Below are 57,671 nucleotides of genomic sequence, written 5' to 3' on the forward strand. Positions count from 1 at the left end.
ACCCGCAGCCGCCGGAGGTCCCCCGCCGTGAAGCCGCCGTCCACCGCCGCGACGACGTCGATGTCGCTGCCGCCCGCGCGCCACGCCCCGAGCGCGGCCGAGCCGACCACGTAGAAGTGGGTGATCCGGCCCGGCAGCAGCCGGTCGGCGACGGACAGATAGCGGCGGGTGAGGCGGGCGGCGTCGGGATGAAGCATTCGGGGAGTCTGCCACGGGCGCCCCGGGGCCGCGGTGCGCTGCCGGCCCGGCGTCCGGTACGAGGACGGCGGGCGGGCGGTCAGCAGGCGGTCGGTCAGCGGGCGGTCGATCGGTCGGTCGGTCAGCGGGCGTCCCGCCCGGCGGCGCGCCACTCCGGTGCGAGGATCGACCAGACCTCGGCGTCCTGCCGTACGCCCCGGTAGAGGTAGGTGGCGCGCAGCAGCCCTTCGCGGGTCATGCCGAGCCGCTTGGCGACGTTGACGCTCGGCGTGTTCTTGGGCGACACCATCCACTCCACCCGGTGGATGCCGCGTTCGTACACCGCCCAGTCGATGATGACGCGGGCCGCCCGGGTGACCAACCCCCGTCCGGCGGCGGCCGGTTCGAGCCAGCAGCCCACCTCGCAGTTGCCCGCCGCCGCGTCGAAGACCTTGAACAGGACACCGCCGACGAGCAGTCCGTCGAGCCAGATGCCGTAGAGGCGGCCCGCGTCGGCCGCCGTCTTGTCGGCGTACGACTGGAGCCAGTTCCGCGCCGAGTCCAGGTCGGCGGTGGCGTCGGCCAGGCCGATGTGCTGTCCGATGTACTCGCGCCCGCGGTCCATGTGGGCGAGGAACTCCTCGGCCCGCCACGGCTCCAGCGGGCGCAGCTCGGCGTCGTCTCCCAGGGAAATCGCGAACATCTCGTCCTCCACGTCGGCATCGCACAGCGGCGCCGCTCCACGGCACGCGCCCCGCAGACCTACCGCAAAGGGAGCCGCCGCCACCAGCGGTTTTCGCCCGGCGCGGGTCCGTACCCCTTCGGACGTACGGGGTCAGCGGTCGGCGCGGGCGCGCCAGGCGAGGAACGGGACCAGGGGCGACTGGCCGTCCAGGTAGATCCAGGGCATCTCGGTGGCCCGGTCCCCGAGGACCTGGAACAGCGGACGCGCGAGGCGGAGGTCCCCGGCGAGCGCGAAGGTCATCGCGAAGGTGTTGAAGGCCAGCGGCCAGTCCCGGCGGCGTACGAAGTCCGGGTGGTAGACCGAGCGCGCGGCGGCCTCGTTGACGGCGCGGACCACGTCGGCGTCGGCCAGATACGGCGAGTCCGCGTCGCCGCCGAGTGCCAGCCACTCCTCCAGGTGGGCCTGGGCGACGAGGTGGCCCATCGGGCTCCCGACGGGGGCCGCCAGCATCGACTCGCGGGCGAAGGCGTGCGTCCGGGCCCACGAGCCGCCCCACTTCGGGCAGAGCTGCTGCACGTGCTGCCGGTGGGCGGCGACATGGCCGGGCGAGCGGCGGCAGGTCGCCGCGAAGCGGCGCTCCGCGACATCGGATCCGACGCCGAGACCGCGCCCGGTGATCTGGAGGAAGTACCAGGGCGCCGCCCAGTTCGGCTCGCGCTCGGCCGCCTCCAGCAGGTGGTCCTCGGCGACGGTCAGCCGGGCCCGGAAGAGCTCCCACTGCTCGTCCGACACGTATCGCGCCGCGAAACCCGTACGGGCGTGCCAGGCCCAGGCGACATGCCGGGCGCCGGAGACCAGCAGCGGCAGCGCGTCGTCCGGCTCGGCGGCGATCACGTCGCCGATCCACCGCTCCACCCCGGCAACGCTCTGCACGCCCTCCAGCAGGAAGGTCAGGTCCTCGCCGTCCGTCGCGGCGGCCAGTCGCGCGCGGATCAGCGGCCACTGCTCGACGCCCTCGCGCGCCGCCGCCCGGATCTCGGCGAGCCGCGCGTCACCGTAGGACAGGTCGATGCCGGGGACCCGCTTGCGGCGCAGCAGGAAGGTCTCCCCCTCCGCGCGGCGCACCCTCAAGAGGCTGGTCCAGGACATACGACGCAGAATACGCCGGGCGCCCGATCGTCGCCGGTCCGGTGGCCGCCTCCCGCCGGTCCGTGGCCCGTCCCCTCGCCGGTACGTCACCGGTCCGGTGGCCGCCCTCGCACGCTCCTCGCCCGGTGCGGCCCGCACGGCTCATCCGGCCCCTGGACGTACGGCGACCCCGGCCGGTCCGGCACGACGCGGCTCCTGCCCGGGACGCGCGGACCGCGCCCGCGCCACCGGCGGATGCGCCCATTTCGGGGTCCAGGTATCGGACGCCCGGCCGTCCGGCGCGGTGCCGCGCAGGTGGCGGCGCAGGGCGGCCAGCGCCGGATGCGGGTTGTCGGCGCGCCGGACCAGCGAGTGCGGGTCCGCGTCGCGGCCTGCTGGAACGTCCCGCGTCGGCGACGGCGACGAAGGTGCGTACGGCGTCGAGATCCACGCCGACCGACGCTGCTCGCGGGGTACGACGCTCCCGCTCCCCGGCGGACGGCCGCCGCCGGAACCCGGTTGCCCCCGTCCCGAGGCCGCTGCCACAGTCGTCGCCATGACCGCCGACTCCACCGCGACCGCCACGACCGCCACGAGTTCTTTCACCGCGCCCGACGGGACCCGGCTCGCGTACCACGCTCTCGGCGAGGGGCCGCCGCTGATCTGCCTGCCCGGAGGCCCGATGCAGGACAGCGCGTATCTCGGGGACCTCGGCGGTCTCGCCGCGCACCGGCGGTTGATCCTGCTGGACCCGCGGGGCACCGGCGACTCGGCGGTCCCCCAGGACACCGGCTCCTACCGCTGCGACCGGCTCGTGGACGACGTGGAAGCCCTCCGCGTCCATCTGGGCCTTGACCGGGCGGATCTGCTCGGGCACTCCGCCGGTACGAATCTGGCCGTGCTGTACGTCGCCCGCCATCCCGAACGCGTCGGGCGGCTCGCGCTGATCACGCCGAGCGTCCGGGCGGTCGATGTCCCGGTCACCGGGGACACGCGGCGCGGGACGGCGCTGCTGCGCGAGGGCGAGCCGTGGTTCCCGGCCGCTTTCGCCGCGCTGGAGGCGGTCGTCGCGGGCAAGGGCGACGCCGGGACGTTCCGGGCCGTCGACCCCTTCTTCTACGGGCGTTGGGACGACGCGGCCCGCGCGCACCGGGACGCGGGCGAGGCGCACAAGAACGCGGAAGCCGGGGAGGTCTTCGGTTCCGAGGGCGCCTTCGACCCGGCCGCCACCCGCGCGGCCCTGGCGCGTTTCACTTCCCCCGTCCTCGTACTGGCCGGGGAGGTCGACCTCAACACCCCGCCCTCCGCCGCGGCCGAGGTCGCCGGTCTGTTCCCGCGCGCCGAGTCGGCCGTCCAGCCCGGCGCCGGTCACTTCCCCTGGCTCGACGACCCGGCGCGTTTCGTGTCGACCGTGGCGGCCTTCCTGCGCTGACGAGCACGCGGCCGAGAGGTCGGCCGTCAGGCAGCGGACGTGATCGCCTCGTCGAGTACGTCCCTGAACGGCGTCGGCGGGCGGCCGATCAAGGTGGCGAGCGCCGGGTCGACCGCGGTGAACTCGCCCTGCCTGCCGGCCGCGAACATCCCGAGGAGCAGTTCCGCCTGCGCGGGTGAGGCGCCGTGCCCGACGAGGAGGTCCCGGTACTCGTCGTCGCCGATGACGACGCGCTTGACCGGGCGCCCGGACAGTTCGGCGGCGGTCTCCGCGACGTCGGCGAGATCGAGCGCTTCGGAGCCGGTGAGCGGCGCGGTCGGACCCGACGGGCGTACGGACCGGTCGTCGGCGGTCAGCACGCGCGCGGTGGCCTCGGCGAGGTCGGCGTGGGCCGTCCAGGAGATGGGGCCGTCCTCCGGCGCGGCCAGCTCGCCCGTGCGCACGGCGGCGCCGAGCAGCATGATCGCCGAGCTGGCGTAGTAGCCGTTGCGCAGGGAGGTCCACGGCACGCCCGAGTCGCGCAGCGCCGCCTCGGTGGCGGCGTGGTCGGGCATGGGCGCGAAGAGGGAGGTCGGGCTCGCGCCCATGTGGCTGGTGTAGAGGATGCGGCCGGCCCCGGCTGCCTTGGCTCCGTCGATCGCGGCGTGGTGCATGGCGAGGGCGGCCTCTCCGGTGACGTCGGCCGAGACGATCAGCACCTGCGCGGCGCCCTCGAAGGCGTGCGCGAGGGTCGCCGGGTCCGTGAAGTCGCCCTGCCGTACGCGGACGCCCTTCTCCGCCAGGTCCCGCGCCTTGTCGGGGTCGCGGACGCTGACGCCGATCTCCTCGGCGGGGACGCGGGTGAGCAGCCGGTCGACGACGGCCCGGCCGAGTTTTCCGGTGGCTCCGGTGACGATGATCATGAGGTGTCTCCAGGTGGGTGAGGGTTTGCGCGGCCTCGGCGCACGGGCGACGCGCGGTCGACAGATCGACATGCCGACATGTGGCGCCGTGCCGGTGGCGGCACGAGCAGCATCGAATCAATGCTAACGACATACACGCTAGCACCGATACTGAATCACCGCTAACGTCACTCCTGTTACCGTCGACACCATGAGCGTCGGAGACATCGCCCCTGAGGACGGTCCGCGCGAGCGCATCCTCGCCGCCACCGCCAAGCTGCTCGCCGAGGGCGGCCGGGAGGCCGTGTCGACCCGGGCGGTCGGCGCGGCGGCCGGAGTGCAGGCACCGACGATCTACCGGCTCTTCGGCGACAAGCAGGGCCTGCTCGACGCGGTCGCGGCCGACGGCTTCGCGGCCTACCTGGCCAGCAAGACGGACCTGGAACCCGGCGCGGACCCGGTGGCGGACCTGCGGACCGGCTGGGACCTGCACGTCGGCTTCGGCCTCGCCAACCCGGCGCTCTACCAGGTCATGTACGAGCGGACCAGGGGCTCGGTGCCGCCGACGCCCGCCGAGGTCGCGGGCGTGGCGGTGCTAGCCGGGCACATCCGCCGGATCGCCGAGGCGGGCCGACTGCGCGTGAGCGAGGAACGCGCCTCGCTGCTCGTCCAGGCCGCGGGCCAGGGCATCACCAACACGCTGATCTCCCTGCCGCCCGACCGCCGCGACCCGGAACTGGCCGCCCTGGCCCGCGAAGCGGTCATCGCCGCGATCACCACCGACGCCCCGGCCGCCACCGACCCCGCCTCCGGTCCCGTCACCGCCGCCGTGGCCCTGCGCGCCGTCCTCCCGCGGACCTCCGCCCTCACCGCCACCGAACAAGCCCTCCTGCGCGACTGGCTCGACCGCATCGCCACCGCGAAGCCGCAGCCGTAGCCGTAGCCGTAGCCGTAGCCGTAGGCCGTCCGCGCCCCGAAGGGCCGCCGTGGCTGGCGGCTGGCGGCTGGCGGCTGGCGGCTGGCGGCTGGCGGCTGGCGGCTGGCGATCAACCCAGCCCTGAGTGTTCCGGTCGGGCGGTCCGGTGGTCGACGGCGGGGCGCAGCCAGGGCGTGAGTTGGACGATTCCCCAGGTGGCCTCGGCGGCGAGGAACAGCCACAGGATCCGCGAGGCGCCTTGGGCCAGCGCGTACGCCATCCACGCGGAGAACAGGGTGCGCGCGATGCCGTCGAGCAGGCCGTGTTCGGGCAGGGTCCGTACGATGCGGAGGGCGGCCCAGACGACCACCACAGAGCCCATCAGATTCGCGAACAGGGTCTGCCACACGTCGAGTTCGGGCAGGACGCCCCAGCCGAGCGCGTCGCCCGCCGAGGACAGCGCGTCGTGCACCCGCGCGTAGGTCCACGGTGTGACGAACCCCACGGTGACCGCGAGGTCGTACCAGGCACTCGCGCGTACGACGCGGAGATAGGCGGGGCGTGCGGGGGCGTGGAAACGGATCACGGGGAGGCTCCGGCCGGTTGGGGGGCTCAGCGACGGCCTCACGCTAAACAGTGGAGTACGGTCCAAGGTCAAGCTCATCGGCCGAGGGGGGAGGCGCGGCATGCGTATCGGAGAGCTGGCCGCTCAGACCGGGATGACCAGGGACGCGATCCGGTTCTACGAGAAGGTCGGCCTCATCACGGGCCGACGCCTCACCAACGGCTACCGCGACTTCCCGCCCGAGTCGGTGGCCTGGCTGCACTACGTCCGCACCGCGCAGACGCTCGGATTCTCCCTGGCCGAAATCGCCGGGACCGGCGAGGAGTTGCGCGCGGCGCCGGACCCCGCCGTGGCGCTCTCCGCGCTGTTCGAGGAGAAGATCCGCCTCCTCGACGCCCGCATGGCCGAACTCGCCACCCTGCGCGCCGAACTCACCGACCGCGTCGGCACAGGCTGCCCCCTCCGGGCGGTCGAACCGGACGGCGACGGTGCCACGCGCGTGACGGCCCGCCCCCTGGCTCACGCCATCCGGCCAGTCGTCTGAAGGACCGAGTGACACGGTGCCGGTGCCGGTGCCAGTGCCGATACGGCGACAAGGGCCCAACCCGGCCGCGCCGAGCGCCTGTTCCGCGCCCGCGCCGTCGTCGCCGCCGCCCCGTGCGTACCGTCCGCATCGGGGGACACGCTTAGGCGGGGGATCGGCGAGGCATATGCCCCTGGCTGTCCGGCAAAGGGGGGTGCGGGGGCGGGATGAGGGCCGCCCCGATCTCCCCTTGGTGCCCGGCCACCAGTACCCTCTTGATCCTCACGGCACCTCCTCCACGGTTCCCGGGCGAACCCCGGTCCCCTGTCGGCGCCTTCGGCGCTCGGCCCTCCCGTGGAAGGGGCAGTTCGGGCGGACAGCCGTGACCCCCGGCAGATCGGCCCGGCTGGCGGTGGGAAATCCGAGTACGGAACAGGGCGTCGAGGTGCCGCGCACAGCGGCTCCTCCTCAAGGGGCAGCGCGAGGGGCGGAATCAGGTGGACGACGACAACGGCACGGGCATACCCGGCGAGGACGGCGCGACGGCCGGGGACGGCAAGCCGGCCGGACAGCGGCAGCCGGGCCCGAGGCCCATGGCCCGGGCGCGGAAGGCTGCGGCGCAGCCCCGTAAGCGCGCCCAGGCTCCCGCCCGGGCGGAAGCGGAGCCGGCAGCGGAGACGCCAGCGGACACGGCAGGGGGCACGGCAGGGGACACGGAGGCGGTGGCGGACGCGCAGCCCGAGGGCGGCGCTCAGGAAGCCGCCCCGTCCGAGGCGGCGCCAAAGCCCGCGAAGCCCACGAAGGCCGCGCCGAAGCGCGCTGCCGCAAAGCCCGCCGAGAAGACCGCGGCGGCCGAAGTACCCGCTACCGCAAGCAAGGTGACGGAGCCTCAGAAGCAGCCCGAGGCCGCTCCCATGGCCGCCGCGGCGGCGAAGGCGGCACAGAAGCAGGCGGCGGAGGAGCCCGCCGTGAAGGCCGCCAAGAGCGCGAAGACGGCGGCCAAGGCGCCGGCCGGGACTCCGGCGAAGGCGCCCGCGAAGACACCCGCGAAGGCGCCCGCGAGAACCGCGGCCAAGACGGCGCAGACACGGAAGACCGCGGCGGCGGCCCCGCCCGCGGGCGCGGCGAAGAAGGCGGCGGGGACCAGGCCCCCGGCGAAGGGGCGGAAGACGGCACCGGCCGCTTCGAAGGCGGCGCCGTCCCAGGCCGTGGCCGAGGCCCCGGAGCCCCAGGAGCCCGCGGCGGGGACGCCGACTCCGGTCAGCAGCACCGGACTTGTCGCCCTCCTCCAGGAGAAGGGCGCGCTCGCGCCCGAGGCGGCGCTCGTCGTCCTCAAGGGCTCGCTGCTCGCGCTCGCCGCAGCCCACGAGGCCGGTGGCGCCCACGGCGACATCGCGCCCGAGAACGTCCTGATCACCCCCGAAGGCACGGTCCAGCTCGTCGACGCCGAACCGGCGGCTCCCGCCCCGGATCAGGCGGAGGCGAACGCCGAGCCGGACGCCGTACCCCCCGGCACCCCTTACAGCGCGCCCGAGCGGTGGGCGGGCGCCCCGGCGACCGCGGCCTCCGACGTCTACGCGGCGACGGCCGTCTTCCACCAGAGCCTCACCGGCGCGCCGCCGTACGCGGGTGCCACGGCGGCGGAACTGGCGGCCCAGCACGCCGAGGCGCCGGTCCCGGCCGAGCAGGCCCCGGAGCCCGTACGGCCGCTGCTCGCACGCGGGTTGGCGAAGGACCCGGCGGAACGGCCGCAGAGCGCGGCCGAGTTCGCCGCCGAGGCCGAGACGGCCGCCGTCGCCGCCTACGGCGAGGACTGGGAGGAGCGCGGGCGCGGTGAACTCGCCGCGCTGGTCGTCCTGTTGGCGGCGCCGTCCGGCGAGGCCGCGGCGGAAGCGGCCCAGCAGCCGCAGGCCGCCGCCGTACCGGTCGCCGTGGCCGCGTCCGCCGCGTCCGGGGCTGGCGCGCCGCCCGTACCGCCCAAGCACGCGCCCCACCACGCCCCCGCGGGCGGCCCCGAGGCTCCCGCACCCCGCTTCAGCCGACGCGCGAAGGTCCTCGCCGTCGTCGCGGCGGCCGTGATCATCGCGGGCGCGGTGACCGTCACGGCGGTGGCGACCGGCAACAAGAGCGACGACACCCCCGTGGCGGGCCCGACGCCGACCGCCGTCACGTCGCTGACCGCGACGACCCCGACCACCGCGCCCGCCAACCCGTCCCCCACCGTCAGCCTGTCGGCGTCGCCCACGGTCAACGTCTCGCCGACCGGCACACCGACGACGGCGGTCACGCCCAGCAGGACCGTGTCGAGCACGCCCACCGGCACGCCGAGCACGCCGCCCACCACCGCGCCGACCACCCCTTCGGCCGACCCGACGACGACCGGGAAGCCCGTGGCCGGGCCGCACGTGGCGTCCATCGCCGTCACCGGCTTCGACTGCCCGACCGGCAAGCGCCGCACGGCGACCGCCACGGTGTACGTCACCTACGACGGCACCGAGGCGGGCACCTTGCACCTGACGTGGTGGCACAGCGCCACGGGCAAGCCGCAGGGCGCCGTCACGCTGGCCCGGCAGACCGCCCAGTTCCCCAAGGGCGCGCAGAGCTACACCTTCACGGACCGGTACACGTTCACCCCGGACCGCGATCACCCGTACGTCGGGCTGTCCGTCTCCAGCGACCCGGCCGCCGACTCCGGCAACGGCACCTACGGAGTGGGCTGCCGCTGACCCTCCAGCACGTGTCCGGCACCGCGCGGAAGGCGTCGCGCGGTGCCGGGCACGTGTCAGTGCGGGCGTCAGGGCACCGCAGGTGTCAGGACAGTGCAGGGTCAGGACATTGCAGGCGTCAGGCAGGTATCAGGACAGGCGCCAGGGCAAGTGCCGTGCGCTCACCGCGTGAAGATTCCGGCGACGAGGTTGATGGCGGTCGCGAGAATGCTCGTACCGAACAGATACGACAGCAGTGTGTGCCGCAGGACGACCGCGCGGATCGTCGAACTGGAGACGTCGGTGTCGGAGACCTGGTAGGTCATGCCGAGGTTGTAGCTGAAGTAGAAGAAATCGCGGTAGGCCGGGGCCTCGTCCTCGGAGTTGAAATCGATCCCGCCCTCGGACTCCTCGTAATACAGATACGCGTACCGTGCCGCGTACATCAGATGCAGTGCGGCCCAGGCCATGAAGACGCCGATGAGCGCGGTCGCGGCGTGGGCGGTGTCGGAGTTGCCGAGCAGGAACACGACGATGCCGATGAGGCCGCAGAGCGCGACCGCGACGACCACGATCTCCTCGGCGAGCGGTCGCAGGTCCTCGCGCCGCGAATTGCGGCGGGTCGCGGCGGCGTCCATCGGCCACAGCACGCACCAGCCGACCACGACGAAGAACGACTCGGTGGCCGCGATGGCCGAGAGAATTCCCAGCGGCGTGTCGGTCGACGACCCCACGCACGCCCCGACCACCGCCCCGAAGGCGACCGAACCGGCAAGGCGCGGAGCCGCGGACGGCGAAAACCGGATACTCGTACTCACAGGCCGTAACGCTAGTGGTTCACCGCTGTCGGCACGGCAATGGCCGCGCAAAAGTGCCGTACCGGATCGGCGCCGGGGAATCGGCCCGGGGATTCGGTCCGGGGAATCGGTCCGGGGATTCGGCGGGATTCGGCACGGGATCGCCTTCCCTACGTGTCGAGGCGGACGGTCATCTCCACCGTCACGTCGTCCCCCTCGGAAAGCCCCTCCGGTTTGCGCACGGCGTTCTTGAGCGGCAGCAGATAGCCGCCGTCCTTGGGAAAGAGCGAGGTCGCGAAATCGGTGCCGCCGATCCGGGCCAGCACCGGGATCACCCCCCACCCGTACGAGGCCGTCGTCGCCACCTCGCGGATGTCCGCGGACTCCTCCTCCGGCACGGGCACGAAGTAGTACGGCGCCGGTCCGCGCCACTCCACGACCCGCCCCGCGAACACCAGCTCCACGCCCCCAGCCCCTTCTCCCACGTCCTACGTCCCGCGTCCCGCGCGTCCGTCGGGGACCGCCAGGCTAGACCAGTACGGGTTACGTCTCGTCCGCGCCCGCGCCCGGCGCGGACCCAGCGGGCGGAGGAGGCGGGGCGGGCGGGGCGAAGTGGATGGGGGCGGTGAAGTTGGCGCGGCGGGCGGCGCGGCGGAAGGTGATGAGGGCGGCGGGGCCGGCCAGCAGGATGGCGACGAAGTTGGTGACCGCGCGGCCGGTGTCCCAGCCGAGGGAGGTCGCCACGTCGAAGGCCAGGTAGCGGTGCCACTGCTCGGTGAAGGGCAGGCCCGGCAGGTAGGCGATGGAGCTGCCGGGGTCGAGCGAGAAGGGCCAGAAGGAGAGGTTGAGCAGGAAGCCGAAGAGGTAGCCGGACGCCGAGCCGTAGGCCGCGAGCATCAGGATCTCGGCCCTGCCGCGGGCGCGCGGGAGGAGCCCGGCGAGCATCCCGACGAAGGCGCACCCGAACATCTGGTACGGCATCCAGGGCCCGACACCGCCGGTGAGCAGCGCGGACGCGAAGAGGGACGTGCAGCCGAGGGTGAAGCCGAAGCCGGGGCCGAAGACGCGGCCCGCGAGCACGAGGACGAAGAAGACGGTCTCGATGCCCGCGGTGCCCGCGCCGAGCGGGCGCAGGGCGGCGTTGACGGCGGACAGCACGCCGAGCATGGCCAGGGCCTTGGCGTCGATGCCGCCGTCGGCGATCTGGGCGAAGACCACGGCCAGTACGAGGATCAGCAGGACGCCGAAGATCAGCGGCGGCGCGTAGGAGGTGCCGAAGCGGCCGGGGGCGACGACAAAGGGCCAGAAGAAGGCGACCAGGCCGATGAAGGCGGCCAGGACGATGGTGACGACGGCCGTCGCGTGCATCCGGACGGCGGTGGTACGGCCCGTCCAACGCCCGGCCGCGCCCTTGCCGTTGCCCGCGCCCCCGCTCGTGTCCGTGGCGCCCGTCCTGGTCGTGGCCATCACTTCGCCTCGGCTTCCGCGAGCGCGTCCGCGACCTGACCGACCGTCAGGTAGGGCAGCGGGGCGAGGATCTTGGCGGCCTGCGGTGCGAAGGCCGGTGAGGCGACGATGACATCGGCGGTGGGGCCGTCGGCGACCGTCTCGCCCTCGGCCATGACGATCACGCGGTCGGCGCTCGCGGCGACGAACTCCACGTCGTGCGTGGAGATCACGACGCTGCGGCCCTCGGCGGCGAGCGCGTCCACGATCCGGATGAGGGCCTGCTTGGCCTGGTAGTCGAGGCCGCGGGTCGGCTCGTCCAGCAGGACGACGTCGGGGGCGGTGGTGAGCTGGATGGCCAGCACGAGCGAGAGCTTCTGGCCTTCCGACAGGTCGCGAGGGTGGGTGTCGTCGGGGATGCCGGGCGCGAGCCGGTCGAGGATCGCCCGCGCGGCGCTCGGGGCCGCCCCGGCCGACTCCCGGTCGGCCTGGGCCAGTTCGGCGCCGACCGTCTCCAGGTAGAGCAAATCGGTGGGGGTCTGCGGGACCAGGCCGACGCGGCGGCGCTCAGGTCCCGACGTCGTACGCCGTCCGCCGAACCGCCGCGCAGAGGCCCCCGGCTCGGGTGCGGCCGGGTCCGCGCCCTGAGCGAACCGTACGGTTCCGCCCTGTCGCGGCCCGGCGCCGTGGATCGCCCACAGCAGGGACGACTTGCCCGAGCCGTTGCGGCCCATCAGCGCGGTGACCTCACCGGCCCGCAGCTCCAGGTCCACCTCGCGGACCGCGACCACGTCCCCGTAGCGCACGACGATCCCGCTGGCGGTCAGCAGCGGTGTGCCCGTGCCGTGCGAGACGCGGACCGGCGGCACCGGGCGTCCGGCGAGCCGTTCGCGCAAGGGGACGGCGGCGCGGCGGGCGTCGCGTACGGACAGCGGCAGCGGTTCCCAGCGGGCCAGGCGGCCGAGGTCGACCACGGGGGGCGCGACCGAGGCGGTACGGAAGGCGACGGACGGCGGGGCGGAGGTGACGGTGCCGTCGCCGGTCAGGTGCAGGACGCGGTCGGCGTACTGCACGACGCGCTCCAGGCGGTGTTCCGCGAGCACGACGGTCACCCCGAGGTCGTGCACGAGCCGGGTCACGGCGGCGAGGACTTCCTCGGCGGCGGTCGGGTCGAGCGCGGAGGTGGGCTCGTCCAGCACCAGGACCTTGGGGTGGGCGGTGAGGACAGACCCGATGGCGACGCGCTGCTGCTGGCCGCCGGACAGCTCGCTCAGCGCGCGGTGCCGCAGGTCGGCCAGGCCCATCAGATCGAGGGTCTCCTCGACGCGCTTGCGCATGACATCGGCGGGGACGGCCAACTGCTCCATGACATAGGCCAGTTCCTCCTCGACGGTGTCGGTGACGAATCCGGCGAGCGGATCCTGGCCCACGACGCCCACCACGTCGGCGAGTTCACGCGGCGGGTACGTCGCGGTGTCGCGGCCGTCGACGGTGACACGGCCCGCGAGTGTGCCGCCGGTGAAGTGCGGCACCAGGCCGTTGACCGTGCCGAGCAGCGTGGACTTGCCCGCGCCGGTCCTGCCGACGACCAGGCACAGTTCGCCTTCCTCCAAGGTCAGGTCCACGTCCCGCAGCACGGGCTGCTCGGAGCCCGCGTACACGACGCTGACCTGGTCGAATCGGATCACAGCAGGGCCTCGCTGGGCTTGTCGGCGGTTTCGGCGGTGGTGGCGGTCGCGGCGGCTCCGCCGGGCGGCACGGCGGAGCGCCCGGCCGTGGCGCTTCTCGCGCTCTTCGCGCTCTTCGCTCTCTTCGCGGCGGACCCGCGCGGCGGGGGCGGCGCGGCGAAGGCGGCGGTGCCCGCGAGCAGGATCGCGGCGGCGGGCAGCCACGGCAGTGACGGCCAACGCAGCGGATACAGGCTGGGGTTGAGGTCGGCGGCGTTGTAGCCGACGGTCAGGAACAGCACGGCGGCGGTGGCGACGCCGCACATCGCGACCACCCACTCCGCGGACCGCCAGGGGTCGGGTCGGTAGCTGGTGCGCCGTATCCGCCGCCCGCCGAGCGCGAGTCCGGCGCAGCACAGCAGCGACCCGCCCAGCATGGCGGGCAGTCCGAGCGCGCGCGGAGTGGTGCCGTCCAGCAGCCCGTAGATGCCGGTGCACAGGCCGAGCATGCCGCCGAGCATCAGGACGGCGGTGGTACGGCGTGAGGCGCGGGTCGCGGTGCCGGCCCGGCCGTAGCCGCGCGAGTCCATGGCGGCGGCCAGGTGCAGGGAGCGTTCCAGCGCGTCCTCCAGTACGGGGATGAGGATGCCGCGCAGCGCCCGCAGCCCCTTGGCCCGGTCGGCCCGCAGCCGTCGGGCGCGCGCCACCCGCTGGACACTTTCGACGAGTTGGGGGGCGACGCTCAGCGACACCGTGACGGCGACGCCGAGTTCGTACAGCGCGCCGGGCAGGACGCGCAGGGCCCGCTTGGGGTTGGCGAGGGTGTTCGCGGCGCCGATGCAGCACAGCAGGCAGGCCAGCCGCAGTCCGTCGGTCGCGGCGGACAGGGTGGCCTCGAGCGACACCGGGCCGCCGAGCTGAATTCCCGCGTACCAGTGGGGCGTCGGGATGTGCGGCAGCGAGAACATGATGTGGTCGGCGGGTGTGATGCCGCTGGCGAAGACGCAGCGGAAGACGACGCGGATCGCGACGACCGTCAGCGCGAGGTACAGGTAGTACTTGAAGCCCTTCGCCCAGGGGGCGTCGGTGCGGCGCTCGGTGACGACGTAGCCGAGGACGACCAGGACCAGGCCGAGCAGCAGCGGGTTGGTGGTGCGGCTGACCGCGGTGGCCAGGGCGATGCCCCAGATCCACCAGGCGACCGGGTGCAGGGTGCGCGGCAGCCGCCGCCCGGTGTGCGGGGAGGCGGCGGCGCGCGGCGGTCTCGCGGCGGCGTGCGCGGGACCGCCGGTCGGGGACGGAGGCGGGGCGGTGGACAACGCGCTACTCCGCGTTCCGCCGCCGCCGGGTCCTGACGACGATGAATCCGGCGATCACGGCCACGACGGCCGCGGTCAGGGCGAAGGGCAGGACCGAGCCGGACGAATGGCTCGCGGCGGCGGTCGGCTCCGCGTCCTGCGTGCGGGGCTGCCCTGGCGACGGCGTTCCGCCCGTGGCCGTGCCCGTGCCCGGCGCGGTGCTCGCGGACGCGGTCCCGGCGGGGGTCGCGGTGGGCGGGGCCGAGGTGGTGGCCGGTGTCGTACGGGTCGCGGACGGCGTGGTGGCGGCCGGTCGTGAGGTCTTCCCGGGCGCCGAGCCCGCGGTGGTGTGCGTACCGGCGGGCTTGGTCGGCCTGGGCGGGGCCGAAGTGGCTCCGCCGGACGTGGTGTTGTGCGCCCGGACGCTGTCGGGTGAGAACGTCGGACGGCCCTGCGTGCCCGCGACGTTGGTGGCGCCGAAGATCCACAGGTCCACACTGCCGGGCTTGGGGTGGTAGCTCATCGCGCCCAACTGGCTGTAGGACCAGGTGTTCTGCCCCGCGTCGGCGTGCCAGTACGACCAGTAGGCGGTCGCGGGCGGCGTCAGCACACAGGGGGCGTCCTTGGACGTCGGATACTGCTTGCCGCCCTGGTAACCGGCGTAGCCGATCCGGCAGATGAAGGCCGGACCGTCGTGCTGGGTGCCGGTGGTGGCCCAGCCGCCCTGGTTCAGCAGGGTGTAGCCGGTGGTGGGCGTGGTGCCGCAGGAGCGCAGCAGCGGGCCGCCCCAGTGGCTGAAGTCCACCGCGAGCACGACGCCCTTGGTGGTCGTGCACGCGCTCATCGGCTGCGCGGTCGCCATCGCGGGCGCCGCGCCCACGGTGAGCCCGCCGCACACGGCGGCGAGCGTCAGCGCGAGCGCGGTGACCGTACGGGCGAGGACCGATCGTGCGCCGGGCCGCCGTGGGTGGCCGGACGCGCCTGCGACGGGCGCCGCCCGCCGGGCCGTTGACCGCATGCCATGGGCCGGCCGAATGCCGTGGATCACTGGTGCCTCCCGCCCTGTTGTGCGGTGCGCCGCCGCCGTACGGTCAGCGCGCTGCCCAGGGCCAGCAGCAGCGCGGCGAGACCGGCCGCGGCGAGCACGCCGGTGCCGGTGGCGGCCAGCGAGCCGCCGCTGCCGCCGGAGTCCGTGCCGCCCGCGGAGCCGGACGAGCCGCCGGAGCCGGAAGAACCGGAAGAACCGCCGGTGGAGCCGCCGCCCGAGGGCGCGATGGGCGCGAGCGCGTGGGTGAGCGTGGTCAGCGGGGTGCCCGCGAGTGCCGGGACGGCCTGGGTGCTGGACCGCAGGTCGGAGTCGCCCGCCGCGGCGGTGATCCGGAAGCCGCCGTCCTTGTTCTGCGTGGTGCGCAGGAACTTCTGCCCGTCGCGGGCCTGTTGGGGCCGGATCTTGTCGGTGGCCAGCAGCGCCTGGACGGCGAGCGCGGTGGAGTTGCTGCTGACGCCCGCCGCGCCCTGGTAACCGCCGCTGGACTGCTGGGCCTTGACGAGATACGTACGCGCCTTGGTGACCGCGTCCGCGTGTCCCGGCACCAGGACGAGCGCCTGGAGCGCGTAGCCGGTGGTGTCCACGTCGGAGGCGCAGTCGGCGCCCGGCGCGTCCAGCGTGGAGGAGAAACCGCCGTCCGCGCACTGGAGTTGGAGCAGCCGGTCCACGGCGGCGGCGGGCGGGATCTGGCCCGCGCGGGCCAGGGCGAGGACGCCGAGGGACTGGGAGACCGTCGAGTACGCCTGGTCGAAGTCGCCGGGGGCGGTGCAGGAACCGTCCTCGGCGGCGGCCGTGCAGACGTGGCCGCTGAGCGTGCCGATCAGGTCGAAGCCGCCGAAGTGCCGCGGGTCCTGGCCCATGACCTGGGCGAGCACCGCGAGTTTGGCGGTGGCGCCGCTGTACGGGCCGGGGTAGGCGGAGGTGCCCGCCGGGTCGGCGTAGTCCGCGACGTGTCCCGCGAGGTAGCCGGTGACCTTGGTCAGCGTCGGGTCCTGGCCGCCGGTGGAGGCGAGCGCGAGGGCGAGGTCGGCGGTCAGACCGTAGTCGGGGCCGTAGGTGCTGGCCAGGTGGTCGCTGCCGTCGAGCTGCTCGACCAGGTACGCGGCCCCTGCGGCCGCCGCCTTCTGGTCCGCGAGGTCGCGCAGCAGGGTGCCGAAGGAGGTGCCGACCGCGCCGCCGACGGCCTGCGTGGAGGCGCGTACGTCGGACTGCTTCTGGTCGGTGTCGGAGGCGACCCGGAAGCCGCCGTCCGCGTTCTGCTGCGCGGCCAGGAACGCGCGCGCCTTGGCGATCTGCGCGCGGTACCCCGTGCCGCCCAGGGTGAGGCCCTGGACGGCGAGGGCGGCGGAGTTGACGGAGTCACCGGCCGCGCCCCGGAAGCCGCCGTCGCCGAGCTGCTTGCTCGCGATCCAGGCCGCGCCCTTGGCGACCGCCTTGGCCGCGGCGTCGCCGGGCACCAGGTCGAGGGCCATGATCGCCATCGCCGTGCTGTCCACGTCCTGGTCGCCGGCGGCCGGGATCAGGCTCGGCCAGGCGCCGCTGGAGTCCTGGAGGCTCTCCAGGTACGCGACCGGCCCGGCCGCCTTGGCGGTGTCACCCGCGCGCAGTTGGGCGATGACGCCGAGGGACTGGGAGAACACCGAGGTGGCGTAGGCGTAGTTGTTCCTGGCGGCGCAGCCGCCCGAGGTGTCGGCCGCGGCGCAGACGGTGGCGTCGAGCGCGGCGATCAGGTCGTGGCCGCCGAAGGCGCGCGGGTCGTTGCCGGTGACCTCGGCCGCGACGGCCTCCTTGGCGAGCGAGCCGCCCTGCGCGTAGGAGGTGCCGATCAGCGTCCAGTCGTCGATGCCGCGGCCGGAGCCGTCCTTGCCGTGCTGGAGGAAGTCGGTGATCCCGGCGAGGGTGTCGTCGGCGCCGCCGGTCGCGGCCAGCGCGAGCACGCCGTCGACGGTCAGGCCGAAGTCGGCGAAGCCGGTGTTCTGGCCCGCGCCGGACTCGTAGTAGTGGCCGTCCACGAGATTGCCGCGGTTGATGAGGTACGCGACGCCCTTGGCCAGGTCGGGGGTTGCCGCGGCCGGGGTGGTCGGTCCGGTCGTGGGCGGGGTGGTCGGCGGGGTCGTGGGCGGGGTCGTCGGCGCGGTGGTGGGGGGCGTCGTCGGCGGGCTCGTCGGGGTGTCGCCGTAGGTGAGGCTGCCGAGGTCGCTGGAGGTCACGGCGAGGACGGCGGCGGTCGAGGCGTACAGGTCCGGGTCGGTGCCGCCGGAGCCGTCGGAGGCGAAGCCGCCGCCGTCGGTCTGCCGGGCGGCGAGCCAGGAGCGGGCGGCGGCGGCGCGGTCGGTCTGCGCCAGTACGGTCAGCGCCTGGGCCGCGGAGGAGGTCGTACCGGTGTCGCCGGAGGACGCCCCCTCGTACGCGAGGTAACCGCCGTCGGCGGACTGCGTCTTGGTGAGGTACGCCCGCGCCTTGTCCAGCACGTCGCCGGTACCGGGCAGGTGCTTGAGGGCGACGACGGCGTCGGCGGTCGAACCGGGGTCGGACGTGCAGCGCTCGCCGGGCGAGAGCATCGAGCCGGAGAATCCGCCGTCGGCGCACTGCATCCCGGTGAGCCGGTCGACGGCGGGCCGCGGCACGGTGGCGCCGCCGCGGGCCAGCGCGAGCAGGGCGCGGGCCTGGGTGCCGGGCGAGAAAGCGCCGTGGAAGTCACCGGCCGCGGTGCAGTTGCCGAGGCTTCCGGCCGCCGCGCAGACGTTGTCCGTCAGGTCCTTGAGCAGGTCGTGGCCGCCGAAGGAGGTGGGGTCACCGCCCAGGATCTCGGTGAGCAGCGCCAGGTTGGCCGCCGCGGCCGGGCTCGGCACGGTGACCGTGGAGTCCGGGAGCAGGTAGTCGTCGGCGTGCGCCGTCAGAAAGGCGTCGATCGCGCGGATCGTGGCGTCGGGGCCGCCGGCCGCCGCGAGTGCGATGGCGGTGTTCGCGGTGGCGCCGAAGTCGGTGCCCCAGCCGTCGAAGACGTGGTCGCCGTCGGTGAGTTGCCTCGTCAGCCAGGTGGCCGCGGCCGCCGTGTCGGCCTGTCCGCCGGGACCGGTCGGGGGCGTGGTCGGCGGCGTCGTGGGCGGGGTGGTCGGCGGCGTGGTGGTGTCGTGGGCGCGGACGGAGTCCGGTGTGAACGAGGGACCGCCGGTGCCGCCGCCGATGTCGGTGGGGCCGAACACCCACGCCTCGACCTCGCCGTCCTGCGGGTGGTCGCCGAGCGCGCCGAGCGGGCTGTACGTCCAGGTGTCCTGTCCCGCGGGCGCGATCCAGAACGACCAGTACGCGTTCGCGGGCGGGGTCAGGACGCACGCCTCGTCGGCGGTTGTCGGGTACTGCGTGCCGCTGTCGAAGCCGTCGTTGCCGATCCGGCAGATGAAGCCGGGGCCGTCGTGCACGGTGCCGGTGGTGGTGAATCCGGCGTTGTGCAGCAGATTCATGCCCGTGGTGGGGTGCGCGTCGCAGCCGCGCAGCACCGGGCCGTTCCAGTGCCCGTAGTCCACCGCGACGATCGCCCCCGAGGTGGGTGTGCAGTCGCCGATCGGGTCCGCGCCCGCCGGGGTCGCCACCGAGACCAGTCCGGCCGTGAGGCTGCCGAAGGCCAGCGCCGCCGCGGTGAGCAGGACGACGATGCGCGGCCGTCTGTGACGGCGGCGCGGGACAAGACGAAGCACGGGTGGCCCCCCGGGTCGGCCGACGGGGAGGGCGGGCCGCGGAGGCGAGGCGGCCTGGCGGTTGACGCGGCCGTCCTGTCGTCCGTGCCGTAGTCCTCGACGGCGATCGTGACTTGCTGCTCAGCGCAGGTGATCCGGCTCGCCCGCCTCTCGGAGGGCCTACGGTTGCGGGTCAGCGCCGGACTTGGACCGGCTTCCCCTGGCTGCTGAATCGGAAATACGTTTCATAGCACCACGTCGGCGTGTGCCCCGTCAACGTGGCGGGCAGTTGCCTTCACCACTCCCCCGCGACCCTTACGTCACGCGCGTGCTGCGCTAGCCTCGGCTGGTCGCCGACTGGGGGAATCCGGTGAGAGTCCGGAGCTGACGCGCAACGGTAGGGGCCGCCTTTCGCGGTGGTCCGAGCCCGATCACCCGCTCGGAGACGCAGCACGTGCGGAAGCCTGACCACGCGTTCGGGCGGCGACCGCCTCGGCGCGGGCCGGTCGTGAGGACAGCCGTGTGCCGGGGCGCGAGGCGCCCCCTTCCAAGGAGAGTCCTCCACCCATGACCGTTCCTGTGACCGTGCCCTCCCGCACCGCCCGGCGCCGGGCACTCGCCGTCGCCGTACCGCTGGCGGCCGGAGCCCTGCTGTTCACCGCGACCGCGCCCGCGCGGGCGACCTCGACCCCGGCGCAGATCGCCACGTCCAAGGCGAACGGCGTCGCCTATCTGAAGTCGCTTCAGGCCGCCGACGGCTCGTACGCGGGCAGCGGTCTGTCCAACGAGTGGGCGTTCAGCGCCTTCGCCGCCGCGGGCACCGCGGCGGCCGACGTCTCTCCCGGCGGCGACACCACGAAGAACGCCAGGACCGTCTACCGGAATCTGCTGGCCACCGCCGCGTGGCCGTCCGCGTCGCCGGTGGTGACGGACTACGAGCGCGGCGCGCTCAACGCGTACGCGGCGGGCATCGATCCGGCCCGCGTCGGCACCGACCGCAATCTGATCGCGGACATCGCCTCGTACTGGCAGCCCGCCTCACCCGGCTACTTCGGGCCGCCCGCCAACTTCAACGGCACCGTCTTCGGGCTGCTGGCGCTGGCCGGGGCGAAGACGCAATCGGGCGGGCAGCGCGTGCCGCAGGCCCTGCTCGACGCGTCGGTGGCGGTCGTGCGCGCCAACGAGCACACCGACGGCGGCTGGAACTTCTCGAAGGCGGCGGGCGATCCGACGCAGCTCGGCGCCGCGAGCGACATCGACATGACCGGCGCGACCCTGGCGTCGCTGTGCTCGGCCGGGGTGCCCAACACCGACTCGGCCGTCGTCGCGGGCAAGAACTTCCTCAAGGGCAAACTCGTCAACGCCACCGGCGCCTTCACCTCGATGTTCGGCGCGAACACCGACTCCAACGGCTGGGCCGTCTCCGGCCTGAACGCCTGCGGATTCAACGCGCAGGGCACGGACTTCACCACCGCGGCGCGCAAGACGCCGGTCGACTTCCTGCTCGCCCAGCAGTTCGGTCCGGGCGGCGGCTTCCGCTACCTGCCCACCGACACGAGCCCGTCGGCGTACGCCTCGATCGACGCGGTCCGCGCGGTCGCGGGCGGCGGCTTCACCGCCACTCCCCCGGCCCCGGTCACTCCCGGCGCGCCCGCCTGGGCCGCCACCACCGACTTCACCAGCGGCTCCACCAGCAAGCTCGCGCTCGTCGTGGACAACGGCGGCGGTTCGCTGAAGGTGTGCTCGGTGCCGGTCGCGGCGACCGGTACGACCACGACGCTCGGTACGGTCCTGGACGCGGCGGCGTCGTCCGCGACGCCCGGCGGCTGCGTCACCGCCGTCACGCCCGCCACCGGCACGGGCCCGGTCACGGCGCTCAACGGCACCGTCAACTCCGGTACGGCGACGTGGAAGTCGAGCCTGGACGGCTCGGCGCCGATCGCCGCCTCGCGCGGCACGACCGTCCACCTCGGTGACACGGTCTATCTGCGGTACGGGAGCTGACCGGCTCCCGCCAGCGGGCGCGCTTCCGCGGCGGTGACCGGTTCCGCCGGTTCGACGCCGTGGAGCGCGTGGGCCAGGACTTCGGCGCCGCGCACGACGCGGGGTCCCGGCCGGTTGAAGTAGGCGGGGCCGTCCAGGACCCACACGCGCCCGTCGCGGACGGCGGGCAGTTCGGCCCATGAGGGGTGGCCGGTCAGCAGGCCGGCCTCCTTCAGGGTGCGCTCGGGCGGGAAGCCGCACGGCAGCAGCATGACCGCTTCCGGCGCGGCTTCCCGCAGCGCGGTCCACTCCATGGGCGCGGTGTGCTCGCCCGGTCGCGCGAGCAGGGGTTCGCCGCCCGCGCAGCGGATCTGTTCCGGAACCCAGTGCCCCGCGGGCCACAGCGGGTCCAGCCATTCGATGGCGGCCACCCGCGGCCGGGGGCGGCCCGCCACCCGCTCCCGTACCGCCGCCAGCCGCTCCTCCAGCTCCGCCGTCCTGCGGGCCGCGGCCTCGGGAACGCCCAGCACGTCACCGACCTGGCGCACGCAGGCGAGTACGTCGGGCAAGGTCTTCGGCTCCAGGCTGATCACGCGCGGTCCTTCGCCGTCCAGCACGCGTACGGAGTCGGTGACCGCGCCGTAGGAGACGGCGCAGACCTGGCAGAGGTCCTGGGTGAGGACCACGTCGGGCGCCAACTCGGCGAGCAGCGCGGCGTCCAGGGTGTAAAGGGACGAGCCCCGGTGCGCGGCGCCGCCGACGGCCTGCGAGATCTCCCGGCTGCTGAGCGCGTCCGGGTCGAATTCCGCGCCGGTCACCACCGGTACGTCGGCGACCACCTCCGGCGGCCAGTCGCACTCATGGGTACGGCCCACGAGGGCGTCGCCGAGGCCGAGTTCGACCACGATGTCGGTCGCGGCGGGGAGCAGGGAGACGATGCGCATACCGGGAACGGTAGCTGGGCGGCGGGCGGGAGCTCGCGCGGCCGAGGGGAAGCGGAGGACAAGGACAAGGCCGGGTGCCACGGGTTGATCGTGGCACCCGGCCTTGGTTCAGGGGGATTCAGCGGGGTTCAGGGTCTGCGGCGAGAGGCGTTCAGCCCCATGGCCCGTGTCCGGCGGAGCCCACGGTCAGCGGTCCGATCGCCAGGCTCGGCCGCCCGCTGGTGCCGTGCACCGCGCCTGCCGGGACCCGGACCGTCACCTCGCCGTTGCCGCGCGGGGTGACGGTGAACGTCCAGGTCGTGCCCGCCGCGCCGACGCCGTTGGCGGTGAGGCCGGTGACGGTGCCGTTGGACACCCGCAGGTCGGCGGCGGTCAGGCCGGTGACCTGCTGGTCGAGGGTGAGCGTCACCGGGATGGGCTTCCCGCGTGTCGCGCTCACCGCCGTGGTGGCCAGCGAGCCGGTGGGCGTGTCGCCGACCCGGTACGCGCCGCCGCACACGCCCGTCAGCAGCGGGTCAGCGGTCACGGCCCGGCTGCCTGAGGTGCTGAGCACATGGCAGCCGACGCCGACGCGCACCGCGAGCCGGCCGTCGTCCTGCCGGGTCGCGGTCCGCGCACGGCCGTCCACGTACACCGTCATGCCCCGGTATCCGTCGGTGACCGGCACGCTCACCGTGGCGACGGAGTTGCCCGGCACCGACACGCCGAGGTCGGTACGGTCGCCCACGCGGTGGAAGGACGCGCCGACCGTGCCCTTGACGGTCGGTGTCGTCACCGAGCCGTACGTCTGGTCGCCCGGCTGCGGACGCACGGTGAAGGTGTCGTAGCCCGGCGTGGACGGCGCGATGCCGTACATGTCGCGCGGGATGACGTACGAGGGGGCGGTGGCCCACGGGTGCGACCACGTCATGTTGCTCTTCTCGGCCGGGTCCCACGCCTCGCCGGTGGCGCCCGCGCCCAGGTCGATCATGTGCAGCCAACTGTTGGTGCCGTGCGAGGTGAGCAGGTCGAGCGCTTCCTGCGCGTGGCCCGCGTTGTACAGCCCCTGGAGCAGGAAGCCCGAGCAGTAGACGCTGCACGCCATGCCGCGCGAGGTGAGGTACGACGCGACCGCGTCGTACTGCTTCCGGCTCGCGGGGACGCCGAAGGCGGCGGGGAACGCGGTCGCCTGGACCGCGAAGTGCCCGGTCGGCTTCATGTCGGCGCTGAGCCCGTCGTCGTACGCGCCCTTGCCCGCGTTGTAGAACGCCGAGTTGAGGGTGGTGCGCAGCCGGTCGGCGATCACGGTGAAGTTCGCCGCGTCGGCGCTCTTGCCGAGGGAGGCGGCCAGGACCGCCATCTGCGAGAAGTTGCTGTACGACAGGGCGCCCAGGATGGTGTTCTTCGCGGCGAAGACATAGCCGTCACGGCTGCCCTCCGGCCAGTCCACGATGGCGTCCGACTGGTCGATGGTGCCGAGCGCCGCGTTGTAGTCCTTGCTGAGCAGCTTGGGCACGAGCGCGTCGTACATCCGCTTGACCTGGTCGGTGGAGCCGGTCTGCCGCCAGTTGTCGTAGACGGACGTGATCACGTAGAGCGGCCATTCCTGCGGCCAGGTGCGGTGGTTGGCGAAGTAGTCCATCGAGTAGACGCCGAGTGTCGGGTCGTCGCTGAGGTAGAGACTCGCCAACTGGTGGATGTAGTTGTCGGATTCGTACGGTCCGCGCTCGCGGGTCCAGGAGTCGACGTAGAAGTTCTGGTTGGTGGTCTCCACGGTGTTCTTGGCGAGCTGCCAGACCGAGACGAGGTCGGGGTCGGACGAGGTGAGCTGGGCGCCGCTCTCGTCGAACGGGTAGACCATGGCGAGGGCCTGGAGATTGTCGGCCGTGACGGGGACGGGCGAGTTGAGGACGTCGAGGTAGCGGAAGACGCGCATGCCCCAGGTGTCGACGCTCTGGGTGCCGCCGCGCAGGGTGACGACGTCCTGGTACTCGTTGCCCGCGCGCAGCTTGTAGCGCACGGTCGTCGGGTCGGACAGTTCCTCGCCGTAGCGGAGGGTGACCTTGCGTCCCGCCGTGCCGGGCAGCGTGAGGTGGACGCCGCCCTGCCAGGTCTGGCCGAAGTCGACGAGGTAGTTCCCGCTGCCCTTGTCGGTGATCTTCACGGGCCGCCTGAGCTGTTCCCGGACCTTGCCGAACGGGGTCGGCCGCAGGTCCGCGAACGCGGTCTTCGCGGTGGCGGCGGGCCACGCGGAGTCGTCGTACCCGTAGCGGCCGAAGCCGTCCGGGTAGCGGCTCATCGTGATGTCCTCCTGCGGCATGTTCCAGTAGCTGGTCCCGGTGGACTTCGCGGACGGCCAGATGTCCGCCCCTGACATGCTCCTCCAGCCGGGTCCAGTGCCGACCGTGCTCGTGCTGCCGTCGGTGTAGCGGATCACCAGATACGCCTGGAAACGCTGGTCCTTGGTGGTGTACGCGACCGCCGACAGCGCGTGCTCGCCGCCGGACCGCAGCGCGGCCGTCACGTCGAAGCCGTCGTAGCGGGTCTCCTTGTCCAGCGCCTCGGTGGGGCCGAGACCCACGAACCGGCCGTCGAGATACAGCTTGTAGACGTACTGCTTGGCCGCGTCGAAGGAGGAGCCGGTCGCGAAGACGGTGGCCCAGGCGACCTGCTTGGTCCGCTTCCCGCTCTTGTCGAGCGTGAAGTCGTGGCGCAGCAGCGCCCAGTCGTTGGTGGCGTGGGAGCTGAGGCAGTCCGTGCTGGTGCCCACGGCGAGCGCGCCGTTCTGCACGGTGCCGCACGGGAAGGGCGCGCCGGTCGCGCCGAAGTCGTTGGCGTAGAGGGTCTTTCCGCTGTCGGCCGCCGCCAGGCTGGTGACCGTGACGTCGTCCGCGGTGCCCGTCTCGGTGCCGCCGGTACGGAATCCGATGCCGCCCTCGGCGAAGGCGGTGTCGGTCCTGGTGTCGACGACCTTGCCGTCGAGGAAGGTGGTGAGCGTCGAGCCGACCGCCTCGATGCGGACGTCGTGCGTGGTGCCGACGGCGAGCGTGGTGTTCAGCGGTACGGGCGTGCCCGCGCGGAAGGTGCCGTTGGTCTCGACGTGCGGGACAAGGGTGTTGGGGTTGCTGGTGTCCGACGCCCTGAACTGCCACATGTAGCCGTTGCGGACGTCGGGCGAGCGGAACCTCACCCCGAGCGCGACCTTGGTCACGGTCAGCTTCACGTCGAGGCGGTAGTCGGTCCAGGTGTCGACGGCGGGCGGCGCGGACCAGATCGGCGCGCTCGTGCCCCAGGTGGCGCCGGGTCCGGTGCCGAAGGTCGCGGGGGCCGACCACGCGGTGGCCCTGCCGCGCTCGTCCCAGACCCGCACCGACCAGGAGTAGCGCTCGGCGGTGCGCAGGGCGGCGCCGCCGTACGGGATCGCGGTCGCGGCGGCCGTGGCGACCTTCGCGCTGTCCCACACGACCCGGCCGCGGCCCGACTCGCCCTCGGTGACGCGGAGTTCGTAGCCGGTCTGGCGGCCGACCCCGGACTGCCAGCCGAAGCCGACGGTGCCGGCGGGATCGACGTCCACGGGAGCGGACAGCGATCCGACCGTCAGGTGGGAGGGCGCGCCGCTGTTCCCCACACCTGCCTGCTGCCCCGGGCCCGGCGCGCCCGGCGGCGCGGCGCTCGCGGGTCCGGCCAGCGGCTGGACCAGGACCAGGGCCGCGAGGGCCGAGGCCGTGGCCAAGAGGGACACCAGTCTTCGACGCATCGTCACAGTCCGTCCACGGAAGGGGATTGAATCGTTTCACTTCATCTGCTAGTGACGTTACGGACGCGTGAACGGGTGTGTCAAGACTCCTGACGCCGGGGGCCGGTGGGCGTATGCGCCGGTCAAGGAGGCGGGGCACCGCGTGCTCGCGGGCGGGGGCTCGGGGTGCGGGGAATCGATTCAGTGGGGGTCGAATGGTCGTCGACGCCGAGGGGAGGGCCGCCCGGCGGCCTTCTTCGGCTCGGGTGGCCGTCGAAACCGCCGGGCCGGCCCGCCTTTGGCGCGCCTTCGGCTGTGTTCGTTCACGATCGAGTCGGTGCGCTGCCGGGCTCGGGCTTCGCCCGCCCGCTCGGGGTGCGGTGAGGCGGGGTCAGCGCAGCCCGCCCGGTCGGGGTGCGGTGAGGCGGAGTCAGCGCAGCCCGCCCGCTCGGGGTGCGGTGAGGCGGGGTCAGCGCAGCCCGCCCGCTCGGGGTGCGGTGAGGCGGGGTCAGCGCTCCCAGGGCCAGGACGCGGAGCGGCCGGACTCCAGGAGGGGGATCATGCCGAAGGCGTGGTCGGTGAGGCCGCCGAAGGTGTGGCGGTTGCCGGTGCCCGAGGGCATGGCGCCCGCCTTGTAGCCGGCCATGTTCCACATGTAGACCGGCACGTTCTTCGGGACGAGGGCGTCGATCTCCGTTTCGCGCATGCCGCCGTGGCCACTGGCGTTGGACGGGAACCAGCCGGGTCTGGTCTGCTCGTCGGTGACCACGACGATCCGGTCGTGGCCACGGAAGTGGGCCTTGACCGCCGACGGGATGTCGGTGCCGTCGATCCGGCCGAACTTCTCGATCAGGCGCAGGACACTGCCGCCCTTCGGCACGGCGACCGGCCTGCTGCGCATGCCGAACTCGACCAGGGTCGGGTCGGCGGCGCGTACCGCCAGGGCGGCGCCGAAGACCGCGGCCTGCTCGGCCAGGGTGATGTCCGAGCTGTTCGGCGTGGAGAAGCCGAAGCCGGGGAACATCGACGGCGAGCGGTCGACCAGGATCAGCGTGCGGCCGGGCAGCGCGGGCACGTTGGCGAGCGAGAGGTTCAGCGCCTTGTCCAGCGCGTGACCCCAGCGCAGCGATTCGACGTGCTTGTGGGCCGCCCAGAACCTGAACGGGAGCATGCGCGAGCGCGCCACCCGCTCCGGGTCGCAGATCGTGGCCGCGACCTGCGCCGCGGCCTCGTCGGACACCCCGGCGCGGTCGAAATTCCGCAGGTTGCGGACCAGCGCGAAGACACCCATCGACGGGATGACCGTCTCCCACGCGGCCTTGTCCATCGGGCCCTGGAGCCAGCCCGCCAGCGCTTCCCACGTCATGCCCGCTGCGGCGATACGGCTGTTGCCGTCGGGCCCGTCGGTCCGGTCACCGCCACCGCTCCCGAGGAGGCCGCGGCGGTTCCCGACCGGCACGGCCATCAGCTCGGCCCGGCCGCGGACGATCCGCAGCGCGGCCGGGATGTCGTCGCCGCGGCCGTGTCGCCGGTCGATGGCGTGCTTGAACAGGTCGCCCTGCCAGGGCTTGTCGGCGGCAGGCGAGGGATGGACGAGTTCGAGGACGTCACCGAAGCGGTAGCCCTTGGACTCGGTGTCGTACTTCAGCAACGACCGCTCGCTGTACAGGCGTTGTACGGCGCCGGCGACACCGCGCTTGACGGGCTTGGGAAGCCGGCGGCCGAACGTCGAGGTCCAGTAGGCGAGGAACTCGCCGGGCTCGTCGGGCCGTTGGAGCACCGAGTCGACGACCTGCCGGGAGTAGCCGGGCGCGTCGTTGCGCAGCCGCTCGGCGGTGAACTCCGCGGCGCCGACCAGCGCCGCCGTGCGCATGTTGCCGTCACCGCGCAGCCAGGCCAGGAGCGCGGCCGTCCACCGCGGGTCCTCGATCGCCAGTCGGCGGACCAGCCGCTGGTACCGGTCGTCGCGGTCGCCGCCCTTCTCGTAGAAGGTGTCGGTGCCCACGACGTTGGATATCGCGAGCAGGAAGAGCTCGGACCGCGGGTCGCGCAGGTGGCCGGAGCCGCCCTCCGCCGTCACGGTCCGCGCGCCGGACGTGGTCACGGGCGACGTGACCCGCGGCTTGACGCCGCGCTGATTGAAACGAGACATGGAAGAGTCCCCCCGCGTCGGAGGGGAAGCCCAGCGGGGCGGTGTCCGAGATCAGGGGTCGACGACGGGAACAATGCGCTCTGGGCCGCTGAGCTACGGGGTTTCACGCCCGGTGGGATTCGAACCCACGTCTCACCATGAACAGTGGAAGTACCCGTTGTCCGCGCACCGGACACCGCCGATGCTGCGCCCCCCGAGATCAGGACGGCCGCGGTTCTGCGGGGTTCGAACCCCGCCCACCGGAGTGGTTCTACCACAAAGAAGTAACCGCGACCTGCGCACCGGGAGGTGCTGTTGTCGATCGTCAGCATAGCCACGCGCCCCGAACGCGCCGACTGATTTACCGGCCGCGCGGGCCGCACCGGCCGCGGCTCGCGGGTCGGTAAACCCGTCCGCCCGTGGGTCCGTGAGCCCGTGAGCCCGTCCGTCCGTGGGTCAGGACAGCACGCGGTGCCGGAAGTTGCGCAGGCCCAGGGTGAGGAAGACGGCGCAGGCGGCGATCAGGACCGGGTAGACGGCGAAGAGCGACATGTGGGTGGACTCGGTGAAGGCGGCGCGCATGCCCTCGGTGATGTAGATGAGCGGGTTGACCAGGACCAGGATCTGGAGCCAGTGGAAGCCGCCGAGGTGGACGAGGGAGAGCTTCGTCCACTGGTAGTAGGTGCCGCCGAGGAAGACCAGGGGCAGGACGACGAAGCCGAACATGACGCCGATGTTCTGCGGCTGGAAGGTGGTGCCGAGCATCAGGCCGAGCGAGGTCATGGCGACGCAGGCGAGCGGGATCAGGGTGACCACGATCCACCAGTGGACGGTGAGATGGGCGTGGACGCCGGGCGCGTGGACGACCGCGGCGATCGGGAAGACGATGACCGCCGAGATCAGGGCCTGGACGGCGCCGGACAGCACGCGGGCGACGGCGACCAGCCAGATCGGGCAGGGCGCCTGCACCCGGTCCTCGATCTCGCGGGTGTAGCCGAACTCCTGTGACATCTGGATCGCGACGGACTGGATGCCCTGGAACATGATGCTGATGGCGACGACACCGGGCACGAGGACGGTGGCGAAGTCCGACTCGCCCGTCGATCCCCCGGCGCCGCCGATGCCCTGCCCGATGGTGGGGAAGACGTAGAGGAAGACGAAGACCAGCAGGAACGGCTGGACGAGTGTCCGGGCGACGAACTGCCCGAAGCTCTTCCACAGCACCCGCAGGTCCCGCCGGACGAGCGCGCCGAGGGCGGTACGGCTGGCGGCGGCCACGGAACGGCTCGGCCGTACGGTGACCGGGCGGTGCGTCGGGGACAGCGGCTGCGAGGGTCCGGCCGGTGGTGCGGTCATTCCCTCAGCTCCTTGCCGGTGAGGCTGATGAACACGGTCTCCAGGGAGCTGCGCACGATCGACAGGTCGACCAGTTCGAAGCCGCCCCGCTCGGTGCTGGCGACCACGCGCGGCAGCAGGCGTTCGTCGCCCTGGACCTGGAGTTCGACGCCGCCGTCGACCAGCCGGGTGCGGACGGCGCCCTCGATGTCCCGGGTGAGGCGGGCGGCGAGGGCTTCGTGGTCGCCACTGGCCAGCACGGTGACGATGGTGTCGGCGCCGACTCCCTGCTTGAGGGCTTCCGGTGTGTCGAGGGCGAGGATCTTCCCGTGGTCGATGATCGCCACCCGGTCGCAGAGCTGGTCGGCCTCTTCCATGTTGTGCGTGGTGAGCACGATGGTCTGGCCGTCGGCGATGAGCCCGGCCAGGATCTCCCACAGCGCGAGCCTGCTCTGCGGATCGAGACCGGCCGTCGGTTCGTCCAGGAAGAGGACGGCCGGGCGGTGCATGATCGCGCGCGCCACCAGCAGCCGCTGCGCCATGCCGCCCGACAGGTTGCCCACAGGAGAGGCGGCCCAGCGCGACAGACTGAAGCGTTCCAACGACTCGTCGGCCAGTTCGCGCGACCGTCCGGCGGAGATCCCGAACAGCAGCCCGTGGTAGTAGAGGTTCTCCCACACCGTCAGCGAGCGGTCCAGGGTGTTCTGCTGCGTCACGACCGCGATGACCTGCTTGGCCAGCGCGGGCTGCGCGACGACGTCGATGTCCCCGACGTACGCTTTCCCGCCGGTGGGGACCACGCGCGTGGCGAGCATGCCGATGGTGGTGGTCTTCCCCGCGCCGTTGGGTCCGAGGAGTCCGAAGAACTCCCCGGCGTAGACCTCGAGGTCGAGGCCGTCGACCGCCATGACGGGCGCTTTGGGATACCGCTTGGTGAGCCCGACCGTACGGATCACCGGGGGCCGTCCGCCGCCGGGGCCCGTCCGCTCCACCGCCGCCTCAACCGCCATGTCCCACCTCCCGGCTCCGCTCGACCCGCATGCCCGTCCGCCGTCCGGCCCGCGCCCGTCGGCTGCCCGATCCGTGCGCCCGCTGCTCTCGTCATCGAAACACGCCCCCGTCCGCGCGGCCCGCGACAACGGTCCGACCGGGGGACGTCGGCCGACGCGGGCGGGGGCGTTTATGATGATCGCGAAAAGCGGACCGCCCGCCTCCCGGCGGGGTCCCCGACCGCCGTCGCGGGGGCTGTGAGCGGCCAGAGGAGCGGGGCCGGGGAACAGGACCGGCGCATATGCCCAATGGCCGCGGATTCCCGAAGCGGCAGTACACGGTTGCGAAGAGCCAGTAAAGGACCCATTCGGGAAACTCGTACAGGATTCAAGGGAATGACGGCGTGAATTCATTCATTCTCACACCATCCGGGTGTTCTGAACATTGATCCGGAGGCGGCCAATAGGGTCTCCGGCGGGTCCGGCCGAGGGCCGCGGGCCGGGCGGGCAGGGGGGACAGCGCATGACCGATACCCCACGGGCGGACATACCGGATTCGCAGCCGGAACGTCGCCGTATGTGACGGGGAAAGACGGACAGGACGCTACTTACGCGGAGTGTCGCGACACAAGGCGGCGGGTCGGCGCGCGGCGGGGATCGGCGCCCAAGCGCGGCCCCGGCAGGAAGTCGATGACGCACTCATGTCACACGCGCCCCACTCACCCCAGTGGCTCTCTTCGAAATCAACCATGCTGCTATGGACATCTTGATTTGTGCTGCGTCATGAATGAGAATTCGTCCAATTGAGCGGCACGGAGTACACGCAATAGAGGCCCGCCGCGCACACCGGGGCCTCGCGCGGCGGGACAGCGCACTCACCCGCTCCGTTACCGACAGTAGCCGGGGGTAAATCGTTGGAGTTCTGCATACTCGGGCACCTCGAAGTCTCGGCGAACGGGCGCCCGGTGCAACTCGGCGGTGCCCGCGAGCGGACGGTACTGGCGATGCTGCTCATCGAGGCCGGTCATGTGATCCCGGTGGAACGGCTCATCGACGCCGTGTGGGGCGACGACCCGCCGGCGACCTCGCGTGGGCAGATCCAGATCTGTATCTCCAACCTGCGGCGGCGCATCCTCGCGGGCGGCGGCGAGGACCTGATCGAGACCCGACGGCCCGGCTATCTGCTGCGGGTCCCCGCGGGGACGCTCGACCTGCACCGGTTCGAGGCCGAAGTCCACGAAGGGCAGGCGGCGTTGGCGGCCGGGGACCCGGCCGGGTCGGCCCGCATCCTGCGGGACGCGCTGCAACTGTGGCGCGGTCCCGCGCTCGCCGACGTGGACAGCACGCTGGTGCAGCAGGGAGTGGGGCGGCTCAACGAGCGGCGGCTCGCCGTGCTCGGCGAGAGTCTGAAGTCCGGGCTGATCGCGGGTGAACAGCACCGGCTGATCGGCGAGTTGACGTCCCTCGCGGCCGAGTATCCGCTGCACGAGCACTTCAGGGCGCTCCTGATGATCGCGCTCTACGCGGCGGGGCGGCAGGCGGAGGCGCTGGACGCGTACCGCAAGGTGCGTGAGGAATTGCAGAGCGAACTGGGCATCGACCCGGGCAGTGAACTGCGCGGCCTGCACCGGGCGATGCTCGCCGGTACGTTCTCGCTGCCGGGCGCGGAGCCGGACGAGACGACGTCGGGGCGTTCGACGAGCCGGGACAGCCGGGACCACGACGGTCAGGGGCGTCAGCCGCAGCACCGCGAAGACCAGCGGCGCGACGATCAACACCGGGACGACCAGCGGCGGGAGGACCAGCGGCGCGACGAACAGCGCCGGGCCGACCAGCGGCGCGATGATCAAAGGCGCGACGACCCCCGCCGGGACGACTACCGCCGGGACGAACGCCGACGCGACGAGCAGCGCCGCGACGAACACGGGCGGGACGAACACGGGCGGGACGACCCGCGCCGTGACGACTACCGCGCGGACGAACACCGGCGCGACGAACCCCGCCGCGATCAGTGGGACCGCATGGAGCGGGACCGCGACGACCGGTACGGAGACCGGGACGATCCGACGGGCAGCGCGCCCGCGGAGTCGGCCCGGCCGCCCACCTCGGCGGGCGCCCCCATGCCCGGCGCCCGCGCCGACCCGGAGGGCGCCTCGGACCAGGCGCGCGGCCAGGCCGAAGGGCAGTCGCCGCACCAGCCGCCGGCCGAGGAGCCCAAGCGGCGCGCGCCGAGCCTGCTGCCCGCCGACATCCCGGACTTCACCAGCCGCAGCGAGACCGTGAACGACATCGTGCGGCAGATCGGCGGCGACCAGCGCCACCGCAGCGACCAGGCGGTGCCCGTCTGCGTGATCGTCGGACAGGGCGGCGCGGGCAAGACGACGCTGGCCGTGCATGTCGCGCACCTGCTCACCCAGGACTTTCCCGACGGCCAGCTCTTCGCGCACCTGCGGGTCGGCGACCGTCCGGCGAACCCGTCCGACATCCTGGAGCGCTTCCTGCGGGCGCTCGGTGTCGTCGGCCCCAGCCTGCCCAAGTCCCTTGAGGAACGCGCCGAGCTCTTCCGCGACCTGGTCAGCGGGCGGCACGTACTGGTCGTGCTGGACGACGCCATGACGGAGCGTCAGGTCACCTGGCTGCTGCCCGGAAGCGCCGACTGCTCGGTGATCGTGACGAGCCGTCAGCGGCTCACCGGACTGCCCACCGCGGGCCGGGTGGAGATCGGCGCGCTCAGCGAGAGCGGGGCCGCCGCGCTGCTCGCCCGCTACATCGGTGAGGCGCGGGTGGTCGCGGAGGCGGAGAGCGTCAGCGAACTCTCCCAGCTCTGCGGCCGGTTGCCGCTGGCGTTACGGATCTCGGCGGCGCGGCTGGCGGCCCGTCCGCACTGGAGCGTCGCCGACCTCGTCGACCGGCTGCTCGACGAGTCCCGCAGGCTGGACGAGTTGAACCACGGTGAGATGCAGGTCAGGGCCAGCATCTCGCTGACGTACGACAGCCTGCCGGACGACGCCCGGCTGCTCTTCCGCCGTCTCGCCCTGCTCGACGTGCCCAACTTCGCGGCCTGGGTGGGCTCCCCGCTGCTCCAGGTCGACGTGCTGCGCGCGCAGGAGGCGCTCGAAGTCCTGGCGGAGGCGTATCTGATCGACGCCACGCCAGGTCCCGGCGGCCATGTCCGCTACAGCTTCCACGACATCATGCGGCCCTTTGCGCAGGAGCGGCTGGCGGAGGAGAGTTCCGAGGAGCGGCTGGGCGCGCTGGAGCGCTGGCTCGGCGCGCTGCTGTCGCTGACCGGTGAGGCGCACCGCCGCGAGTACGCGGGCGGCTATCTGGAACGGCGCAGTTCGGCGGAGCGCTGGCGGCTGCCCGACCGTCTGGTGGAGCGGCTGCTGTCCGACCCGCTGGCCTGGTACGAGCAGGAGCGTACGTCGATCGTGGCGGCCGTGCGGCAGGCGTCGGCGGCCGGACTCGTCGAGCACTGCTGGGACCTGGCGCTCAGCTCGGTGACGCTCTTCGAGGCGTACTCGTACTTCGGCAACTGGCGCGAGACGCACGAGATCGCGCTCAAGGCGGCCTGCCGGGCGGGCGATCAGCACGGCGAGGCGGCGATGCGCTACTCGCTGGGCTCACTGCACATGTTCGAGCAGAGCACGGACCCGGCGATGCGGCAGTTCGAGCGGGCGCACACGCTCTACCACGAACTCGGCGACGAGCACGGCGCGGCGCTCGTACTGCGCAACATGGCCTATCTGGACCGGCTGACCGGTGACATCGCGTCGGCGCAGGAGCGGTGGGAGGAGGCGCTGGGCGTCTTCCAGGTCACCGGCGACCGGATCGCCGAGGCGCACGTCCTGCACAACATGGCCCAGGTGCACGTGGACTGCGGTGAAACGGCTACGGCGCTGCGGCTGTTGGAGCGCGCCGAGGCGATCTGCCACGAGGTCGGCAACCGCCGGGTCACCGCTCAGGTGCAGAACCGGCTGGGCGCGCTGCACCTGCGGGTCGGGCGGCTGGACGACGCGCATGTCGCCTACACGCGTGTGCTGGACAGTGTGCGGGTGACCGGCGACAAGGTCGGCGAGTGCTACGCGCTGCTGGGTCTGGCGACGGTCGACCTGCGCCGCGGCGAGCCGGGTTCCGCGCGGGCGATGCTGACCGAGGCGCTCGAACTGGCGGTACAGGCCGGCGCCCGCATGGTGGAGAGCCGGATCGCGCTGGCGCTCGCCGAGGCGCTGCTCACCTCGGACGTCGAGGCGGCGCCGGAGTACGTCGAGCGCGCGCTGACCGGCTTCGAGGCGATCGGCGCGACGTTGGACAAGGCGCGCGCGATGGTGCTGCGCGGCCGGGTGCACGCGGCGTCCGGCCGTCCGCAGGGCGCGCGTGCCGACTGGCAGGCGGCGGCGGGCATGCTGACCGGGCTGCGGACGGACAAGGGCGGTGTCGCGCTGGTCGAGGAGGTGCGGCGGCTGCTGCGCACGCTGGCCGACGGGGGCGCCGACGCGGGTGTCACCGCGGCGCAGCTTCCGGCGGAGGCCGAGCTGCACAGCTGAACGGCTTAGGAGTCGCCGGGGAGTTGGGGGAACGCCAGCTCCCGGCAGGGGGCCTGCCGGGTCGGCGGTGTTTCCGGTCGGCGTGAAGGTGCGGCCGACCGGGCGTCGTGGAGCGGGGGCGCCCGCCGATGCGGGCAGGGAGAATCCGGGCAGCCGGTAGCACCGGGTGTCACGGGGTGGAAGGCGCCCAGCCGTGTGGGCGGCCCGGGGTCACGGGCGTCATGGTGCGGAGGTACCCGAGAGCGCGGGCGGGTGGGGGTGCCGGATCTCCGACGGTGCGGGATGCCCGTGTCGGCACGGGCTTCGTGGGGAGACGATTCGCCGGATCGAACCGGGGCGCCGTGAGAAAGGGCTCATCCGGCCGACCGAGCGGCGGTCGTCGTGGGGTGGAGCTGGGGAAGCGATGGTGCGCGGTGCGGTGGTACGGGGTGCCGGGCCGCGAGGGCCGCGGCGGAGGTCAGTCCCAGATGGTGTTGTCCGTGGAGGCGGTGGGGGTGGGGGTCGGCTTCGGCGTTCCGCCGTCGACACGTACGACCGAGGTGTGGCCGTTCGTGGACGAGTGCGTCGAGGTGACCGCGACGGCGACGCCGCCCGTGAGGGTGACGAGCAGGGCGGCGGCGGTGATGCTGCGGCGGAAGGCGCGAACCGTCATGATGCCATCTCCAAGTCTGTGGGGCCGCCGGTTCAGGTGTCCCGGTGGCTCGATGACTTCATGGTTCGGTGGACCGCTTTCGGTCCGTCCTCGCCCGGCTATCACGGTCGCTATCACGTCGCTCTCACCCGACCGCCGCAGGTCGGCGCGGGGCTCGGCGCGGCGGTCCGGCTCTCGCCCCGCCCTCGTTTCGCTATCGTCGGGGGCCGCCGGTCCTATCGTCCCGGGCCGCCGGAGCGATGGCGGAACGATAGGGGCATCCCCCAACGTCGTGGCCACCCAGGCGCGACACCGCAAAAGGCGCGCCCGAACCCGGAAGCGGGACCCCGTGAGTCTTTGCGTGCACATCGTGGACAGTGCGTTCGGCGTACCGGCAGCGGACGTCGACGTCCTGCTGCGCCAGCCCGCCGGAGACGACTGGCGTGAGCTGGTGCGCGGGCGCACCGGTCAGGACGGCCGGCTGGCGATGCTCGGTGACCGGAACATCCAGCCGGGCATCTACCAGGTGGTCTGCGACCTGGACGCGTACTACGCCGTCCTCGGCTCGCTGCCCCTGCACCCCCGGGCCATCGTCGAGTTCCGGGTGACCGAGTCCGACGCGGACATCCACCTGCCGATCGTGGTCTCCACGCACTCCTTCCTGAGCTACCGCGGCGCCTGAGGCACCACGACTACCCCTTGGCGAGGGCCGGTTGACGCGGGAACAGATCGGCTCCCAGCTCCCCCCTCGCCCGTCCGTCGTCCAGCAGGGCGCCGACCGTGGCCTCCGGCTCGGTGGCCGCGCGCAGCGCCCCGAGCGCGATGGTCCGCAGGACGGCGGTGACATCCTCCTCGCCGAGCACGTCGGGGTCGGACCGCAGCGTCAGCTCCACCTGGTGAGCCCCTTCGGCGTTGACCCGGAGATAGAACGGGTGACCCGCCTCGCGGGCCGGGGGCGTCCAGGTCAGGGACGCGTCGGACGGGACATCGGCCCGGTCCCGCGCCGGTACGGGCGGCGGTGACGATGCCGACGGTACGTCGGCGGACGGCTCCGATTCCGCCACGTAGTTGAACCAGCAGTCGTGGACGAAGAGCGAGCCGTCCGGCCCCGGTGCCTCGGCGGCCAGCCGCGCCGCCGCGTCGACGTCGTAACTGCCGTGGCGGTAGGCCAGCAGCGAGCTGAGATGCGCGCGCTTGAGGAAGCCGGACAGCGGCGCGTCCGGGTCCACCGCGCAGAGCAGCGGCACCAGTTGGTTCATGGTGCTGACGACGGGCTGCCACAGCGGGTCGAAGCGGTTGGCGCACATCAGGCTCAGCATGATCCGGTTCCGGGACAGCACTCCGGAAAGGGCCGCGCCGGTCAGCGCGGTCAGAACGCTCTGCGGCGACACCCGGTGTGCGGAGGCGGCGTCCGCGACCAGCGCGGCGAGCCGCGGGGAGCGCAACGTCGCCTGGATGCGGCGCTCGTCGGGACCGGGCGTCCGGGCGGGCAGATTGCTCAGCGGGCCGCCCGCCAGGATCTTCTTCCAGTACTTCTCGGCGCCGCGGCGGTGGCCCGCCCAGGCGTCGCCGTGCTGGAGGACGGCCAGCTCGCGCGGCGCGGGCCCCGGCCGGCCGTCGGCCGCCGGGTCCCCGCCGCCCCTGGCCGCCAACTCCTTGAGCTGCCTTTCCAGTTCGCGGATCGCCCAGACGTCCACCACCATGTGCGACATCGACACGGCCAGATAGCGGGGGCGGCCCGCGGCGCATATCAGCGTGCCGTGCCAGCCGGGGTCGCCGACGACGGGGAAGGGCCGCGCGTACAGCTCGCGCAGCACCCGCGCGCCGTCCTGCGGGGTCACCGACGGCAGGTCCAACCGGTCCAGCCGGAGCGGGACTTCGGGGTGGACGCGCTGGAAGGGCCGGCCGTCGGCATCGGTGTGGAACGTCGTCCGCAGGCTTTCGTGACGGTACGTCAGGACGCGCAGGGCGCGGTCGATCGCGGGCGCCTGAAGTCCCTCGACGTCCCACAGGGCGGGGACGTTCACCTCCATCAGCCGGTCGGTGGCGAAGGTTTCTATCGATCGCCAGGTCGACAACTGGCCGAAGGTGAGCGGGGCGTCGACGGGCATGGTCCCTCCGTGGCATGAGGTGGGGCACGAGGCGTGGCGTGAGGCGGTGGTCCGGCGTGGCGTGAGGCCGTCGTGCGCCGAAAAGCGGTCGGTGATCGGTGGTCGGCGGGCTGCTGGCTCCGGGCCGCGCTACGGGTTCGCGTACGGCCCCTCCCCCCGCGCCCGTCGGCGCGGGGAGGAAGGTGACGAGCCGCGCGGCGCGTGGAACGCGACGGCTCAGCGACAGACGGTGCCGCGCGCGTGGCTCACGGCCGTGCAGACGACCCGGGTGCAGACCACCCGCGTACAGACCACCTTGCGCATTTGCTTCACCTCCTCCCGCACATCGCTCCTGACGGTTTTCCGGCGGCCCTTTCGCCGCATCACACACTTATTCATGGGTCGCTTCTCCTTGTCCATACGCGCGCGTTGGCATCAAGTTCGCGGTATTCCCTGCCACCGCGTTCGGAGCGAACTTCCTTGACCCGCCAGGGCCGTGGAGTCCACGCTTCTGCCATGCCCGGAACAGCCGGGGCCACCGGTGAAGACCACGCCGGCCGCCCCGGTCGTATTTCCCGGTCCTGAGCAGCGGAATGCGTTTACCGAACCGTCAGGGCCCGCGAAGAGAAACACGAAGAAGAAATTCACGGCAATGCGCCGCAGTGCGTGCGATGCCGGGCGATGCGTTCTGGAACAGCCAATCCTCGAAAGGTGGGTCATGTCCGCTCTGACTGAACGGTTCACGGCCGCGGAGCCGGTCGCCGTCATCGGCATGTCCTGCCGGCTGCCCGGCGCGAAGAGCCCCGAGGAGTTCTGGCGGCTGCTGAGCGAAGGCCGCGAAGCGGTCGGCGAGGCCCCGGCGGACCGGCGCCAGACGGACGGTACGGCGGGATCGACGGCGGCCGGTGCCGCGGACGGCACCGGCCGGGCCAGGCGCGGCGGATACATCGCCGACGTGGACCGTTTCGACGCCGCCTTCTTCGGCCTCTCCCCGGCCGAGGCCGCGGCGATGGACCCGCAGCAGCGGCTCGTCCTGGAGCTGGCGTGGGAGGCGATCGAGCACGCCCGGATCGTCCCCTCGACCCTGCACGGCACGGCGGCCGGAGTCTTCATCGGCGCCATCACCGGCGACTACGCGCTGGTCCACGACCGGCTCGGCGGCCAGGGGATCAGCAGGCACAGCGTCACCGGCACCCACCGCAGCATCATCGCCAACCGGGTCTCGCACCTGCTCGGCCTGCGCGGCCCCAGCCTCACCGTCGACTCCGGCCAGTCCTCCGCCCTGGTCGCCGTGCGGCTGGCCTGCGAGGAGCTGCGTCGCGGCACCGCGCGGACGGCGCTGGCGGGCGGGGTGAACCTGAATCTGCTCGGCGAGAGCGACCGGGCCCTGGAGCGCTTCGGCGCCCTGTCCCCCGACGGCCGCTGCCACACCTTCGACGGCCGGGCCAACGGTTACGTACGCGGCGAGGGCGGCGGTGTGGTGCTCCTCAAGCCGCTGTCGGCCGCGCTCGCCGACGGCGACACCGTGCACTGCGTCATCCTCGGGGGCGCCGTCAACAGCGGCACAGGAGAGCACCTGACCGTTCCCGACCCCGAGGCGCAGCGCGAGGTCGTCCGGCTGGCCTGCCGCGACGCGGGAGTCGCGCCCGCCGAGATCGCCTACGTGGAGCTGCACGGCACCGGTACGGCGGTCGGCGACCCGATCGAGGCGGCCGGTCTCGGGGCCTCGCTGGAGACCGAGTCCCGGGTGGCGCACGGCGCCCCGCCGCTGCTGGTCGGCTCGGCCAAGACCAACGTCGGCCACCTGGAGGGCGCGGCCGGCATCGTCGGTCTGCTGAAGGTGGCGCTCAGCATCGGCCACCGCACGCTCCCGCCCAGCCTGAACTTCACCTCGCTCCACCCGGCCATCGCGGCCGAGCAGCAGGGCATCGAGGTGGTCACCGCCGCCCGTCCGTGGCCCGGCTCCCCCGACAGCCGCCCGACCGCGGGCGTCAGCGCCTTCGGTATGGGCGGTACCAACTGCCACCTGATCCTGGCGGCGGCGCCCGAGACCGCGCCGAACGGGACTGCGGCGCCCCGGACCGTGCCGAACGAGACCGCGCCGGACGAGACCGTCGCGGACGACAGCCCCGAGGTCCGCCGCGACTGCGACGCCGACGCGGCCCCGACCACCCCCTGGCTCCTGTCGGCCCGCTCCCCGCGCGGCCTGACCGCCCAGGCGGACCGGCTCGCCGCCCACCTCGCCACGCGGCCCGACGTACCGGCGCGGGACGTCGCGCTGTCCCTGCTGCGCACCCGCTCGGCCTTCGACCACCGCGCCGTCGTCCTCGGCGCGGGCCGCCCCGAACTGGACACGCTGCTCGCCGAGTTGGCGGCGGGCCGACCCCACAGCGAGGTCGTCACCGGGCACACCGCGACCGGCGGCGTGGGATTCGTCTTCCCGGGCCAGGGCTCCCAGTGGTGGGGCATGGCGCGCGAACTGCTGGAGATCGACGGCCCGTTCGCCGACCGGATCGCCGAGTGCGCCCGCGCGCTGGCCCCGTACACCGACTACGACTTGGTGGACGTGGTGCGCGGTGCGCCCGGCGCGCCCGGCTTCGAGCGGCTCGACGTGGTGCAGCCCGCGCTGTGGGCCGTGATGGTCTCGCTCGCCGAGGTGTGGCGCGCGGCCGGGGTCGAACCGGACTTCGTCATCGGCCACTCCCAGGGCGAGATCGCCGCCGCGACCGTCATCGGCGCGCTCTCCCTGGACGACGGGGCCCGCGTGGTGGCCCTGCGCAGCCAGGTGCTGCTCCAGGTCACCGGCGGCCGGATGCTGTCGGTGTCCGCGCCGCTCGCCATGGTCGAGGAACGGCTGGCGGCCTACGGGGCGGCGACCCTCAGCGTGCTCAACAGCCCCACCTCCGCGGTCGTCTCCGGACCGCTGGACACGCTCACCGAGCTGGCCGCGAGCTTCGACGCCGACGGCTTCCGCACCAAGGTCCTCAAGATCGACTACGCCTCGCACTCCCCCGCCGTGGAAGTCATCCGCGAGCAGGTGCTCGACGTGCTCGCACCGGTCCGGCCGGTCGCCGTCGACACCCCCTTCTACTCCTCGCTGACCGGCGGCCGGGTCGAGGACACCTCGGAGCTCGACGGCGACTTCTGGTACCGCAATCTGCGCCACGCCGTCCGCTTCACCGACGCCACCCGCTCCGCGCTCGCCGACGGCAACGGCCTGTTCGTCGAGTGCAGCCCGCACCCGGTGCTGCGGCACGCGATCGAGGAGACCGCGGAGGAGGCGGGCCACGAGGCCGCCTCCGTGCCCACCCTGCGCCGCGAGGAGGGCGGCCCCGCGCAGGTGCTGCGCGCCCTCGCCGGTGCCTACGTACACGGCGCCGACGTCGACTGGGCGCCCGTCGCGGCCGTACCGGGAGCCCGTACGACGGACCTGCCCACGTACGCCTTCCAGCGCGAGCGGCACTGGCTGGGCGGGGCGCCGATCCTCGGCGCGGCGGCCGGTCCCGGTGCCGCCGGCACCGCGGGACCCTCGGACGCGGCCCCGGCGCCCGTGGCGGTCCGCACTCCCGAGGCCGTACGCGATCTGGTCTCCGCGAGCACCGCCGCGGTCCTCGGGCACGCGGACGGCAGCGCGATCGACCCGCGCCGCAGCTTCAAGGACCTCGGCCTGGACTCGCAGGGCACCGTCGAGCTGCGCAACCGGCTCAAGGACGCCACCGGTCTGAAGCTGCCGACGACGCTGCTCTTCGAGTTCCCGACGCCGAAGCGGCTGGCCGAGCGACTGGCGGAGCTGACAGCGCAGTTGACGCCGCAGACGCCCGAGGCGGACGGCGCGGGCGTGCGGCCCGCCCCCAACAGCGTGACCAGCGACGGCACTTCCGCCGACACCGCCGCCGACACCGGTACGTCCGCCGGTTCCAGCGTCGACCCCGACGCGCCCGAGCCGATCGCCGTCGTCGCCATGAGCTGCCGCTACCCCGGCGGGGTCAGTACCCCGGAGGAGCTGTGGCAGCTCGTCGCGGACGGCACCGACGCGGTCACCGGGCTGCCCGCCGACCGCGGCTGGGACCTGGACGCACTGCTCGGCGCGGGCCCCGACCGGCCCGGCGCCCTGACCACCGTCGGCGGCGGATTCCTGCACGAGGCACCGGAGTTCGACGCCGCCTTCTTCGGCATCAGCCCCCGCGAGGCGCTCGCGATGGACCCGCAGCAGCGGCTGCTGCTGGAGACGTCGTGGGAGGCCGTCGAGCGGGCGGGCATCGACCCGGCCGCGCTCGCCGGGCAGCCGGTCGGCGTCTTCTTCGGCTCGATGGCCTCCGACTACGGCCCCCCGCTGCACCGGCCGAACGGCGGCGGTGACGGCCACCTGCTCACCGGTACGGCGCTCAGCGTCATCTCCGGCCGGGTCGCGTACACCCTCGGCCTGCGCGGCCCCGCGCTGACCGTCGACACGGCCTGCTCGTCCTCCCTGGTCGCCCTGCACCTGGCGGTCCGCGCCCTGCGCGGCGGCGAGTGCCCGATGGCGCTGGCGGGCGGCGTGACGGTGATGTCGACGCCCGGCAATCTGGTGGAGTTCAGCAGGCAGCACGGACTCGCCGCGGACGGCCGGGCCAAGGCGTTCTCGGCCGACGCGGACGGCACGTCCTTCTCCGAGGGCGCGGGGGTGCTGCTTCTGGAGAAACTCTCCGACGCCCGCCGCAACGGCCACCCGGTGCTCGCCGTCATCCGCGGCACCGCCGTCAACCAGGACGGTGCGAGCAACGGCCTCACCGCGCCCGACGGTCAGGCCCAACGCGCCCTCGTAAGGCAGGCGTTGGCCGACGCGCGGCTCACGGCCGACGACGTCGACGCCATCGAGGCGCACGGCACCGGCACCTCCCTCGGCGACCCCGTCGAGGCCAACGCGCTGATCGACACCTACGGCAGCGCGCCGGGCGGCGGCGACCCCGCCGCCGCGCGACCGGTCTGGCTCGGCTCGGTGAAGGCCAACATCGGTCACACGCAGGCCGCCGCGGGTGTGGCGGGCGTCATCAAGATGGTGCAGGCGCTGCGCCACGAGACGCTGCCGCGCACGCTCCACGCCGACGAGCCGACGCCGCGCGCCGACTGGGACGCCGGACGGATCAGGCTGCTCACCGAGCAGCGGGCCTGGCCGCGCGGGGAGCGGGTCCGCAGGGCCGCCGTCTCCTCCTTCGGCATCAGCGGCACCAACGCCCACGTGGTCGTGGAGGAACCGGCCGCGGCCGACCTTCCCGCTGAGCGGACGGACCGTCAGGACACTTTCGCTCAGCGCCTGTTGGCCTGGCCGGTCACCGCCCGCACCCCCGAGGCGCTGCGGCACCAGGCCCAGCGGCTGACCGGCGCCGTCGCCGACAGGCGTCCCGAGGACGTCGCCCGCACGCTGGCCGCCCGTACCGTCTTCGAGCAGCGCGCCGTCGTCCTCGGCGCCGGGACCGACGAGCTGATCGCGGGGCTGCGCGCCCTCGCCGACGGCGACCCGGCCGGGCCCGGCACCGTCTCCGGTACGGCCAGGGGCCGCGCCCGGACGGCGCTGCTCTTCACCGGGCAGGGCGGCCAGCGGCTCGGCATGGGACGCGAACTGCACGCCGCCTTCCCGGTGTTCGCGGCGGCGTACGACGAGATCTGCGCGGCCTTCGACCCCTACCTCGACCGCCCGCTGCGCGAGGTGCTGTGGGCCGAGCCCGACGGACCCGACGCGGTCCTGCTGGACGAGACCCGCTACACCCAGCCCGCGCTCTTCGCCTTCGAGACGGCCGCGTGGCGGCTGCTGCGCTCCCTCGGCGTCGAGGCCGACGTCGTGGCGGGGCACTCGGTCGGCGAGTACGCGGCGGCCTGCGCGGCCGGGGTGTGGCAACCGGCCGACGCCGTACGGCTGGTGGCCGCGCGCGGCCGGCTGATGCAGGAACTCCCGCGCGGCGGAGCGATGTTCGCCGTCGCCGCGAGCGAGGAGGAGATCCGCGGCACGCTGGCGGAGCCGCGGTACGCGGCGCGGGCCGTGGGCCTGGCCGCCGTCAACGGCCCGCTGAGCTGCGTGATCTCCGGCGAGGAGCAGACCTGCGAGGCCATCGCGCGGCAGTGGGCCGACGCGGGCCGCCGCACCAAGCGGCTCACCGTCAGCCACGCCTTCCACTCGCCGCTGATGGACCCGATGCTCGACGCCTTCCGGCGGGAGATCGCCGCGACCACCCTCGCCGAACCCCAACTCCCCTACGAGGCCGCCCTGGGCGCCGACCGCTCCTGGACCGACCCCGCCTACTGGGTGGACCAGATCCGGGACACGGTGCTCTTCGCGCCGGTCGTGGACCGGCTGGCCGCCGCCGGTACCGGCGTGCTGTTCGAGGTCGGACCGCAGGCGGTGCTCACCCCGATGGCCCGCGAGAGCCTGGCCGCGCGGCCCGGCAGCGTCGTACCGCTGGTCCGGCGCGGCCGGGACGAACAGGACGCTCTCCTGCGGGGCCTGGCCGAGGCGTTCGCCGCCGGAGCCACCGTCGACTGGGCCGCCACCGCGGCGGACGGTGCCCGTACCGAGCTGCCCACCTACGCCTTCGACCGGCGCCGGTTCTGGCTCACCGACGCGGGGCCCGACGCGGGCTCGACCGCCCGCACCTCGCTGCTGCGCCGCGCGACCACCGTCGCGGCCGACGGCGGCCACCTGCTCGGCGGACGGCTCTCGCTGCGCTCCACGCCGTGGCTGGCCGACCACGCCATCGGCGGCACCGCCGTCGTCCCCGGTACGGCGCTGGTCGAATGCGCCCTCCAGGCGGCGGAGTTGGCCGGGGCCGAGGCGGTCGGCGGACTCACCCTGCTCACCCCGCTGGTCCTGCCGCCACTGGGCGCGGTCGAGGTCCAGGTCGCCGTCGGCGGCGAGGACGCGGACGGGCGGCGCGCGCTGACCGTCCACGCCAGGCCCGCCGACGACACCGACGCGCCGTGGACGGCGCACGCCACCGGCCACCTGACGGCCTCGGCGGACGCCGCCCCCGACGACGGCTGGGCCGCGGTCTGGCCGCCGGCCGGAGCCGAGACGGTCGACCTCACCGACGTGTACGGGCGGCTCGCCGCCGCGGGTTACGGCTACGGCCCCGCCTTCCAGGGCCTCACCGGCGCCTGGCGTGCGGGCGACGACCTCTACGCGGAGGTCCGGCTGCCCGAGGACGTACAGTCCGCCGCGGCCGACTTCGCCGTGCACCCGGCCCTGCTCGACGCCGCCCTGCACATCCTCGTCCTGGAGGCCAGGAACGCCTCGTCGGCGGGCCGCCCTGTCCCCTTCTCCTTCACGTCCGTCACCGTCCCCGCGCCCGGAACCGACGCCCTGCGCGTACGGCTCACCGCGAGCGACGCCTCCGGCGACGGCACCCGGATGTCCCTGTGCGACACGGCGGGACGCCCGGTGGGCGAGGTGACGGTGAGCATGCGCAACGCCCCCGAGGGCTTCGGCCTCACGGCGACCTCGGCCCCCAAGGACATCGGCCTGTACGACATCGCCTGGGTCCCGGCCGCCGCGTCCCCGGCCCCGTCCTCCGAGGACTCAGCGCCCTGGGCGGTGCTCGGCTCCGCCGCCGCCGAACCCGTGGCCGCGGCCCTGCGCTCCTCCGGCCGCCCCGCCTCGGTACTCGCCGACATCGACACCCCCCGCACGGGCGCCGCCCCGGCCGTCCTGGTCATCCCCGCACCCGAGGACCCGACGCCCGAGGGCCCGACGCCCGAGGGCCCGACGCCCGAGGGCCCGACATCCGAGGAACCGGCAGCGTCCGGCGGCCTCCCCTCGACCGTGCGCCGCGTCCTCGCGGACACCCTCGACCTCGTACGGCGACGCGTCGCCGACCCCGAACTGGCCGGCACCCGGCTGCTCTTCCTCGCCGACCCCGACTCGCTGACCGGCGGCCCGCTCTGGGGCCTGATCAGGTCGGCCCAGACCGAGCACCCCGATGCCTTCGCCCTGGCCGACGCGAGCGGTACGGCGCCGGACGAATGGCCGCTGCTGGCAGCCGCGTTGCACCAGGCGGAGCCGCAGACGGCCGTCCGCGACGGCGCCCTGCTGGTCCCCCGGCTCACCCTCCGCGAGACCGAGACCGAGACCCAGACCGAGACCCACACCAGCACCGGCACCGGCACCGGCACCGGCACCGAGCCGGTCGACGGCGCGCGGACCGTGGACACCCCGGACCCCGGAAGCGCCCTCGGCACCGGCACGGTCCTGATCACCGGCGGTACCGGCGGACTCGGCGCGCGCCTCGCCGCGCACCTCGTGGCACGGCACGGCGCGCGGGACCTGCTCCTGGTCTCGCGGCGCGGCCCGGCGGCCGAAGGGGCCGACGAGCTGGTCGCCGCGCTCGAAGCGCGCGGCGCGGCCGTACGGGTCGCGGCGTGCGACGTGGCGGACCGGGCGGCGCTGACCGCGGTGCTGGACTCGATCGCGGACGACAAGCCGCTGACCGCGGTGGTGCACACCGCGGGCGTGCTCGACGACGGCGTGGTCGCGCGGCTCGACGGTGAGCGGCTGGGGAACGTGCTGCGGCCCAAGGCGGACGCGGCGTGGCTGTTGCACGAGGCGACGGCGGACCTGCCGCTGGCGGCGTTCGTCCTGTACTCGTCCGTGGCGGGCGTGCTCGGGACCGCGGGGCAGGCGGGTTACGCCGCCGCCAACGGCTTCCTGGACGCGCTGGCCGTCCACCGCAGGGCGGCGGGGCTGCCCGCGACCTCGGTCGCGTGGGGCCTGTGGTCCGCGGAGGCCGGGATGGCCACGGCGCTGAGCGCGGTGGACCAGGCGCGGCTGGCACGGATCGGCACGCTGCCGCTCGGCCAGGAGGAGGGTCTGGCGCTCTTCGACGCGGCGCTGGCCGCCGACCTGGCGGGCGGCCGTACGGTGGCGGCCCGTTGGGACCTGACCGGGCTGCGGGCCCGCGCGGCCTCCAGCGGGTCACCCGTACCGCCGCTGTTGCGCGGCCTGGTGCCGGCGCCGCGCCCGGCACGCCGGACGGCCTCCGTCCGGCCCGCCGCGCCCGGTGCGACGGCGCCCGCGCCCGCCGCGGGTCAGGGCGGACTCGCCGGGAAGCTGGCGGGGCTCGACCGGGAGGCGGCGCACGCGGTGCTGCTCGACCTGGTCAGGGAGCGCGCCGCGCTCGTCCTCGGGCACGACAGGGCCGACCGGATCGAGGTCGACCGGCCCTTCACGGAGCTGGGCTTCGACTCGCTGGCCGCGGTGGAACTCCAGGAGGGCCTGGGCCGGATGACCGGCGTGCCGCTCCCGGCGACGCTGACCTTCGACCACCCGACCGTCGCGGACGTGGCGGCCCGGCTCGCCGCGGACTTCGCACCGGCCGAGCCCGTACCGGTGGGCGACCGGCTGTGGGGCACCCTCGGCGACGCGCTGTCCGCGCTGCTCGACGGCGGCGCCGCGGCCGAGGGCCCGGCCGACCCCGACGAGCGCGACCGCACCGAGGCGCTGCTCCAGGCGGCGCTGAGCCGGCTGCGCGACGGCGGCGAGGGACCGGGGCGGCTCCTGAGCCCGGCACTGCCCGGCGGCGGCCTCGAAACCGTCTCGGACGAGGACCTCTTCGACTTCATCGACAACCAACTCTGACATTCGCGGCAACCCGACTTCGTACTGGAGGACACGGCTATGACGAGCGAAGAGCGGCTTCGCGAATATCTGAAGAAGGTGGTCGGCGACCTGACCGACGCCCGGCGCAAGCTGAGCGAGGCCGATGACCGCGAGCACGAGGCGGTGGCCGTGGTCGGCATCGGCTGCCGCTACCCCGGCGGGGTCGAGGCACCTGACGACCTGTGGGAGCTGGTGGACTCCGGCACCGACGCGACCAGCCCGTTCCCGACCGACCGCGGCTGGGACCTGGAGAAGCTGTACGACCCGGACCCCGACACCCCCGGCACCAGTTACACCCGGCGGGGCGCCTTCGTGCACGACGCGGGCGACTTCGACGCCCCCTTCTTCCGGATCAGCCCCCGGCACGCGGTGAGCACCGACCCGCACCACCGGCTCTTCCTCGAAGCGGCCTGGGAGTCCTTCGAGCGGGCCGGCATCGACCCGGCGACGCTGCGCGGCAGCAGCACGGGCGTGTGGGCCGGGATGATGTACGAGTTCTACTCGGCGCGTTTCCTCGGCGCCGTTCCCGAGGACGTCGACGGCACCCTCCTGGTCGCCAGCACCCCGAGCATGCTGTCGGGCCGGGTCTCCTACAGCTTCGGTCTCGAAGGTCCCTCGGTGACCCTCGACACCGCCTGCTCGTCCTCGCTGGTCGCGGTCCACCAGGCCGTACGCTCCCTGCGCAGCGGCGAGTGCACGCTCGCGGTGGCGGGCGGGGTGACCGTCATGGCGGAGCCCGACATGTTCGCGGAGTTCTCGCGGCAGCGCGGTCTGGCCCCCGACGGGCGCTGCAAGCCGTTCTCCGCCGACGCCGACGGCACGGTGTGGGGCGAGGGCTGCGGTGTCCTGCTGCTGGAGCGCCTCTCGGACGCTCAGCGCAACGGCCGGCCGATCTACGGCGTGATCCGCGGCACGGCCGTCAACCAGGACGGCGCGAGCAACGGGCAGACCGCGCCCAACGGCAAGGCGCAGGAGCGGGTGATCGCCCAGGCGCTGGCCGACGCCCGCCTGACGCCCCGTGACATCGACGCGGTCGAGGCGCACGGCACGGCCACGCCGCTCGGCGACCCGATCGAGGCCAACGCGATCCTGTCCGCCTACGGCAAGGACCACACGCCGGAGCGGCCGTTGCTGCTCGGCACGATCAAGTCCAACATCGGGCACACGCAGGCCGCCGCGGGCATCGCCGGAATGATCAAGATGATGCAGGCGATGCGGCACGGCAAGCTGCCGCGCACCCTGCACATCGGCACCCCGACCTCGCGGGTCGACTGGTCGGCGGGCACCGTACGGCTGTTGACCGAAGAGGAGCCATGGGAGTCGCGCGAGGACGCGCCGCGCCGGGCCGCCGTCTCGTCCTTCGGGATCAGCGGCACCAACGCGCACGTGATCCTGGAGGAGCCGCGACCGGCGCCCGCCGCAACGGAGTTGGAGACCGGGACGGGTTCCAAGACCGGGACCGACACCGGCTCCGACACCGCGTCCGACACCGGCTCCGACATCGCGTCCGACACCGGAAAGGCCCCGCTCGCCTGGGTGCTCAGCGCCCGCAGCGCCGACGCGCTGCGCGGCCAGGCCGACCGGCTCGGCCGCCGCGTCGCCGCTCAACCGGCGCTGCGCCCGGTGGACATCGCCTGGTCGCTGGCCGCCACCCGCGCCCGCTTCGACCACCGCGCGGTCGTCGTCGGCCGCGACCGCGCCGAACTCCTCGACCGGCTCGACGGTTTCGCGCAGGGCAGGGACGGCTCCCCGGTGACCACCGGCGTGGCGTCCGGTACGGCCAGGACCGTCTTCCTGTTCACCGGACAGGGCGGGCAGCAGCCCGGCATGGGGCGTCAACTGCACGCCGCCTTCCCCGTCTTCGCCGCCGCCCTGGACGAGGTGTGCGACGCGCTCGACCCGCATCTCGACCGGCCGCTGCGCGAGGTGATGTGGGCGGAGCCCGGCACGCCCGAGGCCGCGGAGCTGGACCGCACCTACTACACGCAGCCCGCGCTCTTCGCCTACCAGGTCGCCGCCTTCCGGCTGCTCGGCTCGCTCGGTCTGGTCCCCGACAAGGTCGCCGGGCACAGCGTCGGCGAGATCGCCGCCGCCCATGTGGCCGGTGTCTGGGACCTGGCCGACGCGGCCCGGATGATCACCGCCCGCGCCAGGCTGATGCAGCAACTCCCCTCCGGCGGCGCGATGTTCGCGATCTCCGCCACGGCGCGGGAAGTCGCCGTCACGCTGGCGGGCAAGGAGAGCCTGGCGCAGGTCGCCGCCGTCAACAGCCCCGCGGACGTGGTGGTCTCCGGTGACGAGGAGACCTGCGCCGCCGTCGCCGCCCACTGGGCGGAGCAGGGCCGCCGCACCAAGCGCCTCACCGTCAGCCACGCCTTCCACTCGCCGCTGATGGAGCCGATGCTCGACGCCTTCGGCGCCGAACTGGCCGCGCTGACCTTCCGTCAGCCGACGCTGGACAGCGCCGTCAACCTCGGCGCCGACCGGAGCTGGACCGACCCCGGCTACTGGACCGACCAGGTCCGCCAGGCCGTGGGCTTCGCCGACATGACCGCGCGGCTGGACGCGGCGGGCACGGACGTCTATCTGGAGATCGGGCCGCGCCCGGTGCTCTCCGGGATGGTCCGCGCCTGCCTGCCGGACGCCAAGGCCGTCGTGACCGCCGTGTCCCGGCGCACGCTGGCCGAGCCCGAGGGGCTGCTGACCGCGCTCGCCGAGGCGTACGCGGCCGGCGCGTCCGCCGACTGGAGCGCCGCGGCGCCCGGCGGACAGCCCGTCGAACTGCCCACGTACGCCTTCGACCACACGCGCTACTGGCTGCTGCGGACCCCGCCGCGCGGCGACGCCGACGCGCTCGGCCTGACCGAGCTGCGGCACCCGCTGCTGGGCGCGGCGGTCGCCGTCGCCGACGGCGGACTGGTCGCCACCGGCAGGCTGACCGCGGACGACCTGCCCTGGCTGGCCGACCACTCCGTGGGCGGCGCGGCGATCGTGCCCGGCACCGCCCTGCTCGACATGGTCGTCGAGGCGGCGGCGCAGGCCGGTTACGACCGGGTCGAGGAGCTGACGTTCGAGGCGCCGATGCCGCTGCCGGTGACCGGGTCGCTCGACCTCCAGGTCGCCATCGGCGGCGACGGCTCCGTCGGGGTGCACGCCCGGCGCGGCGGCGAGGAGAGCTGGACCCGGCACGCGTCGGGCAGCCTGGCCGCGGGCCCCGCGGAGCCCGACGGCTGCGCGTGGGCCGCCACGTGGCCGCCGCAGGGGGCCGCACCGGTCGACCTGGACGCGGTCTACGAGCGGCTGACGGAGCGCGGCTACGGCTACGGCCCGGCCTTCCGCGGGCTGCGCGGCGCCTGGCGCACCGACGGTGAGCTGTTCGCCGAGGTCGAGGTGCCCGAGGGCGCGGAGAACGACGGCTTCGGCCTTCACCCGGTGCTGCTCGACTCGGCCTTCCACCCGTACGCCGCCGAGGGCGAAGGGGACGAGCTGCGGCTGCCGTTCGTCTTCCGCGGGGTGCGGCTGACCGCGGTCGGCGCGTCCGCCCTGCGGGTCAGGATCGTGACCGAGGGCGCCGACCAGTTGTCGCTGACCGCGGCGGACGAGAACGGCGGACTGGTCCTGGACGCCCGCGACATGCGGGTCAGGGCGGTGCCGGCCGCGGCCATGCGGGCGCTCGCCGGAAGCGCGGCCTCGCCCGAGGGCTACTACGGCCTGGAGTGGACCGAGACGACGCTTCCCGCGGTGAGCCCCGGCAGTTGGGCCGCGCTCGGCACCCCGGTCGCCGCGCTCCCCTTCCACACCGGCCCCGACGCGCTCGCCGCGTCCGGCGTCCGGCCCGACTACGTCCTGCTCGACACCGAGGCACTGGACACCGCCGAGGGCGCCGAACTCCCGCAGAGCGTCAGCGAGTTGACCGGCCAGGTGCTCGGCCTGCTCCAGCGGTGGGCCGACGACGCGGCCTTCGCCGCCTCCCGGCTGGTGATCGCCACCGACCCCGACTCGCTGCGCACGGCAGGGGTTTGGGGCCTGGTGCGGGCGGCGCAGGCCGAACACCCCGGCCGATTCCTGCTGGTGGGCGCCCGCGGCGGCATCAGCGCGGCCCTCGCGGGTCCCGGCAGGGCGGTGGCGCTGCTCGCCGCCGCGGCCGAGGCGGACGAGCCGCAGGTGCTGCTGGAGGACGGCCGTACGCTGCTGCCGCGGGTCGCCCGCCGGGTGCCCGCACCCGCCGTCGAGCCGGCCTTCGGCGACGGCACGGTCCTGGTCACCGGCGGCACCGGGGCGCTCGGCGCGCTGGTCGCCCGGCGGCTGGTCGAACGCTTCGGCGTACGGCACCTGTTGCTGACCTCGCGGCGCGGTCTCGCGGCCCCCGGGGCGCGGGAGCTGGCCGACGAGCTGACCGAGGCCGCCGGACCCGGCGCCACCGTACGGATCGAGGCGTGCGACGCCGCCGACCGCGGCGAGCTGTCCGCGCTGCTGGTTTCGGTGCCGCCGGAGCACCCGCTGACCGGTGTGCTGCACGCGGCCGGTGTCCTGGACGACGGGCTGCTCGCGGGCCAGTCGCCGCAGCGCCTGGCGGACGTGCTGCGGCCGAAGGCGGACGCGGCCTGGCTGCTGCACGAGCTGACCGCGGACCTGCCGCTGGCCGCCTTCGTCCTGTTCTCCTCCGTCGCGGGCGTGCTCGGCAACGCCGGGCAGACCACGTACGGAGCCGCCAACACCTTCCTGGACGCGCTGGCCGTCCACCGCAGGGCGGCGGGTCTGCCCGCGGTCTCGGTGGCCTGGGGCCTGTGGTCGACGGCGGGCATGGGCTCGACGCTGACCGCGGCCGACGAGGCGCGGCTGGCCAGGATCGGGGTCGCGCCGCTCGACGAGCGGCAGGGCCTCGGGCTGCTGGACACGGTGCTGACCGACCCCGACGTCGAGGCCGCGGTCGTGGCCTCCCGCTGGAGCCTGAGCGGCCTGCGCGGCGCGCAGGACAGCGGCGAGCGGATTCCGCAGATCCTGCGCGGCCTGGTCCGCGCGGGGCGGCGGACCGCGGAAGGCGGCGGCGCCCGGCAGTCCGGCGCCAACGCCGCGGGCGGCCTGGCCAAGAAGCTCGAAGGACTCACCGGTGACGCCGCGAAGTCCGCGGTCGACACCGCCGTACGCCACCACGTGGCCGCGGTACTGGCCCATGGAGCGCCCGAAGCGCTCGACCCCGACCTGCCCTTCATCGACCTCGGATTCGACTCGCTGACGGCGGTCGAACTGCGCAATCGGCTCCAGACGGACTCCGGTCTCGACCTGGCCCCGACGCTCGTCTTCGATCACCCGACCATCGGCGCCCTGGCGGAGCACCTGGCCATCGCGCTGGTCCCGGCCCCGAAGGATGACGTGACCACCATGGAAGAAGCCCTCGCCCGGATCACCGGCGAACTCAGCTCGTCCGCGCCCGCGCTGCGGGACCGCATGGTCGTGGCCCTGCAGGACGCCCTCAACCGACTCGGAGTCCCGATGGACTCCCCCACCGCGGTGCTCGACGAGGCCTCCGACGAGGAGATCTTCGCCTTCATCGACGCCCAGGCGTAATCCCGCGCCGGGCGCACGGCCCGGCCACCGAGGTACAGCGACTCCCCGGCACTCCCACCGGCACTCCCCCGGCACATCGCCGGCGCACATCACCGGCACCACCGGCTCCCGGCACCGGGCAGTCCGTCACCACACCACGAATCGGCAGAGGGCAGGAAGATGGCAGGCGAGGACAGACTCCGCGAATACCTGAAGAAGGCCACGGTCGACCTGGGTGACGCCAGGCGCAAGCTGGCCGAGGCCCAGGCACAGACGCACGAGCCGATCGCAGTCGTCGGCATGTCGTGCCGCTTCCCCGGCGCCGGTTCCGTCGACGCCTACTGGGACCTGCTCGACCAGGGCAGGTCCGCGGTCCTCGACGAGGTGCCGGGCGGCCGGTTCGACCTCACCCCGCACGTCGAGAACGACGGGGTCTACACCACCCGCGGCGCCTTCCTCGACGACGTGGCGGGCTGGGACGCCCGGTTCTTCGGCAGCTCCCCGCAGGAGGCGCTGCGGATGGACCCGCAGCAACGGCTGCTCATGGAGCTGACCTGGGAGGCGCTGGAGGACTCCGGTACGCCGCCGCCGAGCCTGGCGGGCAGCCGTACCGGAGTGATGATCGGCTTCTCCGACGTCCTCCAGTACCTGCGCCTGGAGCAGGCCGAGGAAGGTCTGGGCGTGCTGCACGACCCGTACGGCGGCCAGGGCGGTTCCGCCAGCGTCGTCGCGGGCCGGCTCGCGTACCACTACGACCTGCGCGGCCCCGCGCTGACCCTGGACACCGCCTGCTCGTCCTCGCTGGTGGCCGTCCACCTCGCCGGTACGGCGCTGCGCCGCGGCGAGTGCGACCTCGCGGTGGCGGGCGGCGCCTTCCTGCTGATGCACACCGACATGTACGTCAACGCCTGCTCCACCTCGATGCTGTCCCCCGACGGCCTGTGCAAGACCTTCGACGCCCGCGCCGACGGCTATGTGCTGGGCGAGGGCGCCGGGGTGGTCGTCCTGGAACGGCTCTCCGACGCGGTACGGCGCGGCCACCGGGTGCACGCGGTCATCCGCGGCACGGCCGTCAACCAGGACGGCCGCAGCAACGGCCTGACCGCGCCCAGCCGCAGCGCCCAGGCCGACGTCATCCGCCGCGCGGTGTCCGCTGCCGGGGCGACCCCCGACGACATCGCGTACGTCGAGGCGCACGGCTCCGGCACCAAGCTCGGCGACGCCATCGAACTGGGCGCGCTCACCGATGTGTTCGGGCGCCGCAGCGAGGAACGGCCGCTGCACGTGGGCGCGGTGAAGACCAACATCGGCCACACCCAGGCCGCGGCCGGGATGGCCGGTCTCATCAAGGCCGTCCTGGCCGTCAAGCACCGCACGGTGCCGCCGAATCTGAACATGACCGAGCCCTCGGAGACCGCCGTCGCCGCGGGCGCCGTCCGCCCGGCCTCCGAGTCCCGCCCCCTCCCGACCGACGAGGCGTCGCCGCAGCTCGTGGGCGTCAGCTCCTTCGGCTGGTGCGGCACCAACGCCCATGTCGTCCTGGCGGCGCCGTCGCCCGCGGCGGCCGGGACGGGCACGGCGGCGGGCGTCGGCGGCCCGGTCCGCGCCGGTCTCGCCACCACGGGAGGCACCTCGGCCGACGGCACCGCCGAAGGTTCCGTCGAAGCCGCCCCGGCGCCCGGCAGGGCCGAACTGCTGCCCGTCTCCGCCGCCGACGACGACGCGCTGACGGCGCGGCTGGACGCGCTGGCCGCGGTCGCCGGACGCACCGGCCTCGACGACCTGGCGTACACGCTGCAAAGCGGCCGCGCGGCGCTGGAGTTCAGGCGCGCGGTGGTGGCCGCCGACCCCGAGGACGCTGCCGCCGCGCTGGCGACCGCGGCGCGGGCCACCGGGGTCCGTACGGTCAAGGGCCGCCCCAAGCTGGCGTATCTGCTGCCGGGCACGGGCGACCACTACCGGGGCATGGCGCGCGATCTGCACCGTACGGAACCGGCGTTCGCCGAGGCCGTCGAGACGTGCCTGGCCGTCGCCGAGGAGCGCTGCGGCATCGACCTGCGGGACACGCTGCTCGGTGAGCCCGCGCAGGCGCCGGCCGACGCGGGGGCGGGCTTTCTGGCCAGGCCCGGCAGCGGGGCTGACCTGGCGGACGACCCGGACAGCCACGCGGAGATCGCGCACCTGTCGCTGTTCACCGTCGAGTACGCGCTGGCCAGGCTGCTGGCCACGCACGGCGTCACGCCCGACCTGCTGATCGGCTACAGCCTCGGCGAGTACGTGGCCGCGACCCTGGCCGGTGTCTTCGAACTGCCCGACGCCCTGTGGCTGGTGGCGCGGCGCGCCCGGCTGATCGAGGCGGCGCCCGAGGGCCGGATGCTGGCGGTCGCCGCCGACGCCGACCGGGTGCGCGCCGAACTGGCCGCGTGCGGCGCGGCGGTGGACATCGCCGCCGTCAACGGCCCGGCCATGACCGTGGTCAGCGGAGCGCCGGACGCCGTGGCGACCGCCGCCGCCCACCTGGGCGAACAGGGCCTGGCGGCACGGCAGTTGCGCTCGGCGCACCCCTTCCACTCGGCGCTGCTCGCCCCGGCCCGCGCGGAGCTGGCCGAGGCCGTGGCCGCGGTGCCCCGGCACGAGCCGCGCATCCCGGTCGTCTCCAACGTCACCGGCGCGCCGCTGACCGCCGAGCAGGCCACCGACCCCGGCTACTGGGCCGACCACCTGACCAGCCCGGTGCGGTTCGCCGACGGTCTGGCGGCCTGCGCGGATCTGGGCGTGGACGGCTATGTGGAGCTGGGCCCCGGCCAGACCCTGGGCGGCCTGCTCCGGCAGAACGACCGCAGCGGCGCCAACCCCACCGTGCTCGGCACCGTCCCCGCGCAGTGGGCGGCGGGCGGCCCCACCGATGGCCGCTCCCGGCTGCTGGAGACCTTCGGCCGGCTCTGGGAGCTGGGCGCCGACCTCGACTGGACGTCGCTGCGCGGCGCACGCCCCGGCACGCTCACGGAACTGCCCGCCTACCCCTTCCAGCGGACCCGCTACTGGCCGCGGACGGGCACGGGGCCGGCCGCCGCGACCGGCACCGGCTCCACGGGCGGCGCCGTGCAGCCCGACGACTTCTGCTACGCCCCCGCGTGGCAGCAGGACGTCACCCTGCCCGCGCCGACCGCCGTGGAACCGGCCGCGCCCCTGGTGGTGTTCGCCGACGGCGACGGTGTCGGGACCCGGCTGGCCGAGCTGGCCGCGGCCTGCGGCGCACCCGTCACCGAGGTCGTGCCCGGCGGCGCCTGGCGGCGCGACGGACGGCGGGTCGTCATCGACCCCGCCGACCCCGAGCACTACCGCAGGGTCGTCGCGGAAGCGCTGGCCGGGACCGCGGGACCGCTGCGCGTCGCCCACCTGTGGAGCCTGCGCGACCCGGCCCGCACCCCGCTGTTCGCCGAGGACGCCGAGTTGGTCAGGGCGGTCCGGCTGGGCTTCGACAGCCTGCTGCTCACCGTCCAGTCGCTCGCCTCGGCGGCGGCCGAACGCGGCGTGAAGCTGCTGACCGTGACCGCGGGCGCCGCCCAGGTGCACGGCGGCGACTGCACGGCCCCCGACCGGGCGCTGGCCCACGGCTTCGCGCGGATCGCCCACGCCGAGCAGCCGGGTACGGCCTGGCGCGGTGTCGACCTGGACCCGTCGGCGCCCGCTGATACCTGCGCCGCCCACCTCGCGGAGGAGATCGGCCACCGCGCCTGGCAGCACGACGACCCGGCCGCCACCCCCGCGCTGATCGCCTGGCGCGCGGGACGCCGCCTGCTCAAGGACTGGCGGCTGGTGCCGCTCCCCGCGGCCGACGGCGCGACCGGCTTCCCCGTACGCCCCGACGGCGCGTATCTGGTCACCGGCGGCACCCGCGGTCTCGGCCTCGGGCTCGCACGGGAACTCGTACGCTCCGGGGCGCGGCGGCTGGCCCTGGTCGGCAGGACCGATCTGAACGCCGCGGCTGCCGCCGACTCCGAGGGGCGGGCCGCCCAAAGCCTGCGCGACATCGCCGCGTTGGAGGCGTCAGGCGCCGAGGTGCTGCTGCTCACCGCCGACGTCGGCGTACCGGAGGACCTGCGGCGCGCGCTGCGCGACTGCCGGGAGCGGTTCGGAACGCTGACCGGCGTGCTGCACGCGGCGGGCGTCCCCGCGGGCGGCATGGCCGTCCGCCTGACGCCCGGCACGGCCCGTACGGTGCTCGCGCCGAAGGTGCTCGCCATGGGCCCGCTCGCCGAACTCGTCGGCCCCGGCACCCCGGAGGCCGACCGGCCGGAGCTGCTGGTCCTGTACTCCTCGGCGGTCAGCGTCTTCGGCGGCCTGGGCGAGGGCGACTACAGCGCCGCCAACACCGTCCTGGACGCGTACGGCGCGGCGCTGGCCGACGCCGCCGCGGCCACCACCAAGGTGCTGAGCGTGGCCTGGGGCCCGTGGCAGCACGACGACTGGCAGGCCGAGGCGTCCGGCGGCGCGCTGGCCGACCGGGTCCGCGAGCACCGCGCCCGCTACGGCTTCTCCGAGTCCGGCGGCAACGCGCTGCTGGGCAGGCTGGCGGGCGCCGCCCGCGGCAGCCTGCTGGCGGTGCGGATGCCGATGGCCGAGGGGCTGCGCGAGTGGGCGGCGCTGACCGACCTGGACGCGCTCGTCGCGGCCGGCGCCCCCGCCGACAGCGAACGGCCGCGCTTCCCCCGGCCGTTGCTGCGTACCGAATACGCGGCCCCGCGCACCGAGTTGGAGACGGTCATCGCCGACAGCTGGGGCCGGCACCTCGGCATCGACGGCATCGGCGTCCACGACCCGTTCTTCGACCTGGGCGGCAACTCCCTGGTCGGGATGTCCATGGTCGCCGACATCGAGAAGCGGCTCGACCGCAGGATCGCCCCGGCCGTCCTGTTCGAGCACCCGACCGTCGCCGCCTTCGCGGCGGCGCTCGACGGCGGTCCCGCCGGGACCGCCACCACCACAGCACGCGACTCCGGCCTCGCCCGGGGCGAGAGACGGCGCCGCGCCCGCGGTGCCCAGCCTTCCATCACCCGGAACTAGGAGGACGGATTCATGCCGCGCATACCCACCGAGGTGTCACCGATGGACATCGCCATCGTCGGCCTCGCCGGGCGCTTCCCCGGCGCCACCGATGCCACGGAGCTGTGGTCGGCGCTCCGCGA

The 57,671-nt window shown here is 74.0% G+C and carries 30 protein-coding genes, 1 pseudogene and 2 riboswitches (2 of these 33 running past the window's edge); of the genes and pseudogenes, 11 read left to right on the forward strand and 20 right to left on the reverse strand.

Features of this window, described 5'->3' with window-relative positions; genetic code table 11:
• The 4 genes from ACZ4EF_RS09090 to ACZ4EF_RS09105 form a co-directional block, all read right to left on the reverse strand.
• Positions 1-197, reverse strand: partial view of an aminoglycoside adenylyltransferase domain-containing protein gene (locus tag ACZ4EF_RS09090; RefSeq protein ID WP_467503583.1) — the start only. It extends 664 nt beyond the left edge of the window; 197 of the gene's 861 nt are visible here — the first part of the coding sequence; its start codon is at positions 195-197; its stop codon lies beyond the left edge, outside the window.
• Positions 198-319: 122 nt separating this feature from the next.
• Complete coding sequence (locus ACZ4EF_RS09095; RefSeq protein WP_355341499.1) at positions 320-880, reverse strand: GNAT family N-acetyltransferase; 561 nt, start codon at positions 878-880, stop codon at positions 320-322.
• 132 nt (positions 881-1,012) lie between these two features.
• Positions 1,013-2,011, reverse strand: a complete 999-nt coding sequence (locus ACZ4EF_RS09100) for a hypothetical protein (protein ID WP_467503585.1) — start codon at positions 2,009-2,011, stop codon at positions 1,013-1,015.
• Between the two features lie 141 nt (positions 2,012-2,152).
• Complete coding sequence (locus ACZ4EF_RS09105; RefSeq protein ID WP_467503587.1) at positions 2,153-2,548, reverse strand: hypothetical protein; 396 nt, start codon at positions 2,546-2,548, stop codon at positions 2,153-2,155.
• Between ACZ4EF_RS09105 and ACZ4EF_RS09110 the strand changes: the two genes are divergently transcribed.
• Positions 2,547-3,422, forward strand: a complete 876-nt coding sequence (locus ACZ4EF_RS09110; protein ID WP_467503589.1) for an alpha/beta fold hydrolase — start codon at positions 2,547-2,549, stop codon at positions 3,420-3,422. The two genes, ACZ4EF_RS09105 and ACZ4EF_RS09110, sit on opposite strands and share 2 nt — an antisense overlap.
• A 26-nt stretch (positions 3,423-3,448) precedes the next feature.
• Here the strand turns inward: ACZ4EF_RS09110 and ACZ4EF_RS09115 are convergent, their stop codons facing one another.
• Positions 3,449-4,324, reverse strand: a complete 876-nt coding sequence (locus ACZ4EF_RS09115) for an SDR family oxidoreductase (RefSeq protein WP_467346024.1) — start codon at positions 4,322-4,324, stop codon at positions 3,449-3,451.
• Positions 4,325-4,514: 190 nt separating this feature from the next.
• Between ACZ4EF_RS09115 and ACZ4EF_RS09120 the strand changes: the two genes are divergently transcribed.
• Entirely contained in the window at positions 4,515-5,240 is a 726-nt protein-coding gene (locus ACZ4EF_RS09120) for a TetR/AcrR family transcriptional regulator (RefSeq protein ID WP_467503592.1), read from the forward strand.
• Between the two features lie 109 nt (positions 5,241-5,349).
• Here ACZ4EF_RS09120 and ACZ4EF_RS09125 read toward each other — a convergent pair whose 3' ends face one another.
• Positions 5,350-5,805 (reverse strand): hypothetical protein, encoded by a 456-nt coding sequence (locus ACZ4EF_RS09125; RefSeq protein ID WP_355341481.1) that lies wholly within the window; start codon positions 5,803-5,805, stop codon positions 5,350-5,352.
• 100 nt (positions 5,806-5,905) lie between these two features.
• Between ACZ4EF_RS09125 and ACZ4EF_RS09130 the strand changes: the two genes are divergently transcribed.
• The gene (locus tag ACZ4EF_RS09130; protein WP_467503594.1) at positions 5,906-6,328 is read left to right on the forward strand and encodes a MerR family transcriptional regulator; all 423 of its coding nucleotides are present in this window, start codon (positions 5,906-5,908) and stop codon (positions 6,326-6,328) included.
• Positions 6,329-7,185: 857 nt separating this feature from the next.
• A complete protein-coding gene (locus ACZ4EF_RS09135; protein WP_467503596.1) occupies positions 7,186-9,033 on the forward strand; it encodes a protein kinase domain-containing protein in 1,848 nt (615 codons plus the stop codon).
• A 161-nt stretch (positions 9,034-9,194) separates the two neighbouring features.
• On the opposite strand, the gene ACZ4EF_RS09140 is transcribed toward ACZ4EF_RS09135, so the two are convergent.
• The 7 genes from ACZ4EF_RS09140 to ACZ4EF_RS09170 form a co-directional block, all read right to left on the reverse strand.
• A complete protein-coding gene (locus ACZ4EF_RS09140; RefSeq protein ID WP_401856370.1) occupies positions 9,195-9,830 on the reverse strand; it encodes a DUF1345 domain-containing protein in 636 nt (211 codons plus the stop codon).
• A gap of 149 nt (positions 9,831-9,979) precedes the next feature.
• Positions 9,980-10,273: a DUF1905 domain-containing protein gene (locus tag ACZ4EF_RS09145; RefSeq protein WP_355341469.1), complete on the reverse strand. Its 294-nt coding sequence runs from the start codon at positions 10,271-10,273 to the stop codon at positions 9,980-9,982.
• Positions 10,274-10,352: 79 nt separating this feature from the next.
• Complete coding sequence (locus tag ACZ4EF_RS09150) at positions 10,353-11,177, reverse strand: ECF transporter S component family protein (protein ID WP_355341769.1); 825 nt, start codon at positions 11,175-11,177, stop codon at positions 10,353-10,355.
• Positions 11,178-11,275: 98 nt separating this feature from the next.
• Complete coding sequence (locus ACZ4EF_RS09155) at positions 11,276-12,943, reverse strand: ABC transporter ATP-binding protein (RefSeq protein ID WP_467503599.1); 1,668 nt, start codon at positions 12,941-12,943, stop codon at positions 11,276-11,278.
• Positions 12,940-14,145 carry a CbiQ family ECF transporter T component gene (locus tag ACZ4EF_RS09160; RefSeq protein ID WP_467503698.1) on the reverse strand — a complete coding sequence of 402 codons (1,206 nt, stop codon included), beginning with the start codon at positions 14,143-14,145 and terminating at the stop codon, positions 12,940-12,942. Before ACZ4EF_RS09160 ends, ACZ4EF_RS09155 begins: the two co-directional genes overlap by 4 nt.
• Before the next feature lie 100 nt (positions 14,146-14,245).
• The gene (locus ACZ4EF_RS09165; RefSeq protein WP_467503601.1) at positions 14,246-15,238 is read right to left on the reverse strand and encodes a hypothetical protein; all 993 of its coding nucleotides are present in this window, start codon (positions 15,236-15,238) and stop codon (positions 14,246-14,248) included.
• A 26-nt stretch (positions 15,239-15,264) separates the two neighbouring features.
• Positions 15,265-18,966, reverse strand: a complete 3,702-nt coding sequence (locus ACZ4EF_RS09170) for a prenyltransferase/squalene oxidase repeat-containing protein (RefSeq protein WP_467503603.1) — start codon at positions 18,964-18,966, stop codon at positions 15,265-15,267.
• A gap of 107 nt (positions 18,967-19,073) precedes the next feature.
• Positions 19,074-19,206: riboswitch (cobalamin riboswitch) on the reverse strand.
• Between the two features lie 53 nt (positions 19,207-19,259).
• A riboswitch (cobalamin riboswitch) is annotated at positions 19,260-19,412 on the forward strand.
• Between the two features lie 100 nt (positions 19,413-19,512).
• Here ACZ4EF_RS09170 and ACZ4EF_RS09175 point away from each other — a divergent pair.
• Complete coding sequence (locus ACZ4EF_RS09175) at positions 19,513-20,949, forward strand: hypothetical protein (protein ID WP_467503604.1); 1,437 nt, start codon at positions 19,513-19,515, stop codon at positions 20,947-20,949.
• Here the strand turns inward: ACZ4EF_RS09175 and ACZ4EF_RS09180 are convergent.
• From ACZ4EF_RS09180 to ACZ4EF_RS09200, 5 genes are all read right to left on the reverse strand, one after another.
• Complete coding sequence (locus ACZ4EF_RS09180) at positions 20,928-21,872, reverse strand: cobalamin-binding protein (RefSeq protein ID WP_467503606.1); 945 nt, start codon at positions 21,870-21,872, stop codon at positions 20,928-20,930. The two genes, ACZ4EF_RS09175 and ACZ4EF_RS09180, sit on opposite strands and share 22 nt — an antisense overlap.
• Before the next feature lie 151 nt (positions 21,873-22,023).
• Complete coding sequence (locus ACZ4EF_RS09185) at positions 22,024-25,584, reverse strand: family 78 glycoside hydrolase catalytic domain (RefSeq protein ID WP_467503608.1); 3,561 nt, start codon at positions 25,582-25,584, stop codon at positions 22,024-22,026.
• Between the two features lie 511 nt (positions 25,585-26,095).
• Positions 26,096-27,739: a TROVE domain-containing protein gene (locus ACZ4EF_RS09190; protein ID WP_467503610.1), complete on the reverse strand. Its 1,644-nt coding sequence runs from the start codon at positions 27,737-27,739 to the stop codon at positions 26,096-26,098.
• 435 nt (positions 27,740-28,174) lie between these two features.
• Entirely contained in the window at positions 28,175-29,074 is a 900-nt protein-coding gene (locus tag ACZ4EF_RS09195; RefSeq protein ID WP_355341444.1) for an ABC transporter permease, read from the reverse strand.
• On the reverse strand, positions 29,071-30,063 hold the full coding sequence (locus tag ACZ4EF_RS09200) for an ATP-binding cassette domain-containing protein (protein WP_391045981.1): 993 nt from the start codon (positions 30,061-30,063) through the stop codon (positions 29,071-29,073). Before ACZ4EF_RS09200 ends, ACZ4EF_RS09195 begins: the two co-directional genes overlap by 4 nt.
• Positions 30,064-30,956: 893 nt before the next feature.
• On the opposite strand from ACZ4EF_RS09200, the gene ACZ4EF_RS09205 reads away from it, so the two are divergent.
• Positions 30,957-34,589, forward strand: coding sequence for an AfsR/SARP family transcriptional regulator (locus ACZ4EF_RS09205; protein WP_467503613.1), 3,633 nt, complete (start codon positions 30,957-30,959; stop codon positions 34,587-34,589).
• A gap of 457 nt (positions 34,590-35,046) precedes the next feature.
• Here ACZ4EF_RS09205 and ACZ4EF_RS09210 read toward each other — a convergent pair whose 3' ends face one another.
• Positions 35,047-35,241 carry a hypothetical protein gene (locus tag ACZ4EF_RS09210; protein WP_188281614.1) on the reverse strand — a complete coding sequence of 65 codons (195 nt, stop codon included), beginning with the start codon at positions 35,239-35,241 and terminating at the stop codon, positions 35,047-35,049.
• Positions 35,242-35,293: 52 nt separating this feature from the next.
• Between ACZ4EF_RS09210 and ACZ4EF_RS09215 the strand changes: the two genes are divergently transcribed.
• Positions 35,294-35,902: a hydroxyisourate hydrolase gene (locus tag ACZ4EF_RS09215; protein WP_467503615.1), complete on the forward strand. Its 609-nt coding sequence runs from the start codon at positions 35,294-35,296 to the stop codon at positions 35,900-35,902.
• Positions 35,903-35,912: 10 nt separating this feature from the next.
• Here the strand turns inward: ACZ4EF_RS09215 and ACZ4EF_RS09220 are convergent, their stop codons facing one another.
• The gene (locus ACZ4EF_RS09220; RefSeq protein ID WP_467503617.1) at positions 35,913-37,331 is read right to left on the reverse strand and encodes a condensation domain-containing protein; all 1,419 of its coding nucleotides are present in this window, start codon (positions 37,329-37,331) and stop codon (positions 35,913-35,915) included.
• A 697-nt stretch (positions 37,332-38,028) separates the two neighbouring features.
• Here ACZ4EF_RS09220 and ACZ4EF_RS09225 point away from each other — a divergent pair.
• From ACZ4EF_RS09225 to ACZ4EF_RS09240, 4 genes and pseudogenes are all read left to right on the forward strand, one after another.
• Positions 38,029-46,914, forward strand: coding sequence for a type I polyketide synthase (locus tag ACZ4EF_RS09225; protein ID WP_467503619.1), 8,886 nt, complete (start codon positions 38,029-38,031; stop codon positions 46,912-46,914).
• 78 nt (positions 46,915-46,992) lie between these two features.
• Positions 46,993-52,503: pseudogene (locus ACZ4EF_RS09230) on the forward strand (type I polyketide synthase); the annotation flags it as partial.
• A 159-nt stretch (positions 52,504-52,662) separates the two neighbouring features.
• Positions 52,663-57,549, forward strand: coding sequence for a type I polyketide synthase (locus ACZ4EF_RS09235; protein WP_467503621.1), 4,887 nt, complete (start codon positions 52,663-52,665; stop codon positions 57,547-57,549).
• Positions 57,550-57,561: 12 nt separating this feature from the next.
• Positions 57,562-57,671 carry the beginning of a type I polyketide synthase gene (locus ACZ4EF_RS09240; RefSeq protein WP_467503623.1) on the forward strand. Its footprint extends 8,992 nt past the window's final position, so the window shows 110 of its 9,102 coding nt (coding positions 1-110); its start codon is at positions 57,562-57,564; its stop codon lies off the right edge, out of view.

The sequence above is a fragment of the Streptomyces sp. NPDC025721 genome, from assembly GCF_055558595.1.

Coding starts and splice junctions, on each gene's coding strand:
- ACZ4EF_RS09110 (WP_467503589.1), top strand. CDS start 2,547: ATGACCGCCGACTCCACCGCGACCGCCACGACCGCCACGAGTTCTTTC.
- ACZ4EF_RS09210 (WP_188281614.1), bottom strand. CDS start 35,241: ATGACGGTTCGCGCCTTCCGCCGCAGCATCACCGCCGCCGCCCTGCTC.
- ACZ4EF_RS09190 (WP_467503610.1), bottom strand. CDS start 27,739: ATGTCTCGTTTCAATCAGCGCGGCGTCAAGCCGCGGGTCACGTCGCCC.
- ACZ4EF_RS09220 (WP_467503617.1), bottom strand. CDS start 37,331: ATGCCCGTCGACGCCCCGCTCACCTTCGGCCAGTTGTCGACCTGGCGA.
- ACZ4EF_RS09180 (WP_467503606.1), bottom strand. CDS start 21,872: ATGCGCATCGTCTCCCTGCTCCCCGCCGCGACCGACATCGTGGTCGAA.
- ACZ4EF_RS09105 (WP_467503587.1), bottom strand. CDS start 2,548: ATGGCGACGACTGTGGCAGCGGCCTCGGGACGGGGGCAACCGGGTTCC.
- ACZ4EF_RS09195 (WP_355341444.1), bottom strand. CDS start 29,074: ATGACCGCACCACCGGCCGGACCCTCGCAGCCGCTGTCCCCGACGCAC.
- ACZ4EF_RS09095 (WP_355341499.1), bottom strand. CDS start 880: ATGTTCGCGATTTCCCTGGGAGACGACGCCGAGCTGCGCCCGCTGGAG.
- ACZ4EF_RS09115 (WP_467346024.1), bottom strand. CDS start 4,324: ATGATCATCGTCACCGGAGCCACCGGAAAACTCGGCCGGGCCGTCGTC.
- ACZ4EF_RS09225 (WP_467503619.1), top strand. CDS start 38,029: ATGTCCGCTCTGACTGAACGGTTCACGGCCGCGGAGCCGGTCGCCGTC.
- ACZ4EF_RS09100 (WP_467503585.1), bottom strand. CDS start 2,011: ATGTCCTGGACCAGCCTCTTGAGGGTGCGCCGCGCGGAGGGGGAGACC.
- ACZ4EF_RS09150 (WP_355341769.1), bottom strand. CDS start 11,177: ATGCACGCGACGGCCGTCGTCACCATCGTCCTGGCCGCCTTCATCGGC.
- ACZ4EF_RS09120 (WP_467503592.1), top strand. CDS start 4,515: ATGAGCGTCGGAGACATCGCCCCTGAGGACGGTCCGCGCGAGCGCATC.
- ACZ4EF_RS09235 (WP_467503621.1), top strand. CDS start 52,663: ATGGCAGGCGAGGACAGACTCCGCGAATACCTGAAGAAGGCCACGGTC.
- ACZ4EF_RS09200 (WP_391045981.1), bottom strand. CDS start 30,063: ATGGCGGTTGAGGCGGCGGTGGAGCGGACGGGCCCCGGCGGCGGACGG.
- ACZ4EF_RS09165 (WP_467503601.1), bottom strand. CDS start 15,238: ATGCGGTCAACGGCCCGGCGGGCGGCGCCCGTCGCAGGCGCGTCCGGC.
- ACZ4EF_RS09175 (WP_467503604.1), top strand. CDS start 19,513: ATGACCGTTCCTGTGACCGTGCCCTCCCGCACCGCCCGGCGCCGGGCA.
- ACZ4EF_RS09215 (WP_467503615.1), top strand. CDS start 35,294: ATGACTTCATGGTTCGGTGGACCGCTTTCGGTCCGTCCTCGCCCGGCT.
- ACZ4EF_RS09130 (WP_467503594.1), top strand. CDS start 5,906: ATGCGTATCGGAGAGCTGGCCGCTCAGACCGGGATGACCAGGGACGCG.